The sequence below is a fragment of the Curtobacterium sp. MCSS17_016 genome, from assembly GCF_003234255.2.
Lineage (GTDB): Bacteria > Actinomycetota > Actinomycetes > Actinomycetales > Microbacteriaceae > Curtobacterium > Curtobacterium flaccumfaciens.
In genome coordinates, this window is the sequence record NZ_CP126254.1 from 2,906,164 (window position 1) to 2,962,719 (window position 56,556).

The window sequence follows — 56,556 nt, forward strand, 5'->3', positions numbered from 1 at the left end:
GAAGACATGCAGGACGACGTCCTCCTTGCTGCCGAAGTAGCGCAAGAAGGTGCTTCGAGAAACCCCTGCTCGTCCGGCCAGGTCCTCGAACGTGACGGCCTCGAAGCCTGACTCCAGGAAGCAACGGAGTCCGATGCTCCCCAGCTCGTCCCGCACCGCCGCTCGTCCGATCGCTCGCGTGCTCATCGGGTTCATGCATCGACCCGCCGGATCGGCGGGTTGCAGCCCGCAGTCGTGTCCGCCGTCAAGAAGGCGGTGAACGCTGCCCCGAGCCCGATCACCCGTGCAGGCTTGGTTGCAGAGAACGCACTCCTCGGCCCGTTGTTCACTCCGGCCGCGGCCGACCGCGCGCACGTCCTGCTCGCCGCGGGCATGCAGACCCGCGACGGCGAACTCCGACTCGAATCAGTGATCAGCGGGCTCTGATCCGACAACCCCGACGGGAACCCGCCGGAATGTCCCAGAGCGGCCGACGCAGCACACGCCGGCCGCTCACTGCATCTCGGGTGAGACCCGCGGTGCGACGACAGACGCCCGGTGGTCCACACGAGACGGACGGGAGGCCCGGTGTCAGCTGGCACCGGGCCTCCCGTCCGCCTGCTGGTCGCGTCGACGACGCGACCAGCAGGCGCTGGTGCGTCAGCGCGATCCGACGATCGCGGCCTTGGTCTGGTCACGCAGGTACGCGATGCCGGCAGCGTTCGGGTGGAGTGCGCCGAAGAGGATGCTGTACTTCGTTCCGGCCAGCGGCGTGCTGTTCGCGGCGGTGCCGCGGTCGGTCAGGGTGAGTCCCGCCATCCATGCGGAACCCGACGCGGCACAGGGGGTGTGCGCGGCAGAGCCCTGGAGCGTCGAGACGTAGGTGAACCCACGAGCCTTCGCCGCAGCCTTGACCGCTGCGTCGAGCGCGTTCTGGGTGCGGTGGAAGTAGGCGGTGTCGGTGGCGGTGAAGGGGAACGCGTTCTGCGGGAACGGCGGTTCGAGACCGGAGTCACCGAGGAGACTCGAGAAGCATCCCTTCGGGGCCTGCGCCGCACCCGGCGCGAGCATCGGGTAGCCGACGACGAACACCTTCGCCTGCGGAGCACGCTGCGCGATCACGCGGAACGTCGCAGCGAGCCGAGGTGCCACGACCGTGCGGATGCGCGATGCGAGACGATCCCGCGTGACGCCGTGCACGACCGGTGCGTAGTAGTCCTTGCAGTGGTCGTAGGTCTTCCCGTGGATCTCCGAGAACACCGGGCCGGCCTTGTCCAGTGCGACGCAGTTCGCGATGACGCCGGAGAACCCCAGGTCGTTCCCGCCGATCGACACCGTGACGACGTCCGTGTCCTTGGAGAGCGCGTCGGCCTGGACGGGCGCGGTGGCACTTCCGGCTCCGGTCTTCTGCGCGACCCGGGAGATGTTGCCGGTGGTGGCACCGGCGCAGGCACGGTCGTCGAGCTGGAGTCCCAGTGATGCTGCGACCTGGTGCGGGTAGTCGGTGGTGGACTGGAAGCAGCCGGCAGCCGGACCCGAGCCGTAGGGGGCGACGCCGAAGCCGCCCGCGTACGAGTCACCGAGGGCCACGTAGCTGTCACCGCGGGACAGCGAGGACACTGCGGCCACGGACTGGGCGGGCGCCGCGCCGTCGGCGTTGGCCGCGGAGACGGGCCCGGCTGCCCCGACAGCGAGCGCTGCCGCCGTCAGGACGCCACTGGTGATCAGCAGCGCGTTGGTCCGGCGGAGGCGAGGAGCGTGACGCATGGAGCAGGTTCCTTCCAGAGGTCCATTCGACAGACGATCGTCTGACAAGTAGACGGTAGGTCGGTAGGACGCCCCGCGCCATGAGAGGGCCACAAGGTGCATCGGATGCATTCCGCGCACCCGCCCTGTCCCTCGACGTGGATCAGGCCGGCGCGCACCAGGTGGACAGGTGGTCCAGCGCCGCTCCGGCCGTGGCCACCAAGCGCTTGCGGGTCGATTCCCGGTCGGCGTCCGCGAGGACCGCGTCGCCGATGGCCTCGGTGGTCTGCTGCACGACGGCCACGAGCGCGGCAGCCTGAGCACGCCGGGTCATCGAGTCGAAACCCGTGTCCGCCAGTTCTGCTGCCACCGCGGACGTGACTTCGTCGTAGAACTCCAGCGCCCGTCGCCGGAGCACCGCGCTGAGCCGGCACTGCGCTGGGAACTCCCCTCGCGCCAAGGCCGGGTCCTCTGCGACGTACCGATCGACGTCCTCGAGCACGATGGTGCGCATCGCTTCCGCGGGTGACTGCTGCGCACCTCGGTCCGCAACCGCAGCTCGGATCTTCTCGAGCACCTCATCGGCTCGGTCGAACACCAGATCGGGTTTGGTCGGGAAGTAGTTGTAGACGGTCTGATCCGAGACGCCTGCAGCTCGGGCCACGTCTGACATCGGCACCTCGTCGTACCCGTGCTCAGCGAACAGGCGTGCAGCAACGTCACCCAGGCGCTCGCGGGTCTCCCGTTTCTTGCGCTCTCGCAGCCCCGACGGAACACCCTCGCTCGACTCCACCATCCCCCGAGTCTGACACGAAACGTTGAGTGACCCAAAGTTCTGGTACGTTGGCCGAACTTAGGGTCACTACAAGTTCGGTGGATACCGAAGAACGAGGACGATCGATGACAACGCAGAAGCAGGAACAGGTACTCATCGCAGGAGCGAGTTTCGCTGGGCTCACGACCGCACTGTGGATGCGTCGGCTCGGGTACGACGTCTCGATCGTCGAGGTCGCTTCCGGGTTGAAGCGAGGCGGCACCCCGGTCGACATCCGCGACGACACCATCGCGATCGTGGATCGGATGGGCCTGCTCGAGCAGATCTCGGCGAAGGCGCTCGCGCCGCGGGTGACGGAGTTCACGACGCCGGAGGGAGACCGCATCGCGCGGATGGATCCCGTGCCTCCCTCGGCCGGATCGACGGGCGACGGCTACGAGGTCCACCGCGACGACCTGCTCGACATCCTCGCCGCCGCGACCGAGGGCGAAGTGGAGATGCTGTGGAACAACTCGGTCACATCCCTGCACGAGACCGACGAAGAGCGCGTGCACGTCACCTTCCGCGACGGAACCGAACGGGACTTCTCCATGGTGTTCGGCTGCGACGGCAACCACTCCACAGTGCGTCGACTGCACTTCGGGCAGGAAGCTCTGTACAGCAACTTCCTGCGGACGTACTTCTCCGTCGCCACCCTCGACGACCTCGTCATCGAACCGCAGACAACCCAGATCACCAACGCACCGGGCGTCACGATGCTGGTCAACTCGTACGACACCACCACCGACCTCGTCCTCGGCTTCCGCTCCGAGCAGGAGATCCCCTTCGACCACCACGACGAAGCGGCACAGAAGCGCATCCTCCGCGAGCACATGCTCCGGGCCGGTTCGCCGTTCTCGGACCACGTCGACGAAGCCATCGGCGCCGAGACCTTCTACTTCGACAAGCTCAGCCAGATCAAGATGCCGGCGTGGACGTCCGGCCGCGTCGCACTCGTCGGCGACGCCGGTTACTGCCCTTCCCCGGCCGCCGGGATGGGCGGCTCGCTCGCCATCATCGGCGCCACTGCACTCCACGACGCTCTCCGGGACGCAGACGGCGACGTCGAGCAGGCATTCGCTGACTACGAGCGCGCGCTCCGGCCGGTCGTCGACGCGGTACAGCACGACGCCGAGCACATCGGTGTCAGCAGCTACTTCCCCGCGACCGCGGACCAGATCGATGCGCGCAACAGGATGCTGCTCGACCGCTGACCACCGCCCGAGCCGCCACCTAGGCTGCGGAGGTGACCAGGCACCGGACGAACACCCGACGAGCGATCGTCGTGACCGTTCTGATCGTGGGTGCTGCGGCGGTCCTGTTCATCGGCCTGCGCACCGCACTGTTGTTCCTGGGCGCGACGGAAGGCGACGTGCCGGCGACGGCGTCGATCCCCCTGCCGGCCGGGAGCAGGGTGGTCGACGAGGAGGAGCAGTGCGCGTCCGGCGGGTGCTGGTCGCTCGTGTCCGTGCAGCCGCCGTCGGGGGTGAGCCCGTCCGAACTGTCGACGACGTTGGGCACTGAACCGTTCGCGAGGCTGCCCGGGACGCTGTGGGATCCCCGCGTCGTCAATCTGACGTCGGAGGTCCAGGGCGAACTTCTCGTGGTCCGAGCGGACTACTGGTCGCGCGAAGCCCCGCCCTGACCCGCGGGTGGGGCTGTCACCGGACGCCCGCGCCGTCGCCGTCGCCGTCGCCGACCATGGTCAGTGGCTGTCGGTCATCCCGCTGCTGACGTACGAGGAGTTGACCGTGTCGTCGGTGAGCGTGCAGTTGTAGACGGCGTACGGGTCGGTGTGCCCGTCGTCGAAGGTGAAGGGGTAGATGAGCTGGTAGGTCCCGTCGCTGCCCGGGTACCCCGACGGGTCGTTCGTGAACGTCAGGGTGACCCCGGCATCCGCGGCCCCCTTGCTGCACTCGTCGTAGATGTGCTGCGCGAGCGCCGACGTCCCGGGGTCTTGTGACGGGGACGACGACGGAGTCGACGGAGGTTGGTTCACCGGGGTCGCGGCGTCGGTCGCGGTCGGAGACTGGGACGGCACCGGGGTCTTGTCCCCGGTCATCGCCGTAGTGGCGGACGGCGGCGGAGTCGCGGTGCTCGCAGCACAACCGCTGAGGGCGGCGACCATGACGCAGGCGGCCAAAGCTGTGACGCTGACGCGGGTTCGGGTGTTCATCGGTGGTCTCTCCTTCTGTCGGAGCAGAGGTCGCTCACTGAGAGATGTCGTGGAACGACGGATCCTGACACCGACAGCGGCCTCCACCACGAACAGGTTCAGCCGCCGCTGCGCTCCCGACGACGCACCCGCAGCGTGCCGATCCCCTGCACGATGCAGACGACACCGCTCGCGACGACGATGACCCCGGTCACGATCCGACCGACGGAGAACCCGCCGAACAGCAGCGGCGCGACCGCGACACCGATGAAGATCGCCCCCATCACGATGACGACGACCGGGTTCTGGGCGACGAAGAACCGGCGCCCACCGTTCGCCTCGGCGATCGCCCGGTCCCGAGCACGCGGGACGGCGTCCGGCGACCGACCAGCGCGGCGATCTGCACGCCGTCGCCGGCTGCGCAGGACCAACCACACCGCCCCGCCGATGACCACGGCCGCTCCGATCGCGATCCACTCGACGAGCTGGAAGAACCCGAAGACGATCACCAGGACGAACCCGACCGCGACGCCCACGAACATGTCCGTGGTCATCCGGTCGGTCCGGCCGTCGGCACTCGTGACGTACCCGGGGCGGCGTTCGTACGGATCGTGCTCGTCCACGGCCGGTCCGTCGGCCCGTTCGGTTCCCATGCTCCGAACGTACCGACGGCGCTGGGGAACCGTCCGGGTCAGCCCACTCGTTCCGCCGGCGACTCGGCCCGGACCCCGTGCGCCGGACGCCGCTCCCGCACGATCGCCACCGCCTGCCGCAGCGACAACCCTGGCAAGTAGGTACGGACGATCGCGACGCCGATCGTGGGCAGCGCCACCGGGTCGGGGTACGCCATCACGAGCGGGTGCAGGTCTGGCCCGAACTTCGCCTTGAAGCGCAGCAGCGAGCGGAACCCGTACACGGGCTCGAGCGCACCACCGACGACGTCGAGGACCGATTCGACGCCGCTCCGCCCGGCGCCCTGCGGTTCGGCCGATGATGCGAGCGGTGCGGCGGACAGGCTGAGCCGCTCGGCACCGTCAGCGCGCATCCGGTCGACCGCACTCGCGACCAGGAACTCCATCACACCGTTCGGGGCGTCCGGCGCGCGGCGCATCACGTCGAGCGTCCAACCGACCACCTGCCCGGCGCGGTAGGCGGGCAGCCAGCTGGTGACGGCGAGCACGGTGCCATCCGACCCCAGGGCGACGAGCGTCCGGACGGCGGGGTCGCGCATCTCGTCGATCCCGCCCAGGGTGAACCCCATCTCGGGCAGTTCGCGCTCGGCGACCCACTCCTCCGAGATCGCCTCGATCTGGCGCGTGACCGAGCCGGGCAGCGAGGCCCAGTCCGACCAGAGTGCGGTGGTGCCGGATCGTGCGGCCTTGTTGACGGCCGTGCGGACGTCCTGCTTGCGCTTGCCCGTCGTCGTCCAGGTGCGCGGGTCGAGGTCGGCGTCCTCGGCCACGGGAAGGGTCGTCCAACCGAGTCGGGCGAGTGCAGCGCCGAGGGTGGCGTCGATGCCGTAGAAGACGGGCGTCCAGCCGTGGTCGTCCGCGGCCCGTGCGAAGCCCTCGAGTGCCGCCAGCCGCGCGTCCTCGTGTCCGAAGGGGCCACCGGTCGTCACGGCGACGCTGCCGGTGCGGTGGTAGGCGACACCGGCACGGCCGTCCTCGGTGAACCAGTACTCGTTGCCGGGCCAGGTGGTCATCCACCCGAAGGTGTCGCCACCGCCCGCGATCAGCAGCGCCCGAGCCGCCACCCGAGCGGCGTCCTGCCCGTCGAGGTCGCTGTCCGAGCGCCCGGCCCCGGTCGGCCGGACCGCGGCGATCGCCACGGCGAGCCACAGGAGCGGGCCGGAGACACCCACGACGAACCGCAGCGCCGGGTCGGCCTGCGCCAGGTGCGTCGGCAGGGTCACGGGGGCGATCGGGCCGAGCACGGCGAGCGCCAGGTGGAGGGGCTCGCGCACGCTGTCGCCCGAAGCCACGGCGACACCGACGACGACGACCGCGAGCACCACGGCCGAACCGGCGACCGTCTGGACGAAGGTCCGCAGTCGTCGCCGGTCGGTCCGGACCGGGAAGTCCGCGCGGCGCAGGACGAGCACCACGGCGGTCGCGATCGGCACCAGCACCGACGCGGCGATCGAGAGCGAGACCGCGAGGTGGTCCGACGCCAGGCGCTGCACGACGGCGTGGTGGCGTTCGGGCAGCACCCCGTACGAGACGGCGGTCGCGACGCCGGACACCAGGTCGACGGTCGCGACGAGCCACAGTGCGAACCGGCTCCCACGCCGGAGACCCACGGCGCCGACCGCCAGGACCACGAGCGGCATCACGGCCAGCAGCGAGTGGAACAGGCCGTGCGGGTGCACCTCGGCGAGCGCCCGGACGCAGCTGGCGGTCACCCCGGTCACCGAGCAGTGCGGCATCCGGCCGGTCGGCCCGGTGTCGAGCACCACGGCGAGCGGGGCGAGCAGCCCGAACTGGGCACCGGTGACGAGCGCGAGGACCGGCCCGACGGCCGACACGGTCACCGCGGCCACGAGCAGCACCCGGGTCTCGCGTGATGAACTCCGGGTCCAGCCGCTCCGCACCGGCGACCGTCGCAGCACGCGGCCGAGCACCAGGCCGACGACCAGGGCGAGTGCCGCGTGCAGGTCGGACGCGTGTCCGGCGTAGAGCAGCAGTGCCGCGACGACGGCGATCGACACCACCCGGATCCGGCGTCGCCACAGCGCGCCGGCGAACGCGCTCGCGGTGACGATGGTCCCGACGATCCAGGTCCAGGGGCCGACGTGTCCCAGGTGCACGAGGAAGCCGCGGTTCGCCGGGGCGCCGTCGAACAGCTGCAGCAGGGCGCCGAGCCCGGTCCCCACCACGGTCGTGACGACCATCGCGAGCAGGGTGCGCCGCCAGCCGAGCAGCCGTTCGGACGCCGCGGTGCAGACAACGACGGCGACGAAGGTGACGAGGAACCCGACGACGCTGCTCGTCACCGCGACCACGCCGAGCGGACCCATCGTCCCGCCGAGTGTGTCGAGCGTCCGACCGTCCTTCGTGCCGAGGCACCTGAGCACCACGGCGGCGATGCCGGCGACGATCGTCAGGGCCGAGACGACGCTCGTCAGCGGGTACCGACGGGCTGCCGGAACGAGCCGTCTCGGATGCGCCCACGCGAGGGCGGCGACCACCGCGCTCACCGCAGGCCCAGGTGCGCGATGACGCCGGGCATCCCGACGCGCAGGGCGTAGCGGACGGTGTTCCAGTCGTGGGCGGAGCCCTCGGATACGAACAGCCGGGTCTGCATGCCGGCGGCTTCGGCAGCAGTGCGGAGCAACCCGGTCGAGACGGTGTACGGCCGGTCGTCGCTGCCGTAGGCGAAGACGGTCAGGTGCCCGGGGTACCGGCCGTGCGCCCGCATGATCGCCCGTGGTGCCGCCGCGGCGTACCGGGAGGCCGAGCCCCCGAACCCGTACTGGATGCTGTGCTGGACGGAGCCGTTCAGGGGTGCCAGCTCGCTCGAGATCGCGAAGGTCGTGCCGAACACGTCCGGGTGTGCGGTGGAGAACTGCATGGCACACGTGGCTCCCTGCGAAAACCCGACGATGCCCCAGGCCGAGGGCGCTGCCCCGACGCGCAGGTGCTGCCGGATCCAGTTCGTGGTGTCGGTCATGATGTACGTCGCGGAACGGCCGAGCGAGGAGTCGACGCACATCGGGTTCCGGTCCGGCGCCCCGAGTTGGTCCGGCGCGACGACGATCGGGGCGAGTCCGTGGTGGGCCTCGGCGAACGCGTCCATCACCGCGCCGAGCCGACCGGCCTGGAACATGTCGCTCGGCTGCCCGGGTTGCCCGGCCAGGCTGATGAGGACCGGCAGGGTCGGTGGTCGCTCGGTCAGGGCGGCCGGCGGCAGGTACACCACCGCCGGCCGTGCCTGGAAGTGGGAGGCGGTCGACGGGATGGTGACCGAGAGCACCTTCCCGCGTCGCGGCATGTCGGCGGGCGCCCGCCAGGTGGCCGGGTCGACCACCGGACTGGAGGCGCGCCCCACGCCCGTCTCGTGTCCCAGCGGACCCGACGGGTACGGATCGGTCGTCACGGCCTGCTCGATCGTGCGGTACGCCCCGAAGTCGACGTTGACGCCGAGGACGGTGGCCAGGGCCACCGCCACCGCCGCGAGCACGCCGAGCACGCGGCGGAGCCAGCCGCCCTGGACGACCGTCACGACGAGGAGCCCGACACCGCCGAAGGCAAGGGCCACCCACATCCGGGTGATCGGGGTGAACGACACCCCGTACAGGTCCTGCACGTCCCCGAACCACCACACCGCGACCAGCCCGATCGCGGCGCCGACGGCCACGGCGCCGAGCCGCCAGAGCAGGCCCCGGACCGGATGCCCGGAGTGACGACCGAACGCCGGCAGCAGCGCGGCGACGGTGAGGAGCCCGGCGGCGACGTCGACCGGGACGAGCACGGACGGTGTGACGACGGCGACGTGGAACAGGGGTCGGAGCAGATCGTGGAACATGGGGCCTCCCGGCGGACGGTGCAATCGTGGCGGCGGCCCGCTGCGAACGGGGCACCGAGGCGCTTCCGGTTCCCACAGTTCCCACCTGTGCGGCTCCCAGACCGCACTCGACCGACACCCAGTGAAGCGTCCGGTGCGGTGCCGCCGCCAGACCGCTCGGTGGTGCGCACCTAGGGTGAACGGGTGACGCACGACGGATCGGTACGGGCTGCCCTCGCGGCGGTCGCAGCGGACGGCTGGGGCGACGGTGGGCCGCTCGTCGAACCCGGCGGCACGGCCTCACCACGTCGGGCCGCGGTCCTGATGCTCTTCGGCGCGCTCGACCACACGCCGAGCGACCGACCGGCGGCAGCGCCCGGTGTCCCGCGGGACCTCGACGTCCTGCTCCTCGCCCGGGCCACCACCCTGCGCGCGCACGCCGGCGAGGTCGCGTTCCCCGGTGGACGCATCGACCCCGGTGACGCGGACGCCGTCGCCGCCGCCCTCCGCGAGGCACAGGAGGAGACGGGGCTCGACCCCGCCGGCGTCGAGGTGCTCGGCGCCCTGCCGGCCGTGCCCCTGGCGTTCTCGAACCACCTGGTCCGTCCCGTCATCGGCTGGTGGCGCGACCCCTCACCGATCCGCGTCGTCGACGAGCACGAGTCGGCGGCGGTGTTCCGGGTCCCCGTGGCCGACCTGCTCGACCCGGCGAACCGCGGCGTGACCGTGATCCGCCGCAGTGGTCAGGAGTGGCGCGGACCGGCGTTCACCGTCGAGGCCGACGGGGACGAGCACCTGGTGTGGGGCTTCACCGCGATGCTGCTGGATGCGCTGTTCGACCGACTCGGCTGGACGGAACCGTGGGACCGGAGCCTCGAGGTGCCGCTGCCCGACTGAGCAGCGGGAACGACAGCGGGTCGGCCCGCACCGCGTCGACCGCGTGGGCCACGGCCCCGATGACGACGACGTCGGCCCCGAGCGACGACGCGACGAGTTCGGGCACCGGGTCGAAGTGCCCCTTGGCGAGCAGGTCGCGCGCGCGGTCGATGACGGCGACCGCGGGCTGGGCGATCGCGCCGGCGACCACGACGCGGTCGATGTCGAGCAGGCTCGCGAGCAGGATGCAGACGTGGGCCAGGCGGTCCCCCAGACGGTCGACGATCGTGCGCGCGACCGGATCACCGCTCCGTGCGGCCGCGAACACCAGTGCGGCGTCCGCGGCGAGCGCGGCGTCCGCGGGGATGTGCCCGGCGGCGACGGCGTCGGCCACGAAGGTGCGGGCGACGGCGCCGATGCCGTCGGACGAGCCGACACCCTCGACGAGTTCGAGCACCCGCATCTCCCCGGCGCCACCGTGGGCACCGCGCAGCAGGACCCCGTCGACGACGAGGCCCGCGCCGAAGCGTTCGCCGGACAGCAGCGCCGCGAACGAGGCGTCGCCCGAGGACGGCCGCTCGGCGAGCGCGGCGAGGTTCGCGTCGTTCTCGACGAGCACCCGCCCGTCCGGCACGGCGTCGGCGAACCCCGGGTTCATCCGGACCCAGAAGCCGCCGTCGTCGGGCGAGGCACCGGCGGCGTCGACCGGCGCCGGGATGCCCACGACCGTGACCAGGACCCGGGTGCGGTCGACGTCGGCCGAGGCGAGGGCGGCGGCCACGGTGTCGGCGAGGACCCCGAGCCGCACGGGCACGTCGAGGCCTGATTCTCCGAGCGACCCCTCGGCACGACCGAGCACCGTGCCGCGCAGGTCGGCGACGAAGGCGGTGACCCGGTGCTGGCCGGCGTCCACACCGACGACGACCCCGGCGACCGTGTCGAGCTCGTAGCGGCGGGCGGGGCGTCCCATCCGGTACTCCCCCGCGGCCCGGGCGTCGTCGAGCTCGCGGAGCCAGCCGAGCCGCACGAGCTCCTCGGCGGCGCCCAGCACGGTCGACCGGGTCAGCCCGGTGGCGTCGATCGCCTCGGTCGCGGTGAACGCCGACGAGTCGAAGGCGTACGCGAGCAGCGTCTCTGCGCTCGTTCCACGGGGTGGCGGCATGTCGTGACCCTATCGCGCGACGAGTTCCTTGCGGAATTAGATTTTCTCGCTACATTTAGTTCCGCGAGCAGCATCGGAGCCGCTCGCGGGACGGAACGGCAGGGACGCCGGGTCCGGACGGACGGAGACGACGTGCAAGCACACGCCACCGCCAGGAGCGCAGCATCGGTCAGCCGACGCGGGTTCCTGCTGGGAGCGGGCGGCATCGGGGCGGGCCTCGCGCTCGCCGGATGCGCCCCGATCGGGTCCTCGAGCGCCAAGCCGGAGACCATCACGTTCTACGTGTCGAAGCCCGAGGTCATCGGCTACTTCGACGACGTCATCGCGCAGTTCCACCAGAGCCAGTCGAAGGTCCGGGTCGTGCGCGACTCGACCTCGAGCATGTCCGCGAACTTCGTGCGGAACCGGCCGCCGGACCTCGGCTGCTGGAACTACAACTTCTCGGTCGTGCCGTTCGTCGAGCACGGCGCGCTGACCGACCTGTCCGACCTGCCGCAGGCCGACACCATCAACCCCGACCTGTGGCCACTCATGGAGCAGACCGCCGACTACCCCGGCCGGAAGAGCGCCCTGCCGTACTCGGTGACGGCGGCGTCGGTGATCTACAACAAGGCGCTCTTCGCGCAGCAGGGGCTCGAGGTCCCGACGACGTGGAGCGAGTTCGCCGACGTGTGCGAGCGCCTGACCAAGGCCGGGATCGCGCCGATCTACGGCACGTTCAAGGACAACTGGACGATCGCCCAGGGCATGTTCGACTACTCGATCGGCGGCATGATCGACACCCCGGCGACCTTCGAGGCACTCCGGCGCGAGGGCACGAACGTCGGCAAGGGATCCGCCGTCTCGTTCGAGCGCGACCTGCGGAAGCCGATGGAGCGCATGGTGCAGCTCCGCGCCTGGCACCAGGACGGCGCCGCGAGCCGCGGGTACGGCGACGGCAACCTCGCCTTCGCCCAGGGCAAGGCGGGCATGTACCTGCAGGGGCCGTGGGCCCTCGGCGAGATCGCCAAGACCACGAAGGACATGGACCTCGGCACCTTCCCGCTCCCCGTCACCGACGACCCGGCCGACCGCAAGGTCCGCGTGAACGTCGACCTGGCGCTCTGGATCCCGGAGGCGTCGCGCAAGCAGGAGGCCGCCCGCGAGTTCCTGTCGTTCCTGATGACCAAGCAGGTCAACGACAAGTACAACGCGGACAACAACGGCTTCGGGGTCCGCAAGGACGCTCCCCCGGCGTCGAACCCCGCCCTCCGCGGCATGCAGTCGTACTACGACGACGCAGCCTTCTACCTCGGCGCCTCGCAGCTCATCCCCGCCGAGATCCCGGTCGCGAACTACGCGCAGTCGATCGCCTTCGGCGGCGACCCGCAGCGCCAGCTCCGCACCCTCGACGCCGACTGGGCGCGTCTCGCGCTCCGCACGGCCGCGTAAGGAGACGTCCGAATGGCAACCACGACCACCGAATCCATCACGACGGCGGACCGCCGCCGCCGTGGCGGAGCCGCACCGGGCCTCCAGGCCGGACGACGGGACGGACGACGCAAGCCCCGCGTCGACCCGCTCTTCCTGGCGTTCCTGCTGCCCACCCTGGTGCTCTTCACGCTCGCCATCACGCTGCCGGCCGTGATGGGCATCGTGCTGAGCTTCACGAACTCCGTCGGCTTCGGCGAGTTCCGGTTCACCGGGCTCACCAACTACATCGCGGTGTTCTCCGACCCCGCGATCCTGCAGGCGTACCTGTTCACGCTCGGCTTCTCACTCGTCACCGTGATCGTCGTGAACGCGATCGCGTTCCTGCTCGCCATCGCGCTGACGTCGAAGATCCGCGGCAAGATCGCGCTGCGTGCGGTGTTCGTGCTGCCGATGGTGATCTCGGGCATCGTCATCGCCTACGTGTTCTCGTTCCTGTTCGCGAACAGCCTGCCGGCCTTCGCCACCGCGATCGGCTTCGGGCCGCTCGAGCAGAGCATCCTGGCGAACCCCGACCTGGCCTGGCTGGCGATCGTCGTCGTCACCGCCTGGCAGGCGATCCCGTCGACGCTCCTCATCTACATCGCCGGCGTCCTCTCGATCCCCGGCGAGGTGTACGAGGCAGCAGCCCTCGACGGTGCCAGCGCGTGGCGGCAGCTCATCTCGATCACCGCACCGCTGACGGCGGGCTACATCCTGATCAACCTGGTCATCGGGTTCAAGAACTTCCTGAACTCGTACGACATCATCGTCGGCCTGACCGACGGCGGCCCCGGCACCTCGACCACCAGTGTCGCGATGTCGATCTTCAAGGGCTTCAACGGCGGCGACTACGCGTACCAGATGGCGAACGCCACGATCTTCTTCGTCATCGCGGTCGTCATCGCCGTGATCCAGCTGCGGGCGACCCGCGGGAAGGCAGCGCTCTGATGTCCCTGCAAGCACCCCTGCGACCGGGGACCACCGCGACCGGCAGCATCCGTTCCGTCGACGCCGACCGGTCCTCCGGCTCGGGCAAGGCCGGCCGCGCTCGTTCGAACTGGCCCGTCACCGTCGTCCTCGTGCTGTGCGCGCTGTCGGTGCTCGTGCCGCTGTACGTCACCCTGACGATGGCGTTCAAGACCACCGGCCAGGCCGTCGACGGCAACGCGTTCTCGCTGCCGGCACCGTTCAGCGTCGACGGCTTCGTGCAGGCGTGGCAGCTGACCGACTTCCCGCGGGCGTTCGGGGTCTCGGTGTTCGTCGCCGCGATCACCGTCGTCGGCACGATCCTGCTCGCCTCGTTCACGGCCTACGCGATCGCCCGGAACTGGGACCGCCGGCTGTTCCGCTGGTCGTTCTTCTACCTGCTCGCGGCGATGTTCCTGCCGTTCCCGGTGCTCGCACTGTCGCAGGTGAAGCTCACCGGACTCGCGCACCTGGACAACCCGCTCGGTGTCGCGATCCTGCACGTCATGTTCCAGCTGTCCTTCAGCGTGCTGCTCTTCACGGCCTTCCTGCGGTCGATCCCGGCGGAGCTGGAGGAGAGTGCACGCATCGACGGTGCGAGCACGGGGCAGGTGTTCTGGCGACTCGTGTTCCCGCTGCTGGCACCGATGAGCGCCACCGTCGGCATCTTCGCGTTCCTCGCGTCCTGGAACGACTTCGTGATGCCGTCGCTGATCACCTCCGACCCGGCGCTGCAGACCCTGCCGGTGCTGCAGCAGATGTTCCAGACGCAGTTCAGCAACAACTACAACGTGTCGTTCGCCTCGTACCTGATGGCGATGGCCCCGGCGATCATCGTCTACCTCGTCACCCAGCGGTGGGTGATGGCCGGCGTGACGCAGGGCGCCATCAAGTGACCGACACACACCCCTCGAACGAAAGGCCCGACGTGACCGACACCCTCACCCAGCCCGCCGCCACCTCGCACGACGAGACCTGGTGGCGCCAGGCCAGCGTCTACCAGATCTACCCCCGCTCGTTCGCCGACGCGAACGGCGACGGCATCGGCGACCTGCCCGGCATCACCGAGCGGGTGCCGTACCTGGCCTCGCTCGGCATCGAGGCCGTCTGGCTCAGCCCCTTCTACCCGTCCGCCCTGGCCGACGGCGGCTACGACGTCGACGACTACCGCGACGTCGACCCGCGCCTCGGCACCCTCGACGACTTCGACCGGATGGTCGAGGCACTGCACGCCGCCGGTATCCGGGTGATCGTCGACGTCGTCCCGAACCACACGAGCGACCGGCACGAGTGGTTCCGCGAGGCCCTCGCAGCACCCAAGGGCTCCCCCGCCCGCGACCGCTACGTGTTCCGCGACGGCACGGGGCCGTCCGGCGAGGAATCCCCCGCCGACTGGATCTCGATCTTCGGCGGCCCGGCCTGGACCGCCGTCGGCGACGGCCAGTGGTACCTGCACAGCTTCGCGAAGGAGCAGCCCGACCTGAACTGGGCGAACCGCGAGGTCCGCGACGACTTCCTGCACACCCTGCGCTTCTGGTCCGACCGCGGCGTCGACGGGTTCCGCATCGACGTGGCCCACGGCCTGGCGAAGGACCTGGGCGAGACCCTGCCCACCTGGGCCGAGCTGGCCGAGATGCCGAAGGACGGTACGCACCCGCTCTGGGACCGTGACGACGTGCACGAGATCTACGCCGAGTGGCGGACGGTCTTCAACGAGTACACGCCGGCCCGCACCGCGGTCGCCGAGGCCTGGGTCCCCGCCCACCGCCGCGCCCGCTACGCCAGCGCCGAGGGGCTCGGTCAGGCGTTCAACTTCGACCTGCTCGAGGCCGACTTCGACGCCGGCCAGTTCCGCACGATCATCGAGTTCAACCTCGGCCTCGCCGAGCAGTCCGGCTCGTCGACCACGTGGGTGTTCTCGAACCACGACGTCGTCCGGCACGCCACCCGCTACGCCCTGCCGCCCCGCGCCGGCGGCACCGACAAGCAGGGCAGCGCCTGGCTGCTCGCCGGTGGCTCGCAGGACGCGCTCGACCGGTCGCTCGGCCTCCGTCGCGCACAGGCCGCGACGCTGCTCGAGCTCGCCCTGCCCGGCTCCGCCTACCTGTACCAGGGCGAGGAGCTCGGCCTGCACGAGGTCGGTGACATCCCGGACGCCGACCGCCAGGACCCGGCCTTCTTCCGCAACCCGGGCGTTGACGTCGGTCGTGACGGCTGCCGCGTGCCGATCCCGTGGACGCGCACCGGTTCGTCGTTCGGCTTCGGCCCGGACGGCTCGCACCTGCCGCAGCCGGCGTGGTTCGCCGACTCCAGCGTCGAGGCCGAGGACGCCGACCCCGACTCCACCCTGAACCTGTACCGGAAGGCACTCGGCCTGCGTGGCCAGCTGCAGTCCGAGGAGCAGCTCGAGTGGATCGAGACCGGCCGCGACGACGTGCTCGCGTTCCGTCGGCCGAACGGCTGGACGAGCGTGACGGTCTTCGGCGACGAGCCCTTCGCGCTGCCGGCCGGCGAGCTGCTGCTCGCCTCGGCCCCGGTGGTCGACGGCGCCCTGTCGGGCGTCGGGACGGCCTGGTTGCGTTCCTGACGCGACCCGCGCCCTGGGCGCGACCGGATGACGGACGGGAGGCGCGGTGCCAGCTGGCACCGCGCCTCCCGTCCGTCTGTCGGGGCGTACCTGGGCGAGACGGGCGTACCCGGCGGAAACGGGCGTACCTGCCGGAAGCGGGCGTACCGGGTCGAAAGTTCCGACCAGGTACGCCCGTTCTCGCATCCCATCGCGGCCGTTCTGGGAAGGAAGTCCCGGTAGGGTCGCCGCATGAGCGGGGCGAGCATCAGCGTGCAGGACTTCGTGATGCGGTTCGGGGACCGCAACGTGGTCGACGGGCTGTCGTTCGACGTCGCCCCCGGGGAGACGTTCGGGCTGCTCGGCAGCAACGGCTCCGGCAAGACCACGACGATCCGGGCCCTGCTCGGCATCACCACCCCGACGGCGGGCACGCTGACGATCGACGGCCGTCCCTACCGACCGGCCACCGGCGGCATCGGCTACCTGCCCGAAGAGCGCGGGCTGTACCGCAAGGAGTCCGTCATCGACGTGATGACCTACTTCGGGCGCCTGCGCGGGCTCCGCGGTGCCGAGGCGACCGCGTGGAGCATGGACTACCTGGCACGGGTTGGTCTCGCAGACCGTGCGAAGCTGCGCGTCGACAAGCTGTCCGGCGGGCAGCAGCAGAAGGTGCAGCTCGGCATCACGATCATGGACCAGCCGCGGCTGCTCATCCTCGACGAACCGACCAAGGGCCTCGACCCCGTGAACCGGCGGCTCCTGCTCGACCTGGTCGACGAACGGAAGGCCGACGGGGCGACCGTGGTCCTCGTGACGCACCACATGGACGAGGTCGAACGACTCTGCGACCGCATCCTGCTGCTCAAGGACGGCCGGGCCGCCGCGTACGGATCCGTGCCCGACGTGCAGGACGCCTTCGGCGGCGCCGTCGCCCGCGTGGGGCTCGACGGCCCCGTGCCGAAGTCACCGCTGTACCGGCTCGCCCGTCACGAGGGGCACGTCGCCTACCTCGTCCCGACCCAGGCCGCCGCTCCGGACGGTGCGGACGTCCTGGCAGAACTGGTCGCGGCCGGGGTGCACGTCACCGCGTTCGAGATGCGCCGGATCCCGCTCGACGAGATCTTCGTGCAGGTCTACGGGCACGACGCCCTGGCTGCGGCGTCGACCGACGGGGCAGCGGCATGAGCAACCTCGGCACGGTCGTCCGGTTCGAGTTCGTCCGCGCGGTCAAGAAGCCCGCGTTCTGGATCGGGACCCTCGCGCTGCCGGTCGTCATCGTGGTCGTCTCGTTGCTCGTGGGCATCGGGCAGGCCGCCGGCACCAACTCCGTGGTGTCCGGGTCGTCGGCCACCAAGACCCCGTTCCACTACGTCGACGAGTCCGGCCTGGTGTCGGAGTCCGTGGCCGCGAAGTGGGGCGGGACCCCCTCCACCGACGCCGCCGCCGACCGCGCAGCCGTTCGATCCGGTGACCTCGACGCCTTCATCGCGTTCCCGTCGTCGCCGTCCACGACGGCCATCCGGGTCGACGCCGCCGACCGCGGACTCTTCGCGAACGGGGTCTACTCGTCGCTGGCCGAGCGGGTGCTCGAGCAGAGCGTCGCCGCCTCGGTCGACGACCCCGAGACCGTGCAGCTGCTCCGCAGTCCGCCCGCCACCGACGTCACCACCTACGCGGACGGCCGGGTTGCCCCGGGCTGGCTGTCCGTCGTGCCGCCGTTCCTGTTCGTCGCCGCGTTCTTCGGGCTCGTCATCCTGCTCGCCGCCCGGATGGTCACCGTCGTGGTCGAGGAGAAGGAGAACCGGATCTCCGAGATGATCCTGACCACGGTGACCGCGGGCGACCTGATCCGCGGCAAGGTCATCGCGATGCTGCTCGTCGGCTTCGTGCAGGTCAGCGTGTTCGTCGTGCCCGGCCTGGTCGGGCTGCTCGTCGCGTTGCCGCTGGTGTCGTCGCAGCTCGGTGGGCTGACCGTCGACCCGTGGCGGATGGTGACCGGGGCGCTGCTGCTCGTCGGCGGGGTGCTGCTGGCGTCCGGGCTGTTCGTCGCCGTCGGGGCCGCCGTCCCGTCGATCAAGGACGCCTCGGCCCTGCAGTCGGCGGCGATCTTCGCGCTGATCATCCCCCTGTACGCGGCGTTCTTCGTCATGACGACGCCGACGTCGCCCGTCGCGCAGTTCTTCACGTACTTCCCGACCTTCACGCCGATCACCGCGATGGTGCGGAACGCCGTCGGTGCCCTGACCGTGACGGAGTCGGTGGTCTGCATCGTCGAGGTGTTCGTCGTCGCCGGGCTGCTGCTGTGGTTCGCGGAGTACCTGTTCCGGCACTCGGTCGCGCAGTACGGGTCGAAGGTGACCGTGCGGCAGATGCTGTCGTGGCGGCGGGGGCGGCGGGGCTGATCCCCGCCGATCAGCCGGCGGCGATGCGGCGGAGCGCGTCCAGGTGGGCGGCCCAGACGGCCCGACCCGACGCGGTCAGGGTGATCGACGTGCGGGGCGTCTTGCCCACGAACCCCTTCCCCACCGACACGTAGCCGGCCGCCTCGAGCGCGGAGACCTGCTTGCTCAGCACCGAGTCGCTGACCTCGACCGCGTCCCGCACCTCGCGGAACCCGAGGGTGCCCGCGCGGGTCAGGGCGGCGATCACCGAGAAGCGCACGGGGTGCTGCAGCAGGTCGTCGAGCTCGTGCCGCGGGTGCACCCGGTCGGTGGTGCTCACGAGCGGGCCTCGCGCGCCGCACACACCAGGGCGACCAGCAGCACCAGCCCCGAGGTGATGCCCGACCAGAGCACCGAGCCGTGCACCCACCCGACCACGGCGATCGCCGCCAGGTAGGTGACCGCCCAGCTGGCGATGTAGACGGTCCAACGGCGGCTCCGGGCGAAGGCCGAGCGGCCGCGGATGCTCACCATGAAGAACACCACCAGGGCGAACAGGGCCACGAGGGTGCCGACGTAGACGGCGGCGAACGCGTCCCCGGTCGTGAGCCCCATGCCGAGCGTGCCGAGCGACGTCGCGACGCCGAGCGCGGTGATGAACGTGACGTACGGCCAGCGGACGGCGTCGTGCGCGCGTCGACCGATCCGGTCCGCCTGGTCGAGCAGTCGGGCCGCCTCGGCGGGTCCGGGTCGTGCGGTGGTGTTGTCCATGGTGTCCCCTCTCGTAGACACCAGTGTTGCAAGTACTTTCCAGTTTGGCAAGTGCTTTCCAAAACGGGGAACTCACCGCTGCACTCAGACGCGGGCGGGTGCCTCGTCGAGGTCCCACGACGGGACGGCGTGCCGCTTCCAGCCCTGGCGCAGGGTGTTCGCCGCGCGGTCGAACTCGACCAGGACGTCGATGTGCGGGCGGACCAGCATCTGGATCTGCAGCCCCTCGTAGACCGAGAGCAGCTGGGTCGCAGCCTGGTACGCGGGGATGCCGGCCTCTTCCGAGCCCTTGTCGAAGTCGCGCTGCAGCCCGACGGTCAACTGCTCGGCGTACTCCTCGAACCGCTTGCGGAACAGTTCGGCGAACCCTGACTCCGAGCTGGCCACGGTGATCAGCCCCGCGAGTACCCGGACGAGGCCGGGGTCGGCGACGTCCTCGGCCAGGGTCAGGCGGACGTGCTCGATCGTGCACGTCGGCGGGTTCTTCCGCCGGGTCCCCCGCAGCTGCGCCCACCGGTCGTAGGTGACCAGGAGCAGGGCGTGCCAGGTCGGGAACAGCCGCTCGACGGTCTCGAGCGGAATACCGGCCACCTCGGCGACGACCGCCGCGTCGACGGTGTCGAACGGGTGCAGCCGGTAGGCACGGATGGCCGCGCGCACCGTGCGCTCTGCGAGGGACTCGTCGTCCTCGACGCGTTCGCCGTGCAGGGGTTCCATCCGACCATTGCAGCGCATTCCGGGCCGTTTGTCTCGTCCCAGAGCGGGGGCCGTGCTCCGGGCCGCGTCAGCGCGTCGTGATCACGGCGGTCAGCCGACGGTGACGGGCGCCGCCGGCGGGCGGACCCGCTGGCGCATCCACACGAAGAACCCGGTCAGCGTGAAGACGCCGTAGAAGACGTACATCAACCCGGAGGCGTAGTACCCGGCCGAGAACAGCAGCGGCACGCCGACCAGGTCGACCGCCACCCAGATGAGCCAGAACTCGACCCACCCCTTCGCCATGCCGTACGTGGCGAGCAGCGATCCGACGAAGATCCACGCGTCGCTCCACACCGGCTCGTAGGACCCGAGCGCGCGGAAGACGGGGGTCAGCAGGGCGGTGCCGCCGACCATGCCGACGACGAGCAGCAGACGGGTCCGCCAGGAGGCCCAGCGCGGGTCGATCACGGTCGTCGCGTCCTCGGGGCGGTGCGTCCACCGGTACCAGCCGTAGATGCTCACGATGATGAACATGACCTGACGGCCGGCCTGCCCGAGCAGGTTGACGGGGTTCGGGGTGTCGAAGAGCGCGCCCATGAAGACGGTGAAGAGCAGGGCGTTGCCGACCAGTCCGACCGGCCAGGCCCAGACCTTCCGGCGCATGCCGCCGAGGGCACTGAGCAGCCCGAAGACGTTGCCGATCACCTCGCGCCAGAGCACCGTCTGGTCGCCGATGACGATCTGCGCGTCGAACAACCAGCGCACGACGTCCATGGGCCCTCCTCGTTTCCGGACGGTGCAACGACGCCGTGCGTACCGGCATTCCTTCTGTGATCGCTCTGCACACGCGGAGCGCGCACCCAGAAACCGGGGTACAAACCGTGTCCTCTCTAGCGGGGACAAAAATGACCCCTGTTCTGGGGTCCGGGTGAACGCTCGTTCTCGCTTGTCGGCACTTTGGGGGACAGGTAACGTCGACACCAGAGCGAGTCCAGCCCGCCCGAGCAGCAGCACATGCGCTCCGAGGCCCGGCGACCGCTCTCGGCACCGGTCAGCCGCGACCCCCTCCAACCACTGGGTCGATGACAACCTCCCCACCGGACACGACGCCCGAATGTCCCCGGTGGGCTTCAGCGTGCCCGGAGCACGCAGGAACGGATCCACCCCATGCACAAGATCGTCACCGGTGCCATCGCCGGCGCAGCAGGCGTCGCACTCCTCCTCGGCGGTGCGGGCACGTTCGCCCTCTGGAACGCCAGCGCCTCGAGCGCCGCGTCCGCCGTGAGCGCCGGCACCCTGACGCTGAGCGCCAACAACGACGGTGCATGGACCGACATCACGAACGGTCGTTCCACCGCGATCGACCCGACGAAGGCCCTGATGGTCCCGGGCAACACGTTCCAGTTCACCCAGACGCTGAACATCGGTGCGACCGGCCAGGACCTCAAGGCGAACCTGACCTACGCCAACCAGAGCATCACCGGCGACGCCGCGCTGCTCGCCGCCACGACGAAGACGCTGGCCGTCACGTCGACGAGCGCCTCGGTCGTGCAGTCCTCGTCGAACACGAACACCTTCGTGGTCTCGCCGTCCTCGTCGACGTCGACCGTCAAGGTCGTCTTCACGGTGACGCTCCCCGCATCGGCGACCACCGGTCAGGGCGGCTCGATCAACCTCAGCGCGCTGGCCTTCACGCTGACCCAGACCGCGATCGGTTCCTGATCCCCCGATCGCACCCCACCGACCACGACGACCAGGAGCACGCACATGACCGCCACATCGCGGACGACGGGACGCCACCGCGCAGCCCGACGGTACCGCTGGGTGTGGCCGGTCGCGATCGCCCTGGTCGTCGCGGTCGGAACGGCGCTCCTCGGCGCCGGCGGCACGTACGCCCTCTGGAACGGGACCGCCAGCACTGCAGCCACCACGGTGCGCTCCGCCACGGCGACCGTCACCGTCGGCAGCACCACGGCGATGAACACCGCGGTCCTCGGGCCGGGCACGAGTACCACCGGCACCTTCACGGTGCGGAACACCGGGTCGGTCCCCCTGTCCATGCGCGTCACGACGACGGCCTCGAAGTCGTCCGTCGCGGCGGCGACCGGTGAACTGACGCTCCGCCTCGCGATGGTGTCCTCGACCGCGAAGTGCGTGCCCGGGCTCACCGGCACGAGCGCGCGGCTCGCCACCTTCGACACCGGCACCGGGTCCTTCACCCTGCCGGCCGGGGTCAGCGGCATCGCCTGCCTCGAGATGGCCCTCGACGCCGACGCCCCGCAGACCGTCGCCGGCGCCACCACCGACTTCACCCTCACCGTCACCGGAACGCAGGTCTCCGCATGAACCGCCGCCTCCGGCTCCTCGTCGCCGTGCTCCTCACCGCCGTGTTCGTCGGTGGCACCTCGAGCGCCGCGTGGGCACTGTGGAGCGCGTCGGGCACCACCGCGGCGAGCACCACGGTCGGCACGGTCGCGGCGTCCATCAGCGGCACGAGCGCCCTCACCACGGCGTTCTCGTCGAGCGTCACCTCGACGACGAAGCCGATCACCCTGACCGACTCGGGCACCCTCGCCGGCACCGCCACCACCACGGTCTCCGTCGTGTCCGGCAGCTCGACCGCGCTCGCCAAGGCCGTCACCGTCGTCGCCTGGCCGGTCGCCTCGACCGCGGGCTGCACCACGAGCACGGCCGTCGGCACCGGGTCCGTCACCGGCACCTGGGCGTCGCTGCCGAGCATGAGCGCGAAGCTGGCCGCCGGCGCCTCCGCCGTCTGGTGCACCCGCAGCACCCTGCAGTCGTCGGCTCCGGCCGGCTCGACCGCCAAGGTGAACGTCAACCTCACCGTCACGAGCGGCACCTGGACCTCGGGCATCGTCGCCGGCGGCTTCACCCTGTCCACCCCGGCAGCGACCGTCGACACCACGCCCTCGCTGGTCTGCACGGACCACGGCGGTTGGTACGTCGAGATCCGGTGGGACGCCGCGAACCGGCCGATGGACACCTGGTACGGCGCGTTCGTCGGCTCGACCCCGGTCGGGCAGAAGGCGCAGGACTACTCCGCGTTCATCACGATCGCCCCGCCGGACGTCCCCGCGAGCGCCGGCACCGCTGGCACGCTGACCGTCACCGTCAAGGTGCTCGACAGCGCCGGCAACCCCACGAGCACCGTCGCGGGCACCGGCAAGGTCACGCTCTTCACGCAGGACAACGGGGCGGCGATCCGATGCGGCGCATGAGCACCCCCACCCCGCGCTCCGGCTGGCGCGCCGTCGTCCACGCCGTCGTGCTCGGTCTCAGTACCGGACTCCTGCTGCTCGTCGCGGCCCTGGCGGTCGTGCTGATCGTCGTGCCGAAGGCCACCGGCTCGATGCCACTCACCGTCCTGACGCAGTCGATGGAGCCGACACTGCCGCCGGGGACCCTGCTCGTGGTCCGTCCGACCCCGATCGACGACATCCGGGTCGGCGACGTCGTGACCTACCAGATCGTGTCCGGCCAGCCCGCGGTCGTCAGCCACCGCGTGGTCTCGGTGTCGTCGTCGTCGGACGGCGAGCGGACCTTCGTGCTCAAGGGCGACAACAACGCCGAGGCCGACCCGGCACCGGTCACCGCCGTGCAGATCCGTGGCGTGGTCTGGTACTCCGTGCCGGAGATCGGCATCGTCAACCAGGTCGTCAACGGGTCGCGGAGCTGGCTCATCCCCGCGGTCGCCGGCGTGCTCCTGACGTACGGGGCAGTGATGATGACGGCGGGCTTCGTGAGCGCCGCACGTCGTCGACGCGCTGGCACGAGCCGCGCCGGCACGAGCCGCACCGGCACCAGCCACGGACGCCGCAGCGCAGCGCACCACGTCGAGCGGACCACCACCGAGAACACGACCACCACCCGGTCTAGGCTCGGTGGACGTGACGGACGGAGTGCAGCGGGCGCGGGAGCTCCTCGACGCAGCGGCCCGACGGCTCCGCGCCGCGGACGTCCCGGACGAAGCACTCGGCGAGTACGTGCAGCCGAAGGCCGTCCTCGGGATCCGTCGTGACCCGACGATGCGACCCCTCGGCCGGGTGTGGCGGGTCGGAGCACTCCTGATCGGGTCGTCCCCCGAGACCGCCGGCCGTGTCTGGGCCACCGGGTCGATCACCCGTGTCACCGAACCCGGTCGGTCGCAGTACCAGTCGGTCTCCGCCGAGGTCCGTCGCGCCTACCGCGCCGCCGCCGCGAAGGGGCACTTCAGCGCCGGTGACACGGTGAACCACGGCGCCGTCCCGATCCCCGTCGACGACTCCCTGGTCGGCGCCGAGGGCGTGCTCGTCGTCATCGACGACGTGCCGTCGGTCCGGTGGTCCCCGACCGCCGGCGCCGCGGTCCCCCTCGCCGACTACCTGGACGACCGCGTCGGGCTGCTCGTCGATCCCCCGCGGGGCGCGACCGACTGAGGCGGCCACGGCCACGGAATCGCACGGTGCGGGGTTCGTCGTGCGGTGCCGGGTCACCCCACCCGTGCGAACTTGCCCGCCCCGTGCCCCGCCACGACCGCGCACCCAGCCACCTCCGCCGCCCGGACCCACGAACCACGCACCGTGCGGCTCCGGGTGAGCCCCGAGTACGCGACCACGGAGCCGCACCGTGCCGGGTTCGTCGTGCGGTGCCGGTTCCTCGCGCATGCGCACGGTGCAGCGGCGGCAACTCCGTGCGCGTTCCCGCTCCCGGTGCGAGCTCGTGCCCAGAGCCACACAACCGCACCGTGCCGGATCTCCTGACCCGTGCGAACTTGCCCGCCCCGTGCCCCGCCACGACCCCGCACCGAACCACCTCCGCCGCCCCCACTGACGAACCCAGCACCGTGCGGCCCGCCACCCGGAACCCAGCACCGTGCGGCCCGCCACCCGGAATCCCGCACCGTGCGGCCCGCCACCCGACGTCCCGCACCGTGCGTCCGCGGCACCCGAACCCGGCACCCGAACCGGCCACCCGCACCCCGCAGCCCGTCCGCCGAACGCGATCCGGGCCTCCAGTTCGACCGGACCGAACACGCGCCTGTCGCGACGTCACCCGGTCCCGATAGTGTCGGAACGTGAGCAACGAGGCATTCGACGACCGCTACGAGCTGCGCGAGTTCGCGCCCGGGACGGACGACAAGGGGGCACCGAACGCCGAGACGGCCGCGTGGATGCAGGCCGTCGGGATGGGCTTCCACGAAGCCGACCCCGACGCCGAGGGCGCAGCCCGCATGGCGTCGCACTTCATCGCCGACGAAGAGACGTTCCTCGGGGTCTACGTGCGCGAGCCGTTCCCGGGGTCCGTCGACGAGACGTGGCCGGCCGGCACCTTCACGTGGTTCCGCAAGGCGCTGAGCTGGGGTGACGGCTCCTCCGTCGACACCCAGGCGATCTCCGCGGTCACCGTTCGCCCGACCGAGCGTCGCCGCGGCATCCTGCGCCGGATGATGACGCACGCGCTCGAGCGCGGGGTCGCCGAGGGCTACGCCGTCGCGTCGCTGACCGCGTCCGAGGGCACCATCTACCGCCGCTTCGGCTTCGGCTGCGCCATCCGCGAGCGTGCTGTGCACGTCCGCCGTGAGCGCGCGCTCCCCCTGCTCGCCCCGACCTCCGGCACGGTGTCGGTCGTCACGCCGCAGTGGCTGGCCGACGGCCCGGGCAAGGCGGTCTTCGACCGGTTCCACGTCCGCACCCCCGGCTCGATGGTCCGCAACACCGGCACCTGGCCGATCGCGTTCGGCCTGCTCGGGCACGACGGGCAGAAGGCGAAGGACGTCCGTGCGGCGGTGCACCGTCCCGACGGCTCCGACGAGATCGACGGCTACGTGACCTGGCGCGTCAAGGAGGATCGCGGTTCCGACACCGCGCTCGAGATCGTCGACCTGGTGTACGCGGACGACCAGGCCTACACCGCCCTGTGGGAGTTCCTGCTCTCGGTCGACCTCAACGACGTCGTGAAGTACAACCGCTCCCGCCTCGACGACCCCATCGTCGCGGCGCTCGGCGACAACCGTGCGTACGACGTCGACCACGAAGAGGACCACGTCTGGCTGCGCGTGCTCGACGTTCCCGCGGTGCTGGCCTCGCGGCCGTTCGCCGTCGACGGGTCGCTGACACTCGGGGTCACCGACGCGCTCGGCTTCACCACCGGTACGTACCGCCTCGACGTCCAGGAGGCCCGTGGCACCGTCACGCGCATCGCCGACGACGTCGACGTGGCCGGGTCTGACGTCCAGCTCGACGTCGCAGAGCTCGGTGCGCTGCTGATCGGGTCAGTCTCCCCCGTCACCCTGGCCGCCGCGGGGCTCGTCCGCGCTGCGGACCCGGCGTCGGTGGAGCTGCTCCGCGCGATGCTGCTGCCGCCGCGGACGCCGCACGGCATCACGTACTTCTGATGGACGTCGCCCGGGTGGTGGGGCGCGCGCGTCAGGTCGTCTCCGTCCTGGCGTCCCCCACCCTGCGAGCAGCGGTGCTCGGCGGGAGCCCCGTCGATGACCGCACCCGGGCAGCGATCGACTCGTTCGACTGGCTCACCGACGACGGTCCCGACGCGTCGGTGCTCGGTCGGACGTCACGCGAACTCCAACGGCTGCAGTCGCCGGCAGCAGTGCTCGAGTTCGACCGGATCGAGCGGATGCCGGTGAAGGACGTCGAACGACATGCGCTGTCCGTCCGGATCGTGGAGCTGGTGTTCGAGCGACTCGGACAGGAGCGAGCCGTGCCGGAGGCCGTCCTGAACGCGGCCATCGGCATGTTCGCGACCGATGTCTCCGTCGTGCGCCGGGATGCCGTGGACCTCGGCGTCCTGACGCGCACCGACGACGGTTCGGTCTACCGGTTGAGGGTCGACCGCCCGGCCTGAAGCTGCTGGCCCGTTCCGTCTCGTGCGAGGTAGGTCCCTCGGTGTGAGGTTGTTCCGCCGCACGGGGCGAACAACCTCGCACCGTGCGAGCGGCCCTACGCCCGGCGCCGCACTCGCGGGTCGACGAACGCGTAGACGATGTCGACGATCACGTTCGCCGTGACGATCAGCAGCGCCGAGAACAGCGTGAAGCCGACGACCACCTGCAGGTCGAGGGTGTGCACCGCGTCGATGAGCAGCGCGCCGAGGCCCTGCATCGAGAACACCTTCTCGGTGATGACCGCACCACCGAGCAGCGACCCGAGGTCGAGCCCGAACAGCGTCACGACGGGCAGGATCGCCGTCCGGAGCCCGTGCCGCACGACGACCTGTCGCTCCCGCAGCCCCTTGGCCCGGGCGGTCCGCACGAAGTCCTGCGACATCGACTCGAGCATCTCGCCACGGGTCAACCGGGCGTAGATCGCAGCGCTGATGAAGGCCAGCACGCACCACGGCAGGATCAGGTGCGTGAACCAGCCGACCGGGTCGTCGCCGAAGGCCACGTAGCCGCTCGTTGGCAGGATCCCCAGCACGAACCCGAACAGCAGGATGCCGAGCAGCCCGACCAGGTACGCCGGGGACGAGACACCGGCGACCGCGACCGTCATGACGGCCCGGTCGACGAAGGTGCCGCGGCGCAGCGCTGAGACGGTGCCGCCGAACACCCCGGCGACGAGCCACAGCACGGCAGCGCCCACGGCGATCGAAGCGGTGACGGGCAGGCGCGCCAGGATCAGCTCGGTGACGCTCTCGTGCAGCTGGAACGAGTACCCGAAGCACGGCGCCGCGCACTCGATGACGCTGTTGCCGCTGCCGAAGGTCCGGCCGGTGAAGATGCCGGCCAGGTAGGCGCCGAACTGCGCGAGCCAGGGCTTGTCGGTGCCGAGGAACGCCTGGACCTCTCGCAGCCGGTCCGGCGTGCAGGGCTTGTCGCAGATCGCTCGGGCCGGGTTGGTCGGCAGGAGCATGAAGAGCGCGTACGTGATGGCCGCGACGACGAGCAGCACGACGGCGGCCCCGAGCACGCGGATCGCCAGGAAGCGCAGGGTGGCGGCGTTCACGCGGTGCCCCCTCGCGGGTCGAGGGCGTCGCGCAGGGCGTCACCGAGCACGTTGAAGGCGAGGGTGATGAGGAACAGTGCGGCTCCGGGGAACACGAGGTACATGGGGTCGGTCTGCACCCAGCCGATGGCGTCGCCGATGCTGCGACCCCACGACGGCGTCGGCGGGTTGACGCCGACGGCCAGGAACGAGAGCGCGGCCTCGGCACCGATCATCGACGGGATCGAGATGGTGGCGTAGACGGTGATCGTCGCGGCGAGGTTCGGCAACAGCTGCGAGCGGATGACGTGCCACCGGCCGGCACCCATCGCGGTGGAGGCCACGACGTAGTTCCGGCTGACGAGCGACAGCGTCTGCCCCCGCACGACACGGGCCACGGCCGGCCAGCCGAAGAACCCGATGACGAGCACGACGAGCACGGGCTTCGGGAACGTCGAGGGCACGATCGCGGTGAGGGCGATCATGAACACGAGCGACGGGAACCCGAAGATCACGTCGACCACCCGCGAGAGCACCCGGTCGTACCAGCCACCGAAGAACCCGGTCGTGACGCCGACGAGCACGCCGATGACGATCGACACCAGGGTCGCTGCGAGCCCGATGCCGAGCGACGTCCGCGCACCGTACGTGACGATCGAGAACAGGTCGCGCCCGGTCAGGGGCTCGACACCGAACCAGTGCTCGCCGCTGATGCCGCCGCCCGCACCCCGGGGCGCACCGAACGAGTTGAGCGCGTCGATGTCGTACGAGTACGGGTCCTGCCCGGACGCCTTCGCGATGAGCGGGGCCGCCACGGCGACCACCAGGAACACCGCGATGACGACGGCCGAGGCCACCGCCCAGCGGTCCTGCCGGACGCGTCGCACCACGGCCCGGAAGCCGGTCGTGCGGCCGGACGGTGCGACCGGTCGGTCGACGACGTTGGCCGTCACGAGGCCACTCCTTCCCACGCGCGCCACGACTCGCGGCGAGCGGCCTGTCGCACGGGATCGGCGACGGGCGCTGCGGCGAGGAGCATGCGCGTGTAGTCCTGTTGCGGGTCGTCGAGCACCGCGTCGGTGCTCCCCCGCTCGACGACCCGGCCGTCGCGCAGCACGATCACCTGGTCGGCGAGCTGGCGGACGACGGCGAGGTCGTGGCTGATGAGCAGCATGCCGAAGCCGAACTCCCGCTGCAGCCCGGCGAGCAGGTCGAGCACGGCGGCCTGCACCGTCACGTCGAGTGCCGAGGTCGGTTCATCGGCGATGACGAGTGCCGGCCGCAGTGCGAGCGCACGCGCGACGGCGACGCGCTGCCGCTGGCCGCCGGACAGCTGGTGCGGGAACCGCTCGGCCCACGTCGGGTCGAGCTGCACGGCGGTCAGCAGTTCACGGACCCGTTCGGCCCGGTCGGCGGCGGAGTCGGTGCCGTGCACGAGGAGCGGTTCCGCGATGCTCCAGCCGATGGTCTGCCGCGGGTTGAGCGACGACGCCGGGTCCTGGAACACGATGCCGACCCGACTGCGCAACTCGCGCAGTCGTCGTCCGCGAGCGGTGCGCAGGTCGCTGCCGTCCACCTCGACCGAGCCGGCGACGACGGGCACCAGGCCCGCGAGCGCGCGCCCGATCGTGGACTTGCCGGAACCGGATTCGCCCACCAGGCCGACGGTCTCGCCGGCATGCAGGTCGAGGTCGATGCCGGACACGGTCGGTCCGCCTCGGCGCGAGTACCGCACGGCGACGTCGCGCAGGCGCGCCACGGACTGCCTGGAGGCGCGACTCGCGTCGTCGACGTCGGCCAACGCCGAGACGGTGCTCGCGTCTGCGGACAGATCGCGGCTTGCCGGAGCCGAGTCCGGTCCGGCAGGCCGAGTCTCGGTCGACGCGAGCTGCTCGTCGGACGCGGGACGCGCCTCCAGGCTGGGGACGGCCGCGAGGAGCTCGCGCGTGTAGTCGGCAGTCGGGTGGGCGAAGACCTCGGCGACGGTCCCGTGCTCGACCGGGTCCCCGCGGCGCAGCACCAGCAGGTCGTCCGCGACGTCCGCGACCACGCCCATGTCGTGGGTGATGAGCAGCACCGCGAGGGAGCGCTCGCGGCCGAGCCGCCGCAGCAGGTCGAGGATGCCGGCCTGCACGGTGACGTCGAGGGCGGTCGTGGGCTCGTCGGCGAAGAGTGCGACCGGGTCACCGGCCAGGGCCATCGCGATCATCGCGCGCTGGAGCTGGCCGCCGGACAGTTCGTGCGGGTAGGCCTTCCGGATGCGCTCCGGGTCGGTGAGCCCGGCGTCACGGAGCAGTTCGTCGACGCGTGCCCGGACGCCTGCGCGGTCGAGCCCGGTCGGGTGCGCTCGGACGGCCTCGGCGATCTGGGTGCCGATGGACAGGACCGGCGTGAACGAGTTCATCGGCTCCTGGAACACCACGCCGATGCCCGCACCCCGGACGGCGCGGACCGTCTCGACGGGGGCACCGATGAGTTCCTCGCCACGGAACCGGGCGCTGCCCGACACCGAGGCCTGCGGCGGCAGGAGCCCGAGCACGCTCATGGCGCTGACGGACTTGCCCGAGCCGGACTCCCCCACCAGGGCGAGGACCCGGCCGGGCGTCAGGTCGAAGGAGACGTCACGGACGACGGGCTCCGCGTCGCCGAACGCGACGCGGAGCCCCTCGACCTGCAGGATCGGTTCGGTCACTGCTTGAGCGAGACCTTGAGGTAGTTCGGGTACGCGGGGAAGTCCGCGATCTGGAAGTTCTGCACGTTCGAACCGGCCAGGAAGGACTGCTTCGCGTAGATCAGCGGCACGACCGGGGCGTCGGCCATGATCTTCTGGTCCGCCTGGGCCCAGAGCTTCTGCGCGTCGTCCTGGTCGACCGTGGAGCTGGCCTTCTCGATGAGGGCGTCGACCTCGGGGTTGCTGTACTTCGAGACGTTGTAGCCGCCGCCACCGATCTGCGACGAGTCGTACAGGGGCTGCAGGTTGGCGTTCGCGCTCGGGAAGTCCGGCTGCCAGCTCGACAGCGACAGGTCGAAGTCGGTGCCGTTGGTGGTCGCCTGCGTGAAGGAGTCGTAGTCGAGCGGCTTGAGCGTCACGGCGATGCCGGCACGCTTCAGGCCGGACTGCAGCGCCTGGGCCTGGGCGAGGTACGTCGGGTCGTTCTGGGTGACCAGGGTCAGCTTCAGGTTGCTGACGCCGGCCTCCTTGAGCAACTCCTTCGCCTTGTCGACGTCACCGGTGGCCTTCGTCTTGTACAGGTCGTAGTCCTGGCGTCCGGCGATGCCCGGGGTGATGAGCGTCGAGGCGTACGAGCCGGCGATCGCGCCGCCGGCGGCGATTCGGAAGGACTTGCGGTCGACCGCGTACTGCAGCGCCTGGCGGACCTTGAGGTCCTTGAGCTCACCGCGCTGCGTGTTGATCGCCATGTAGCTGATCGGGCCGGCCTTCGAGGTGGCGAGGCGGTCCTGGGCGGCCGGGTTGCTGCGGACCTGGTTGAGCTCGGCGGCACCCAGGTAGATGGCGCCGAACGAGTTCTTGGCGTCCCCGTTGTCCGCGATGAGCGTCTGCGTCGCCGTGGACTGGTCCTGGCTCTCCTTGAAGACGATCTTCGACGGGCCGGCGGTGCGGACCTCGTCGGTCTTCGCGCTCCAGTTCTCGTTGCGGACGAGCGTGACCTGCGAGCCCTGCGTGTTCGACTGCACCTGGTACGGGCCGGACGCGACCGGCTTCAGGTCGTAGGCGCCGGTGTCCTTGCCGTCGCCCTCGGGCACCGGGGTGAACGCGGGCATCGACGCGAGCCACGGCCAGTCGCCGTACGCGTCGTTCAGCTTGAACACGATGGTCTTGTCGTTCGGGGTCTCGATGCTGTCGAGGGACTTGCCGTCGAACGGGCCCTTGTAGGAGTCACCACCGACCAGGAGCGACTTGTGGTAGCTCAGGCCACCGCTCAGGGTCGGCGCGAACGAACGCTCGATGCCCCACTTGATGTCCTTCGTGGTGATCGGCGTGCCGTCCTGGAACTCGACGCCGTCCTTCAGCGTGTAGGTCCAGGTCTTGCCGTCGTCGCTCGAGACCCCGGTGTTGGTCGCCAGGTCGGGGACGACCTTCGCCGTCTTGCCCGGCTCGACGTCCCACGTGGTGAGCCGTCGGGCGACGAGGCCCATCGACGTGATGCCGAGGCTCTGGCTGGTCGCGGGGTCGAGGTGGAACGAGGTCTGCGGCGTCAGGATGTTGAGCGTGCCGCCCTTCGCCGTGCCCTCGGCGCCGTCGTCGGACGAACCCCCACCCGAGCAGCCGGTCAGGACCAGGGCTGCTGCTGCGGCGACGGCCGCGGTGATCGTCAGGCGGTTGGGGCGTCTCATGACGGTGCTGCTCCTCGGGGAAGGGGGTCGCGATCGCGGTGGCGGTCGCTGCGACGGCGGAACGGTTCACCCGCCGGGCGGCGTCCATCCTGACACCGCGACGGTGGCCCGTCCGAATCTCGCGTGCGTCGGACGACGCACGACGAAACATTGCAAGCGCCGGACGCCGTCCCGCTATTCCCGATGCGTTCGCACCGCAGTGCGTCAGCGGTCGAAGAGCCCACCGAGGAAGTCGTTGCCGAGGTTCGACGCCTGCTCGCCGAGCCCGGACGCCTGCTCTCCGAACCCCGCGGCCTGCTCGCCGAACCCGCCGAGGAGCTGCTCGCCCTCGCCGAGGACGCCCTCGACGCCACCGCTGAGGTCACCGAGCCCGAGGTCGCCCATGCCCGAGGCGATGCCCTCGAAGTCCACGCCGAGGTCGGCCGCCCCTGCCAGGACCGGACCGGCGGCAGCGCTCAGCACCGCTCCCCCGGCCACCGCGGCGGCGAGGCCACCGAACGCCATCGCGCCGGCACCGACCGCTGCACCACCGGCGAACGCCCCGGCGCGTCCGCGGCCGTTGCCGTTGCCCGAGCGGCCGGAACCGCCGAGGACCCGTCGGACCAGACCCGGACGCGACATCTCTCCGCGGGTCATCGCACGGGCCATGCCGCCCGCCGAGTCGTCGCGCAGGTGCTCGTGGGGCGGGAGCTCGGAGTTCAGGCGGTCGCGGACCTGCTGACGCTGCGCGGGGGTGAGCCGCGCGAAGGCGTCGTGGTGGACCTGCTCGAGCTGCTCCGGCGACGAGGTGCGGAGCAGGTAGTCGTACTTCGCCAGGGCGACCTTGTCGGCGTCGGCCCCGTGCTGCGGCGTGCCGGCGTGCTGCGGCTGGCCGTACTGCTGCGGCTGGCCGTACTGCTGCGGCTGGCCGTACTGCTGCGGCTGGCCGTACTGCTGCGGCTGGCCGTGCTGCTGCGGCGGCTGCTGCTGGTTCCGGTCGTCACCGGTCAGCTTGTCCGCGGCGCTGCGCACGATGCCGCGCCAGTCGGTCCCGCCCTGCTGCGATCCGGCGCCGGGCACGGTTCCCCCCTGCCCACGCTTCTGGAGCTGCTTGTCGATGACCTTGGAGGCCATGCCGATGATGCGGTTGAGGTTCGCCATGCCCCAACCTTTGCGTCCTCACATGTGGACGACCGGTACCGAGGCGGGGGTTCGCCAGGGCATCCGATGGGGATCCGCTGTGAGAGTCGATCTGCATATCAGCGGACACATGCACGTAGGCTGGCTCCGGTCGCGTCACCGCCGGAACGCGACCTGGGCGAAAGCGTGAGGCCCGGGACTGCGACAACAGTTCCGGGCCTCGATTCGCCTTCCGAGTGGAAAGCCAAGGGATGCATCAACCATCCCGAGTCCAACGCTCGGAACCGATGGTAGCCGAGCCCGCTCGGCGACGCATCCCTCGGCCGAAGCTCCTCGTGTCAGCCGGCGACGACACCAGGAGGTCAGCGATGTCGAACGACACCGATGATCGGTCCAGGCGTCGGGTGCCCTGGCTGGGGATCGCGAGCTTGCTCGTGACCGTGGTCAGGCTCCTGATCGACCTGTCCCGCAAGGACTGAGGACCCGGGTGTCCCGCACCACAGCCGGTGGTGCGGGACACCTGTCCATCGCGTCAGGACAGGATGCGGGCCAGGAACGCGTTGCGGAACCGGCCGGTGGGGTCGAGGTCACGCGCGAGTGCGGCGAAGTCGGACAGCCGCGGGTACGCCTCGTGCAGCCGCTCGGCACTGGCCGCGGAGGCCTTGCCCCAGTGCGGCCGCGGGTCGAACGGTGCCAGGACGTCCTCGATCCGGGCCACCGCCGCGGCCACGGCGGCGGCGTCCCGGCGAAACGTGAAGTGCAGGCCGACCGACTGTCGTCCGGACGACGGTGCGAGCCACGCGGTGTCGGCCGCGATGGTGCGAACCTCGGCGGCGATGAGGATCGGGGCGAACAGCGACGCCAGCGGTCGGAGCGCCTCGAGCGCCGCCACCGCCGAGGCAGCTGGGATCAGGTACTCCGCCTGGATCTCGGCCCCGGTCGACGGGGTGAACGAGGACCGGAAGTGCGGCAGCCGCTCCGACCACGGCCCCTGCACGCCGCCCTGCTCGGTGACCCCGGCAGGGTCGTTCTCACCCGGGTGCACCGGACCCGAGGCCGCACGGGCTCCGAGGGCCACGAGGTCGACGGTCGGTGCGGCCTCGTCGACGCGGTGCTTGACCCAGACCTGCCGGGCACCGCGGTCGTCGAACGACGTGAACATCGACACCGAGTACGCGTCGGACATCACCTGGTCGAACCGCGCGGCGACGGCGTCCCACGGCAGGTCGAGGTGCACCGTCGTGGCGACCTGGAACGTCGGCTCGATCGCGAGCTCCACCGCCGTGACGACACCGAGCGCGCCGATCCCGACCCGGTGGGCGTCGAGCAGCCCGTCCGGCGACGAGGCGTCGACGTGCGCGAGCTCACCGGAGGCGCGGACGACGTCGAGGCCGACCACCGCCTGCGCGAGCGACGGGTTCCGCACACCGGAGCCGTGCGTGCCCGTGGCGACGGCCCCGGCCGTGGAGATGTGCGGCAGGGACGCGAGGTTCCCGAGTGCCCAGCCACGGGCCTCCAGACCGGCCGCGACCTGGCTGTGCGTCATGCCGGCCGCGACCCGCACGACGCGACGCGACGTGTCGATGTCGAGCACGGGCGGCAGGTCCGACAGTGACACCTGGACGGCATCGGTGTCGGCGATGGTGTTGAACGAGTGTCGCGAGCCGAGCGCCGTCAGGCGCGGCGTCGAGGCGACGAGCTGCCGGAGCTCGTCCACCGACGTCGGCCGGGCCAGCGCCGAGGCGCGGTAGGTGACGTTGCCCGCCCAGTTGGTGCGGGTGCGCTCGGCCGCGATCACGTCGTCCATCGTGGGTCCTGACTCCTCTAGAAGCCGCGGTCGAGACGGTGCCACGTCTGCTGGAGACGCAGCTCGTCGCGGAACCCGCGTGCGGTGGTGTGCTCGTCGATCACCAGGAACTCGGTGCCGACCATGGTCGCGAAGTCCTCGACGACCTGCAGGCCGACCGCCGTCGTCATGACGGTGTGGTGGGCGGCGCCGGCGGTGAGCCAGGCCTCGGCGGCGACGGGGAACGACGGCCGGGGCTCCCAGACCGCGCGGCCCACGGGCAGCTTCGGCAGGGCCTCGGTCGGGGGCACGACGTCGACGACGTTCGCCGTGAGGCGGAAGCCGTCGCGGGTGTCGGACAGCGCGACGACGACGGCCTCGCCGGAGTCGGCGGTGAAGACCAGGCGGACCGGGTCGTCCTTGCCACCGATGCCGAGCGGGTGGATCTCGAGCGTCGGCTTCGTGGTGGTGAGCGTCGGCGAGACCTCGAGCATGTGCGCCCCGAGGATCTTCTCGGCGCCCGGGGTGAGGTCGTAGGTGTAGTCCTCCATCAGGGAGGCACCACCGGGCAGGCCGGCACCGGCGACGTTCATCGCGCGGACCAGGACCGCCGTCTTCCAGTCACCCTCGGCACCGAAGCCGTAGCCGTCGGCCATCAGTCGCTGCACGGCCAGGCCCGGCAGCTGCTTGAGCGAGCCGAGGTCCTCGAAGTTCGTGGTGAACGCGGCGCTGCAGTTCTGCGCGAGCAGGGTGCGGAGGCCGATCTCGATGGCGGCACCGTCGCGGAGCGCAGCGTGCCGTTCGCCGCCGGCGCTGCGGAGTGACGGGTCCACGTCGTAGTCGCGCTCGTACGTCGCCACGAGCGCGTCGACCGCTGCCGTGTCCGCTGCTGCGGCGTCCACCGCTGCCGCGAGCTCGTTGACGGCCCACGTGTTGACCTGCACGCCGAGCTCGATCTCGGCCTCGGTCTTGTCACCCTCGGTGACGGCGACGTAGCGCATGTTGTCGCCGAAGCGGGTCAGCTTCAGCTCGCGGACGGCCGCGGCACCGGCGGCGGCACGGGTCCAGTTCGCGACACGCTGCTGGACGCGGGGGTCCGAGACGTGGCCGACGGCCGTGGCGTGCCGGACGCCGAGGCGGGCCAGGGCGTAGCCGAACTCACGGTCGCCGTGCGCGGCCTGGTTGAGGTTCATGAAGTCGAAGTCGATGTCCGCCCAGGGCAGCGTGACGTTCGCCTGCGTGTGCAGGTGCAGCAGCGGCTTGGTCAGCGCCTGCAGGCCGCCGATCCACATCTTGGCCGGGCTGAACGTGTGCATCCACGTGGTGACGCCGATGACCTTGTCGTCGGCGCTCGCCTCGATGAGCGCGCGGCGGATGCCGTCGGCGTCCTTGAGCACGGGCTTCCAGACGAGCTTCACCGGCAGGTGCCCGGCGAGCTCCGCGTGGACGGCCTTGCTCTGCTCCTCGACCTGGCGCAGGGTCTCCTCGCCGTAGAGCCCCTGGGAGCCGGTGAGGAACCAGACCTCGTAGCTGTCGAGCGTTTCCTGGGGGTCGACGTGCGTCGGGGTGTCCTGCGTCATCGCATGGCTCCTTCGGGGTTCTGTCCGTAGACGTTCTGGTAGCGATCGAAGAGTCGATCGATGTCTGCTTCGGGGATCGGGACGACCTCGCCGCCCTGCTTCGCGATGTGGACGGTCCGTGCCACGTCCTCGCACATCACGGCCGCCTTGACGGCGTCCTTCGCGTCCTTGCCGATCGTGAAGACGCCGTGGTTCTGCATCAGGACCGCACGGCTGCGGTGGCCGCTCAGGGTGTCGACGATGCCGTGGCCGATCGAGTCGTCGCCGATGATCGCGAACGGGCCGACCGGGATGGGGCCGCCGAACTCGTCCGCCATCGCCGTGATGACGCACGGGATCGCCTCGGCGCGGGCGGCCCAGGCGGTCGCGTACGTCGAGTGGGTGTGCACGACACCGCCGACCTCGGGCATGTTCCGGTACACGTAGGCGTGCGCGGCGGTGTCGCTGGACGGGCCGTGCTCGTTGCCCCAGCCCTCGGCCGGCACGCCGTCAAGGGTGCAGACGACCTGGTTCTCGGGCGTCAGGTCGTCGCTCGACACCCCGCTCGGCTTGATGACGAACAGGTCCGTGCCGGGCACGCGCTCGGAGACGTTGCCGCCGGTCCAGATCACGAGGCCGTAGCGGACGAGTTCGCCGTGCAGGCGCGCGACGCGCTCCCGCGTCGTCGCCACCGCCTGGCGTGTGGTCTCGTCGATCGCGTCCGTCATCGGGTCACTTCCTCTGTCTGGAGGCGCGGGTCGGCGCCGTCGGTCTCTTCGGTCGGTCCTGTGGTCGCGCTGGGGCGGGTCGCCGCCGCGGCGACGTCCTGCACGGGCAGTGCGGCCCGGTAGCGCTCCAGGTACGTCTGGAACCCGGCGAGGTCCGCCGACTCGGGTTCGGCCACGTGCACGGCGTCCCCGCCGAACACGGTGTCGGACAGGTAGTCGGCGAGCAGCTGGTCGGTGTGCTCGAGGTAGGCGGCCAGCACCGCGATCCCCCATGCGCCGCCCTCGCCCGCCGTCTCCTCGAGCGCGATCGGCACGCGCAACGCCGCCGCGAGGAGCCGCTGCGGGCTGCCCGGCGTGCGGAAGAGCCCGCCGTGCGCCGTCATCCGGTCCACCTGCACCTGTTCGCCGTGCAGGACGTCCATGCCGATGGCAAGGGTCGCGAAGGCGCCGTGCACCTCGGAGCGCACCAGGTTGCCGAGCGTGAAGCGTGCGCCGGGGGTGCGGAGCAGCAGGGGTCGGCCGTCCTCGACGTGGGTGACGGGTTCGCCGGCCAGGTAGTTGAACGAGAGCAGACCGCCGGCGTCCGGGTCGGTGTCGTCGGCGACGGCCTCGGCGAACAGGGTGGCGTAGACGTCGTCGATGCCGATCGGCGTCGCGCCGGTCCGCTCGCTCGAGGCCTCGGCGAAGCGTCCGAACACCCGGGCCCAGCTCGCGATCTCGCTCGCGCCGTTGTTGCAGTGCACCATCGCCACGGCGTCGCCTGCCGGGGTGGTGACGACGTCGAGTTCCTCGTGCGCGGTGGTCAGCGGCTGCTCGAGCACGACCATCGTGAAGATGCTCGTGCCGACGCTGACGTTGCCGGTGCGCGGGGCGACGGCGTTCGTCGCGACCATGCCGGTGCCGGCGTCGCCCTCGGGCGGGCAGAGCGGTGCGCCGGGTTCGAGTGTGCCGGTCGGGTCGAGCCAGGCCGCACCCTCGGGGGTCAGCTCGCCGGCTTCGGCACCGGCGACGAGGACCTCGGGCAGCAGGGACCGCAGGTCCGGCACGCCGATCAGGTCCTGCGCGGTGGCGAGCATGGCGTGGTCGAAGTCCTTCGCGCCCGGGTCGCCGGGGCCGCTGTCGACGGGGCCGCCCTCGATCGGGAACATGCCGCTCGCGTCGCCGACGCCGAGCACGTTCCGGCCGGTCAGACGACGGTGGACGTAGCCGGCCAGGGTCGTCACACCGGCGATCTCGGCCACGTGCGGCTCGTCGTCGAGGACCGCCTGGTACAGGTGCGCGATCGACCACCGCAGCGGGATGTTGAACCCGAGGGCCTCGCTGAGCCGTTCGGCCGCAGGCCCCGTCGAGGTGTTGCGCCAGGTACGGAACGGCACGAGCAGCTCACCCGCGGCGTCGAACGCCAGGTAGCCGTGCATCATCGCGCTCACGCCCGCCGCGCGGTAGGTGCTCGGGGCGACGCCGTACTGCGCCTCGACATCGGCCACCAGGGCGGCGTACGCGGCACGGAGTCCGGTCTCGACTGCCTCGAGCGAGTAGGTCCAGCGGCCGTCGACGTACTCGTTCTCCCACTCGTGGGAACCGGCAGCGATGGGCACGAGGTCCTCGTCCACCAGGCAGGCCTTGATGCGGGTGGAACCGAGCTCGATCCCGAGTGTGGTGCGGCCGTCCACGATCCGCTGTCGGCGGTCGTCACCCATGTGTTCCTCCAGAACCTCGTCGTCCTCAGTGAGCGCTCACATCCTGGCACGTGAGCGCTCACTCGTGCAACGCCGCGGCGCGCCGCCGGTGCGCCCGTCCCGCCAGCGGTCGAAACACCCCGCTCAGTTCCCCCGACCGGTCACGAATCGTCGTCCGGCGCTTCCGCAGCCGACCATTCCTGACCACTCGACGTCCCACGCGCGACGGGTCGTGACCGCGCGACGAACGAGGCCGGCGACGACGTGCGACCACCGCAACACTGCACCCGCGCAAGTCCCGACCACCCGCTGCCCCGCATCCGTGCAAGTCCCGACCACCGGCCACCCTGAACCCGCGCACGTCCCGACCACCGACCCCGCACCCGCGCAAGTCCCGACCAACGACTCTCCGAACCCGCGACACCCCGAACTGCGGCGCTCGGGACGGTCACGACACCCCGCTGCCTCCCCACCGCGCGGTCACGAACTGTCGGCTGGAGGGGCGCCGAGCGACGAGTCGTGACCGCTCGACCACGGCGGACGGGGTGTTGTGACCGCTCGACCACGAGCACGACCACGACCACGAGCACCAGCACCAGCGAGGTCGCACGACACGCCGCGACCGGTCCGCCGAGTTCGCGCGACCTCGCAAGCCCCGAACCCCGAGCGCCGAGGCCCGAGCCCCGAGCCCCGAGCCCCGAACCCCGACCGCGCCCTACGCGCCGACGGTGCTCTCGCGGATGACGAGCGACGGGGTCACGGCCGCCGACGACGCCGTCCCGCCGTCGATCAGGGCGAGGAGCGCCTGCCCCGCGACCCGTCCGAGCTCCTCGAGCCGCAGGTCCACGGTGGTCAGCGGCGGCCTCGAGGCGAGCGCCATCACGTCCCAGTCGTCGAACCCCGTGACCGCGACGTCTCCGGGCACCGAACGCCCGAGTTCCCGCAGCCGGTCGCACACGCCCCGGGCGATCTGGTCGCTGCCGCAGACGATCGCGTCGACGTCGGGCGACTCCCGTGCGAGCACGTCCACGGCCTGCCGTCCCCAGCGCTCCGACCACTCGCCGTACAGCGGGTCGGTGACCAGGTGCGGCCCGAGGACCGACGAGGCACCGGCGACCCGTCGTGCCGCGGACCGGTGCCGCGCCGGCCCCGTCACGATCGCGACCCGCTGCCGCCCGAGCGAGCGCACGTGCGAGGCGACCAGTGCCGAACCGGCGGCGTCGTCGAGGGTGACCGACACGTCGGCGTCGTCGGTCGAGGGCGTGAAGGCGTAGACGACGGGGATCGATACGTCGATCGGGGGACGGGCGTCGGCGGAACGGCCGGTCACGATGATGCCGTCGACGCCGCGGGCCGCCAGGGAGCGCAGGTAGTGGGCCTCGCGGACGTGGTCGTCGCGGGTGTCGCACAGCAGGACGGCCATCCGTCCGGCGGACAGAGCATCCTCGGCACCGAGCAGCACCGGGATCGAGAACCGTCCGAACGAGTCGGTGGTGATCATGCCGACGGTGTAGGTCCGCCCGGATGACAGCGCACGGGCCCGGGCATCGCCGACGAACCCGAGCTTCTCGGCGGCTTCCTTCACCCGCAGCCGGGTGGTGTCCCGCAGCTGCCCGGTGCCGTTCAGCGCCTTCGACGCGGTGCCGATCGACACCCCGGCGAGCGCCGCCACGTCGGTGATCCGGATCGGCTGTCCGGTGCGTTCGAGCGTCACGGCAACCACCTTTCCGACGATCAGGGCGTGCCGATGACCTTACACAAAACCGCCGGAATGCTCTTGCGCGACGTGCGCCCCGTGTCGTAGCGTCCACCGCAGAAACCGTTTTCCGGATGGCCAGCTCCATCCGGACGGTGCCAGTCACATCGCAAGGAGGCGACATGACCACCACGCTCGCGACCGATCGCGGCGCGCACACCGCGACCCCGGTCCTCCCGACCGCCGACGCGCACCTCACGCTCCGGCCGCTGCCGACCGGCGACGCCCGGATCACCGGCGGCTTCTGGGCGCTCCGCCAGGAGCGCAACGGCCGCGACGCCGTCCGCAGCGGCTACCAGCAGCTCGAGACGGCCGGCAACTTCCGCAACCTCCGCATCGCCGCGGGACTCGAGGAGGGCGAGGCCGTCGGCCCGATCTTCATGGACTCCGACGTGACGAAGTGGCTCGAGGCCGTGGCCTGGGAGTACGGCCGCGCCCCCGCCGAGGACCTGCTCGACCTGCAGCGCGAGGTCACCGCCCTGTACGCCCGGGCACAGGCCGACGACGGGTACCTCGACTCCGTCCAGCAGGTCCGTGGGAAGGGCGAGCGGTACACCGACCTCAAGTGGAGCCACGAGATGTACTGCGCCGGGCACCTGTACCAGGCGGCCGTGGCCCAGCACCGTGCGACGGGCGACACCGGGCTGCTCGACGTCGCGATCAAGAACGCCGACCACCTGGTCCGCACGTTCGGCGACGGCACCGCACCGGACGGCACGCCGAAGACGCGCGACGTCGACGGCCACCCCGTCGTCGAGATGGGCCTGGTCGAGCTGTACCGCGAGACCGGCAACCGTGACTACCTCGACCTGGCGCACTGGTTCGTCGACGCCCGCGGGCACGGGATCATCGAGCGCGCCGGCGGCGAGCCGACGTACTTCTCCGACCGGGTGCCGAGCCGGCAGGCCACGACCGTCGAGGGCCACGCTGTGCGCGCCGTGTACCTGGCGGCGGGTGCCGTGGACGTCGCGATCGAGACCGGGGACGCCGAGCTCCTCACCGCGAGCGAGCGCCAGTTCGCGGACATGATGGCGACGAAGGCCTTCATCACCGGCGGCCTCGGGGCGCGCTGGGACTGGGAGGCGTTCGGCGACCCGTACGAGCTGCCGACCGACCGCGGCTACGCCGAGACCTGCGCGGCCATCGGCGGGGTGCAGTGGGCCTGGCGCCTGCTGCTCGCCACCGGCAAGCCGGTCTACGCCGACGCGATCGAGCGCCTGCTCTACAACGCGTTCCTCGCCGGGGTGAGCCTGGCCGGTACCGAGTACTTCTACGTGAACCCGCTCCAGCAGCGCGACCACGCCCACCAGGACGAGAACCGCTCGCCCGCCCACGGGCGCCGCGGCTGGTTCGACTGCGCCTGCTGCCCGCCGAACATCATGCGCACCTTCGCGAGCCTCGACGGCTACCTGGCCACGGCAACCGACGGCGGGCTGCAGATCCACCAGTACGCCACCGCCGACCTCGGTCCGGTGCGGGTCGAGACCGACTACCCGCACGACGGCCGCGTCCGTGTCACGGTCACCGAGGACGGCCCGCTCGCCCTGGGGCTGCGCATCCCGGCCTGGTCGGACACCACGACCGTCACGGGTCCGGACGGGTCCGCGAGTCCGACAGCGGGCACGCTGCACGTCGTCGACCGCGAGTGGTCGGCGGGCGACACGGTCGAGCTCGTCTTCGACACGACGCCGCACCGCTACGTCGCCGACGCCCGCATCGACGCCGCCCGCGGGCAGGTCGCGATCGAGCGCGGCCCGCTCGTGTACGCGGTCGAGCAGGCGGACCAGCAGGGCTTCACGGTCGACGACCTGACGGTCGACGCGGATGCGCCGATCACCGAGGAGCGCCGCGACGACCTGCTCGACGGCGTCGTCACGCTGCGGTTCCCGGGGCACGCCCCGGCCGAGCACGTGCAGCCCGCCTGGCCGTACCAGCGTCTGGACGCGACCCGGTCTGGAGGCGCGGATCACGCCGGAGACGCGACCAGCGTCGACGACGTGGCCGGTCCGCAGGGCGCCACCACGGGCCTCCAGGCCGGTCGCGACGTCACCGCGATCGCCGTCCCGTACTACGCGTGGGCCAACCGGGGAGCCGCGCCGATGCGCGTCTGGCTCCCGCTGGCGCGGTGACCGGCGTGGACCGCCGTGCGTTCCTCGTCGGCGGCGTCGCCGGCGGGGCCGCCCTCGCCCTGGCCGGGTGCTCCGGCACCCTGCCGAAGGTCGTCGCGAAGCCCGCGAGCTTCGGGAAGAACGCGACCGGCACCGTGCAGGTGTGGTGCCGGTCGGCGACCCAGGCCGGCCTGACGTCGGCCGTCGCCGGGTTCAACAAGGCGAACCCGGCGCTGCAGGTCCAGCTGACGCCCGTGCCGGACGCGCAGTACGTGACCAAGCTCGCGACCGCGATCCGCGGGGGTGAGCCGCCGGACGTCGTCGACATCGACGACATCAACTCGCAGCTGTTCATCTTCCGCGAGGCGTTCGCCGACCTGACCGACGTGGTCAAGAGCCTGGACTACTTCGACGCGATCTCGCCGGGGCACCTGCGCCTGCTCGAGTACCGCGACCGGTACTACGGCCTGCCCTACCTGGCCGACAACTCGCAGCTGTTCGTGAACACCGAGCTGTTCGAGCGAGCGGGCCTCGACGTCGAGGAGTCGACGAAGGACCTGTCCACGCTGCTCGACGCGGCGAAGGCCATCCGGAAGCTCGACGACGACGTGTACGGCTGGTCGATCTCCGGCAACGCCGCCGGCATCATCGGCTTCGTCACGCAGCCGCACGTCTGGGCGACCGGGGTCGACATGATGACCGGCGAGGTGGGGTCCCAGCGGGCGAACATCACCGGCAACGAGGCCCTCGAACGCATGCTCGAGTTCTACCGGCAGCTCTGGAAGGACGGCGTGCTGTCGCAGGCGACGTACTCCGACGCCGGCACCACGTGGGGTGCCGACTTCCGGGCCGGCAAGGTGGGGATCTTCCCGACCTCGTACGGGGCGACCGTGCCCGCGGCCACCAAGGCGATGCGGGCGAAGATGCAGACGGTGCTCATCCCGTCGTGGGACGGCCAGCGGTCGTTCTTCGACGGCGGCGACAACATGTGCATCCCGAACGGGGCGGCGAACCCGTCCGGTGGGTGGGCGTTCATGCAGTACGCGAACGGGCTCCAGCAGCAGCAGGCACTGCCCGACGGCGGGTACTTCCCGACGCGGTCCGACGCCGCCACCCCGGAGTACCGCAAGCGGTTCCCGCTGGCGTACGGGCCGCTCGACGCCATCGACAAGGGCTACGCGCCGCAGACGCTGGCGTACAACCTGCTCAACAACCAGCCGTCGTCGCCGTACTTCGCGATGTTCCGGGAGGCCGTGTTCGGGTCGGGGAGCGCTGCCGCCATGCGGACGGCGCAGTCCGACTACCAGCGGATCCTCGACCAGGTGCAGGCCTGAGCCTGCCTGCCTGTCTTCTCCGCTCGTCCCGCTCGTCTCGCTCTTGTTGATGCACAGAGAGGTGCACGCATGTCGACCATCTCCACCCGGCGCCCCGCCGCCCGGACCGGCCCGGGCCGTCCCACCGTGGGCCGCGGCCCGGGGCGTGGCGGCTCCGTCCGGACCCGCAACTCGCTCACCCACCCGCCGCGCACCGGCGCCGTCCTCGTCGCCCCGGCGATCCTGTTCGTCGCCGTCTTCGTGCTCGTGCCGCTCGTGTTCGCGCTCTACATCTCGTTCACGAACTGGCCCCTGATCGGCCCGTACCGGTTCATCGGGCTGCAGAACTACCTGACGCTGTTCCAGGACCCGACGTTCGTGCACGCGATCGGCTACACGCTGCTGTACACGGCGATCGTGACCCTGCCGATCCTGGCGCTCGGGTACTTCCTCGCCGTGCTCGTCCGGGCCCGTCGCCGTGGCAGCACGATCCTGCGGACGGTGTTCTTCCTGCCGTACGTGGTCGGGCTGACGACACTCTCGTTCATGCTCGTGCTCGAGGCGCAGCCGAACTCCGGCGCCGTGAACATGGTGCTCCGCTGGCTCGGGATCACCGACGGCAGCACCGCGTGGCTCGTGAACGGCCCGCTGGCGACACTGCTCATCTGCGTACTCGTGGTCTGGGCGGTGTCCGGACTGACCATGGTGCTGCTCATGTCGGCGATGCAGGGCGTCCCCGACGAGGTCTACGAGTCGGCGCAGCTCGAGGGGGCCTCCTGGTGGCAGACCGAACGCCTCATCACGTTCCCGATGATCCGCTCCACCGTCGCGCTGAGCGTCATCATCTCGGTGATCGGATCGCTGCTCGCCTTCAACCAGTTCTACATCCTGACCCAGGGCGGACCGGGCACCGAGACCACCACGATCGTGAACGCGATCTACAACCGCGGGTTCGTGAACCTACAGCTCGGAGCGGCGACCGCCCAGTCGATCGCCCTCGTCGTGGTGATCGCCGCCGTGACGGTGTTCCAGTTCTGGGCACTGCGAGAGAAGGACTGACGCCATGAGCACCACGACCTCCCGTGCGGCCCTCGCGGCGCCGGACCTGTCCACCAGGACCCTGACCACCACGGGTGACGGCCGACGTCGGCGCCACCAGCAGGGCAGCGTCCAGCACCCCCGCGACACCACCGTCAAGCGCACCCTGTACGCCATCGCCGGCATCGGTTCCGCGCTCGTGTTCGGCGTCCCGCTCATCTGGTCGATCCTGCGGGCGTTCCAGTCCGAGGCCGTCATCACGCAGGCCCCCGACCCGGCGACGTTCTTCCAGCTCGGGTGGCAGAACTTCGCCGCCGTGTTCGCCTCGTCGTCGCACCTGCTCACCGGCGTCGTGAACTCGCTCATCGTGTCGATCGCCACGGCGGTGCTGACCGCGGTGATCGCGACCATGGCGGGCTACGGGTTCGCGCGCTTCCGGTTCCGGGGCGCCGGCCTCGTGTTCGGCCTGGTGCTGCTGACGATGATGGTGCCGTTCCAGGCCATCCTCACGCCGCTGTACCTCGAGATGAACGCCATGGGGCTGACGAACTCGCTGCTCGGGCTCGTGCTGTTCTACACGACGGTGAACCTGCCGTTCGGGGTGTTCGTGATGCGGAACGCGTTCGAGTCGATCCCCACCGAGCTCGAGGACTCGGCCTTCGTCGACGGGGCCTCGCGCTTCCGGGTCGTCGTGTCGGTGCTCCGCCCGCTGCTCCTGCCCGGGGCGGCGACCGCGGCGCTCTACGCGTTCCTGGCGTCGTGGACGGAGTTCCTCGGAGCCCTGACGTTCCTGACGAAGGACTCGCTGTACACGCTGCCCGTCGCGCTGCTCAACCTGCAGACCGGGGCGTACGGGCAGGTGTCGTACGGCAACCTCGTCGCCGGGTCGGTGGTGGCGATGATCCCGTGCATCGCGCTGTACGTCGGGTTGCAACGGTTCTACGTCGCCGGGCTGTCGTCCGGGGCGTTGAAGGGCTGACGGTCGGGTCAGCTCGGGGTCGTGCACGGCTTCGCACCGTGCGCGGCCCCTCGGTCGGTGCGGGGTTGTGCGCGGCTTCGCACCGTCCGCGGCCGCTCGGTCGGTGCGGGGTTGACCGCTCGGTGCGCGACTGTAGCGCCGCACCGAGCGATCAACCTCGCACCGGCCGCACAACGCCGCACCGTGCGCCGCGGGCCCGCGCAGGGAAGAACCTCGCACCACCCGCACACCGCCGCACGGTGCGACGGGGCGCTACGTGCTGCGCCGCACCACCAGCTCGGGCGCGAGCAGCGTCTCGTCGCGGGGCTCTCCCTCGACCAGGGCACGCACGGTGTCGAGCACCCGCTCCCCCATCGCCCGGAAGTCCTGCCGCACGGTGGTCAGCGGCGGCGTGAAGTGCGCCGCCTCGGGGACGTCGTCGAACCCCACGACCGCGATGTCGTCGGGCACCCGCAGCCCCTCGTCGGCGAAGGCGTGCAGCACTCCGAGCGCCATCTGGTCGTTGCCCGCGAAGACGGCGTCGACCGTCCCCACGTCGATGTGCCGGGCGGCCGCGAAGCCGCTCGCCGGGGTCCAGTCGCCCTCGAGCACGACCGGTTCGAGCCCGGCGTCCTGCATGATCCGCACGTAGGTGGCCCGGCGCACCTCGGACTCCTGCGACACGTGCGGCCCGGCGATGTGCACGATCCGACGGTGTCCGCGGTCGAACAGGTGCTGCATGACGAGCGAGGTGCCGGCCGCCTGGTCGATGGCGACGGCGGCGACGCTCGGCGCGACCGGGGTCCGGACGGCGTCTCGTTGCACCGCGTTCGACACCACGACGGGCACCGTGACCGGCACGGTGAGCGATGCGAGGGCGTCGAGCACCCGGTTGTCGGCGGCGACCAGCACGATCGCGGCGACGTCCTGTGCGAGCAGCGTGGTGAGCGCCCCGGACAGGTCGGACGGCCGCGGTTCCTCGGGCAGGGTCGACAGCAGCACGTGGTAACCGGCGGAGCGGGCCGCCCGTTCGAAGCCGATCGAGGTGCTCGACGGACCGTACAGCGCGTCGCCGGCGGTGATGATGCCGAGCACCTTGCTCCGCCCGCCGGCGAGCGCCCGGGCGGCGGCGCGGGGCCGGTACCCGAGCTCGGTGACGGCGTCGGTGACCTGCGTCCGGAACTGCTCGCGGACGGTCGGATCGCCGTTGATCACGCGGGAGACGGTCTGGTGGGACACGCCGGCGCGTTCGGCGACGTCGAAGATCGTCGGGGCCTTCCGGCGCTTGCCGCCCCTGCCCTCGGGGGCGGTCGTGGTGCTCACGTGGCCAACCGTACCGCTCGGTCCGGTCGCCGCGGCAAGATCACGAAACGGCGGTGTTGAGTTGACACCCCGTCACGGAACCCACAAGATGTGAGCGCTCACACGAGCGCATCCCACGGGGCACAGCAGCCCCGGCACCCGACCGCGTCGAGGACGACGCGAAGGAACAGAGGTACTTCGATGATGAAGCGCAGGATCATCGCGGGCGTCGCAGCCGTCGGCATCGCGATCTCGCTGGCCGCTTGCTCGGCCGGCGGCCGTGCGTCCACCGATGGTGGCGGCAGCGGCGACAACAAGGGCGCCCTCGTCGGCGTCGCCATGCCCACCAAGGTCTCCGAGCGGTGGATCAAGGACGGCAACGCCGTCAAGAGCGACCTCGAGAAGGCCGGCTACAAGGTCGACCTCGAGTACGGCGACAACAAGGTCCAGCAGCAGGCCCAGCAGGTCAGCAACATGATCACCAAGGGCGCGAAGGTCCTGATCATCGCGTCGATCGACGGTGGCGCACTCTCCGACCAGCTCGACGCCGCCGCCAAGGCCGGCATCAAGGTGATCTCGTACGACCGCCTGCTCACGGGCAACAAGAACGTCGACTACTACGTGTCCTTCGACAACGAGAAGGTCGGCGTCGACCAGGCGAACAGCCTGCTCACCGGCCTGGGCGTGCTCGACGCGGACGGCAAGAAGACCGGCGAGAAGGGCCCCTTCAACATCGAGGTCTTCGCCGGCTCGCTCGACGACAACAACGCCGGGTTCTTCTTCAACGGCGCCATGAAGACGCTCAAGCCGTACCTCGAGGACGGCACGCTGAAGATCCAGTCCGGCCAGGACGAGCTGTCCCAGGCCGCGACGCAGCAGTGGGACCCGGCCACGGCCAAGGCCCGCATGCAGAACCTGATCGCGAAGTCCTACTCGGGCGGCACCACGCTCGACGGCGTGCTCTCGCCGTACGACGGCATCTCGATCGGCATCATCTCGGCGCTCCAGGGCGCCGGGTACGGCACGAGCGACCGTCCGCTCCCGACGGTCACGGGCCAGGACGCCGAGGCCGCCTCGGTCAAGTCGATCATCGCCGGCCAGCAGTACTCGACGATCTACAAGGACACGCGCAAGCTCGCCAAGCAGTCCGTCACCATGGCCGAGGACCTGCTCACCGGCAAGGACCCCGAGGTCAACGACACGAAGAGCTACGACAACAAGGTCAAGGTCGTCCCGACCTTCCTGTTCCAGCCGACGGTCGTCACGAAGGACAACTACAAGGAAGTCCTCGTGGACTCCGGGTACTACACCGAAGCCGACCTGAAGTAGTCAGGCCCATCTCACGGACCGGAGGCGCGGTGCCAGCCCGCACCGCGCCTCCAGTCCGTCTCCACCAGCGCGCACGCGCGCACGACGGAAAGGCGTCCACATGGCGGACACCATCCTCGAGATGCGGGACATCACCAAGACGTTCCCCGGCGTCAAGGCCCTGCAGGGTGTCTCGATCGAGGTCGAGCGCGGCCAGGTCCACGCGATCTGCGGCGAGAACGGCGCGGGCAAGTCGACGCTCATGAAGGTGCTGTCGGGTGTCTACCCGGCCGGCTCCTTCGACGGCGAGATCCTGCTCGACGGCGAACCCGTGCGGTTCGCGAACATCAACGACTCCGAGGCTGCGGGCGTCGTCATCATCCACCAGGAGCTGGCGCTCAGCCCCTTCCTGTCGATCGCCGAGAACATCTTCCTCGGCAACGAGCAGTCCAAGGGCGGCTTCATCGACTGGAACAAGACGAACCTGACGGCCGCCGAGCTGCTCAAGCGCGTCGGGCTGAAGGACAACCCCGTCACCAAGGTCGTCGACCTCGGTGTCGGCAAGCAGCAGCTCGTCGAGATCGCGAAGGCGCTCTCGAAGGAGGTGAAGCTCCTCATCCTCGACGAGCCCACCGCCGCGCTGAACGACGACGACTCCGCGCACCTGCTCGAGCTCATCCGCTCGCTGCAGGCCGAGGGGATGACGGCGATCATCATCAGCCACAAGCTCAACGAGATCAAGGCGATCGCGGACAAGGTCACGATCATCCGCGACGGCAAGACCATCGAGACGCTCGACATGCGGGCCGACGACGTGTCCGAGGACCGGATCATCCGCGGGATGGTCGGCCGTGACCTGTCGAACCGGTACCCCGAGCGCGAGAACCCCGTCATCGGCGAGGAACTGCTGCGGATCGAGGACTGGACCGTCCACCACCAGCTCGACTCGTCGCGCGAGATCATCCACCAGGCCAACCTCAACGTCCGCGCCGGCGAGGTCGTCGGCATCGCCGGGCTCATGGGCGCCGGCCGCACGGAACTCGCGATGAGCGTCTTCGGGCAGTCCTACGGCACCGGCATCAGCGGCACCGTCTACAAGCGCGGCACCCCGATCAAGACGCACACCGTCTCGCAGGCGATCGACAACGGCATCGCCTACGTCACCGAGGACCGCAAGCGGTACGGCCTGAACCTGATCGACGACATCAAGCGGAACATCTCCGGGTCGGCACTCGGCAAGCTCGCCAACTGGGGCTTCGTGAACTCCTCGGAGGAGACCACCGTCGCGACCCAGTTCCTCAAGAGCCTCAACATCAAGGCGCCGAACGTCGACGTCGTGACCGGAAAGCTCTCCGGCGGGAACCAGCAGAAGGTCGTCCTGTCGAAGTGGATGTACGCCGACCCCGACGTGCTCATCCTCGACGAGCCGACCCGCGGCATCGACGTCGGCGCGAAGTACGAGATCTACACGATCATCAACCAGCTCGCCGACCAGGGGAAGGCGGTCATCGTGATCTCCTCCGAGCTCCCCGAACTGCTCGGCATCTGCGACCGCATCTACACCCTCTCCGAGGGCACCATCACGGCCGACGTCCCGCGCGCCGAGGCGACGCCCGAGGTCCTCATGCAGTACATGACCCAGGAACGGGAGACCCCTGTCAATGAACGCGCTTAAGTCCGCCGTCGGCTACCTCACCGGGCAGCTCCGACAGATCGGCCTGTTCATCGCGCTGATCGTCATCGTCATCTTCTTCCAGGTGACCACGAACGGCATCACGCTGGCCCCGATCAACGTCTCGAACCTGATCGTCCAGAACAGCTACATCCTCATCCTGGCCATCGGCATGGTCATGGTCATCATCGCCGGACACATCGACCTGTCGGTCGGGTCGGTGGTCGCCTTCACCGGTGCCATGGCCGGCGTGATGATCACGCAGTGGAACATCCCGTGGCCGATCGCGGTCGTGCTGTGCCTGGTGGTCGGTGCACTCGTCGGCGCCTGGCAGGGCTTCTGGATCGCCTACTTCGGGATCCCGGCGTTCATCGTGACGCTGGCGGGCATGCTCGCGTTCCGCGGCGCGGCGCAGATCGTCCTGCAGAACCAGCAGATCTCGCCGTTCCCCGCCGGCTTCCGCTCGCTCGGCTCCGGCTTCCTGCCGTCCTTCGGCACCACCGGGTACGAGCCGCTCACGATGATCCTCGGCTTCGCCGCCGCGGCCGTCATGGTGATCGCCGCGTTCCGCGGTCGCATCACGCGTCGCAAGTACCAGCTCGAGAGCGAGCCGTTCGCCTGGTTCATCGTGAAGACGGCGTTCGGCGCCGTGCTCGTGATCTACGTGGCGCTCCTGCTCGCCAGCTACAACGGCACCCCGATCGTGCTCGTCGTGCTCGGCGCCCTCGTGGTGATCTACTCGGTCGTCATGCGGAGCGCGGTGTTCGGCCGCCACATCTACGCGATCGGTGGCAACGCCCTGGCCGCGCAGCTGTCGGGTGTGAAGACGAAGCGCGTGACGTTCCTGCTCTTCGTCAACATGGGTGTCATCTCGGCCCTGGCGGGCGTGGTCTTCACCGGCCAGCTCAACCTGGCGGCACCGGGCGCGGGCAACGGCTTCGAGCTCGACGCCATCGCTGCCGTCTTCATCGGTGGCGCGGCCGTCACCGGTGGCATCGGCACCGTGCCGGGAGCCATCGTCGGTGGTCTGATCATCGGTCTGCTGAACAACGGCATGTCGATCCTCGGTGTCGGCACCGAGTTCCAGTCCCTGATCAAGGGCCTGGTGCTGCTCGCCGCCGTCGCGTTCGACGTGTTCAACAAGCGCCGGGCGGCGTCCGCGCGCAAGTAGCGCGTTCGGGCGTGCGCGCGCGTGCGCGCGTGTGCGTGCGCGTGTTCGCTTGGTGAGCAGAAACGGTCGGGTCCTCGATGGGGACCCGACCGTTTCTGCTCACGAACGCGACAGGACGGCCCAACCCCCGGCCGGGAGGCGCAGGGTCCCGTCCCCGAGATCGGCCCCGCCCGCCTCGACCTGCGTCGCGTCGGCCACGGGCACCTCGACGGGATCGTCCGACAGGTTCAGGGCGGTCACCACGGCGGCGTCCGCCGTCGCGGTCCGCAGCACCACGGCGGTGTTGGTCAGGTGCACGACGTCGGTGTGTGCGCGGTGCAGCCACGGGTTCCGGCGACGCAGGGCGATGAGCGCCTCGTACGCGTGGGTCAGGTCCGTCGGCTCCGGCACCTCGGCCGGGAACTCCGGGCGGACCGCGTCGTCGCCGCCCTCACGTTCCTCCTTCACCCCGGTCCAGCCGTACTCGTCGCCCGCGTAGACCACCGGGGTCCCCGCCACCGTGAACAGCACCGCGGCGGCATGCCCGGCGAACCGCTCCCCCACCGCACTCGCGATCCGGGTGACGTCGTGGTTGCCGACGAACGTCGTCGGGGCGAAGGTGGCCAGCAGCGCGTCGTGCCGCTCGATCGCGTGCGCGAGCTCGTGGCCGTTGCGGTCCGCGATGCCGTGCCAGATCCCCTGCCACAACTCGTACTGGGTCAGCGAGTCCATCGTCGAGTCGCGCGCGATCGCCGCCGCGTCGCCGTGGATCACCTCGCCGCTGAACCAGGCGTCCGGGAACCGCTCCCGCACCCGCGGCAGCACCCGCGCCCAGAACGCTGGCGGCACCGCGTACGCCGCGTCGAGCCGCCAACCGTCGACGCCGCGGGCCAGCCAGTGCGTCATCACTTCCACCACGAGGTCCTCGGTGGCGCGACTGTCGTGGTCGAGCGCGACGAGGATGTCGTGGCCCTCGAACAGCCCGACGGGCACGGGCTGCCCCGGGTGCCACCCGGACCAGTCGATGGCGAACAGGCCGGCGGTCGGTGCCTCCGGGCCGTGGTCCGACAACGCACGGAACGCCGGGTGCTCCCGGCCGACGTGGTTGAACACCCCGTCCAGCAGCACCCGCACGCCCCGCTCGTGGGCCGCGGCGACCAGGGCGTCGAAGCCGGCGTCGTCGCCCAGGCGCGGGTCGATGTGGAAGTGGTCGACCGTGTCGTACCCGTGGGTCGAGCTCGCGAACACCGGGCCGAGCAACAGGCCGTTCAGACCGAGGTCGACGACGTGGTCGAGCCACCCGGTCAGGCGGTCGAGGCGGTGTTCGAGCGGACGCTCGCCCACTGGTGCCGTCGGACGGACCTCGGCGCCGACGAAGCCGAGCGGGTAGACGTGCCACCACATCACGTGCTGGACCCAGGCCGGCTCGGACGGACGGGCGGGGGCGGTGTCGGGGTTCACCGCTCCGATGCTGCCAGGCGCACCTGGACCGTGTGCGTGGTCGCTGTGTGCCGCCCCGCCGAGCAGGACGAGGATGGGGCCATGGGACGGGCGATCAGGACGGAAGCCGATGCGTCGGCATCGGAGTCGACACACGCCGAACGGACCTGCGCCTCGTGCGGGCGACGGATGCCGTCCTCCGCGGCGCCGGAGGCGAAGTGGTGTTCCGGAGCCTGCCGTCGACACGGCCTCGACGACACCGACCGGGCCCTCGAGCAGCGCATCGACGAACTGCTCGCGGCACGGGCGCGGACCTCGAGCATCTGCCCGTCCGAGGTCGCACGCTCACTCGACCCGGACGACTGGCGACCGCTGATGGAGCCCGCACGTCGAGCCGCCCGGCGCATGGTGGCGCGCGGCGAGGTCGAGATCACCCAGGGCGGGTCGGTCGTCGACCCGTCGACCGCCAAGGGCCCGATCCGCATCCGCCGTCCGCGGTGAGGGAACACGTGTCGTTCAACGTCGGTTGCATCGAAGGATGACTGCAACCGGATCGACCGAACAGACCTCTGCCCGCCGCGAAGCCCTGGTCGTCGGAGCCAGTGGCATCACCGGTTCCGCCCTGGTGCGCCACCTGCTCGACCTGGGCTGGGACGTGACGGCGCTCTCCCGCCGACCGCTCGCTGAACAGGGCGTCCGGACCGTCGCGGCCGACCTGCGCGACCCCGAGAGCCTGGCGGCCGCACTCGCCGACGAGCACCCGACCCACGTCTTCTTCACCGCCTGGCAGCGGCAGGACACCGAGGCGGAGAACATCCGCGTCAACGGCGGCATGGTCCGCGACCTGCTCGCGGCGCTGTCGCACGCTCCGCTCGAGCACGTCGCCCTGGTCACCGGCCTGAAGCACTACCTCGGCCCGTTCGAGGCGTACGCCGCCGGCGAGATGCCCGACACCCCCTTCCACGAGGAGGAACCGCGCCTCGACACCCCGAACTTCTACTACGCGCAAGAGGACGAGCTCTTCGCAGCTGCCGAACGCCAGGGGTTCACCTGGTCCGTGCACCGCTCGCACACCGTGATCGGGCACGCGGTCGGCAACGCCATGAACATGGGCCTCACACTCGCCGTGCAGGCCACGCTGGCGAAGGAACTCGACCTGGACTTCGTGTTCCCGGGCAGCGAGGCACAGTGGAACGGCCTGACGGACATGACCGACGCCGGCATCCTCGCCGAGCACATGGTGTGGGCCTCGACGTCACCCGAGGGTGCGGACGAGCCGTTCAACATCGTCAACGGTGACGTCTTCCGGTGGCGCTGGATGTGGCCGCGCCTGGCCGCGCACCTCGGTGTCGACCCCGCGCGCGTCGTGGGCTACGAGGACGCTCCGCGACCGCTCGAGGAGCAGATGGCGCCGTACGAGTCCGAGTGGGCCGGCATCGCCGAGCGCCACGGACTCGCCGAGGCCGACATCACCCGGCTCGCCTCGTGGTGGCACACCGACGCCGACCTCGGTCGTGCGATGGAGGTCGTCACCGACATGGGGAAGAGCCGCGACGCCGGGTTCACGGCGTTCCGCCGGACCGAGCAGGCCTTCGCGGACCTGTTCGCCCGGTACCGGGCCGACCGCCTCATCCCCTGATCCGTCGGGGGCCGGTCAGAAGGCGTACCGGATCCGGCAGGACGGCAGGTGCTCGGCCACGAGTTCGCGGAAGCGCTCGACGAGCTGCCCCTTCATGCCGGACCGGTAGCGCACGTTCACGGCACCGTTCTGGGACACCTTCTGCTCCTGCAGGTCCGGACGCCACAGCAGGTCCTCGGCCTTGGGGTGCCACCCGAGGTTGATCTCGTGCAGGGGCTGGTTGTGGGTCAGGAAGATCACCTCGGCCGCGAGCTGCGCCTTGGCGGCCGGGGACAGCACGTCGTCGACCTGCCGGAGCATCTCGGCCCAGTCCGACTCCCACGTCGGCGTGAGGATGACCGGCGAGAAGTTCAGGTGGACCTCGTACCCGGCGTCGACGAAGTCGTTCACCGCGGCGATGCGCTCGGCGATCGGGCTCGTACGGATGTCGGTGACCTTCGCGGTCTCGTGCGGCATCAGCGAGAAACGGATCCGGGTCCGACCCATCGGGTCCCAGTCGAGCAGGTCGCGGTTGACGTACTTCGTGGCGAACGAGGCCTTGGCCGTCGGGGTCATCCGGAACAGGTCGCAAAGGTCGCGGACGTTGTCGCTGATCATCGCGTCGACCGAGCAGTCGCTGTTCTCGCCGATGTCGTAGACCCAGGCTTCCGGGTCGCACTGGTTCGGTTCGGTCTTCGGCCCCTGCTTGGCGATGTTCCGCGCCACGTGCTTGGTGATCTGGTCGATGTTCGCGAACACCGTCACCGGGTTGCTGTAGCCCTTGCGCCGCGGTACGTAGCAGTAGGCGCACGCCATCGCGCAGCCGTTCGCGGTGGACGGTGCGATGAAGTCGGCGGAGCGGCCGTTCGGCCGGGTCACCAGCGACTTCTTCACACCGAGCACGAGCGCCTCGGTCTTGATCCGCACCCAGCGCTGGACGTTCCGTTCGTCGCCGTGCACCTCGGGGATGTTCCAGTGCGACTCGACCGGGACGATCTCGGCGTCAGGCCAGCGCCCGACGATCTCCTGCCCACGCTGCAGTTCGAGGGCGGCCGGCTCGGCGTAGATGCGCCGGACGTCGAGCATCGGGCGGACGCGTTCGTGGCTCATCAGCTCCTGTCTACCCGGCACCACCGACGGTGCAGACTCGGACCATGACCGCTGAACCCGACGACCACTTCTTCGTCGTGGACGGCCGACGCTGGCGCCGCACCGACCCCGCCCTGCCCGAGGAACTCGCCGCCGCGCTCCGCTCCCACCTGGGGCGCGGGCGCAACGCTGTGAAGACCGCGAAGCGCGCGGGCGATGACGAGGCCCTGGCGGCGGCGCGGCACCGGAACGGCCTGGCCAAGCACGGGCTGGGCGAACGCGGCCCCGAGTGGTGGACCCGCCCCGAGGCCGACCGGATCGCCGATGCCGAGCAGGCCCTCGCCGACCTGGACGCTCTGCCGTGACGACGATCCGTCCACCGCGCCCGGATCGCATCCTGAACCTCATCGTGTTCGGCCCGGTGATGATCGGGACGGGAGTCGCACTCGCGGGCGTGGCCTTCGTGCCCGGAGCATCGGCGCGGGTGTTCGTCTTCGTCCTCGGTGTCGCCTTCATCGCCGGCGGGACCTGGGCCACGGCCAGGCTCCGACGCGTCGCCGT

53 protein-coding genes (2 of these 53 cut by a window edge) are annotated in these 56,556 nt (G+C 70.8%); 28 read left to right on the forward strand and 25 right to left on the reverse strand.

Translation table 11 applies throughout. The features are described 5' to 3' along the window. Positions 1 to 195: the 5' portion of a TetR/AcrR family transcriptional regulator gene (locus DEJ19_RS13705; RefSeq protein WP_111234217.1), read on the reverse strand. 399 nt of this gene lie to the left of the window's left edge; the window shows 195 of its 594 coding nt (coding positions 1-195); the start codon lies at positions 193 to 195; its stop codon lies beyond the left edge, outside the window. 24 nt (positions 196 to 219) lie between these two features. Between DEJ19_RS13705 and DEJ19_RS13710 the strand changes: the two genes are divergently transcribed. After that, positions 220 to 426: a hypothetical protein gene (locus tag DEJ19_RS13710; RefSeq protein WP_181441639.1), complete on the forward strand. Its 207-nt coding sequence runs from the start codon at positions 220 to 222 to the stop codon at positions 424 to 426. Between the two features lie 213 nt (positions 427 to 639). Here the strand turns inward: DEJ19_RS13710 and DEJ19_RS13715 are convergent, their stop codons facing one another. After that, positions 640 to 1,746 (reverse strand): SGNH/GDSL hydrolase family protein, encoded by a 1,107-nt coding sequence (locus tag DEJ19_RS13715; protein ID WP_181441638.1) that lies wholly within the window; start codon positions 1,744 to 1,746, stop codon positions 640 to 642. A gap of 142 nt (positions 1,747 to 1,888) precedes the next feature. Further along, a complete protein-coding gene (locus DEJ19_RS13720) occupies positions 1,889 to 2,521 on the reverse strand; it encodes a TetR/AcrR family transcriptional regulator (protein ID WP_111234214.1) in 633 nt (210 codons plus the stop codon). Positions 2,522 to 2,625: 104 nt separating this feature from the next. On the opposite strand from DEJ19_RS13720, the gene DEJ19_RS13725 reads away from it, so the two are divergent. Beyond that, on the forward strand, positions 2,626 to 3,753 hold the full coding sequence (locus DEJ19_RS13725; protein ID WP_111234213.1) for an FAD-dependent monooxygenase: 1,128 nt from the start codon (positions 2,626 to 2,628) through the stop codon (positions 3,751 to 3,753). Positions 3,754 to 3,824: 71 nt separating this feature from the next. Further along, positions 3,825 to 4,184 carry a hypothetical protein gene (locus DEJ19_RS13730; RefSeq protein ID WP_146250729.1) on the forward strand — a complete coding sequence of 120 codons (360 nt, stop codon included), beginning with the start codon at positions 3,825 to 3,827 and terminating at the stop codon, positions 4,182 to 4,184. A gap of 60 nt (positions 4,185 to 4,244) precedes the next feature. On the opposite strand, the gene DEJ19_RS13735 is transcribed toward DEJ19_RS13730, so the two are convergent. The 4 genes from DEJ19_RS13735 to DEJ19_RS13750 all read right to left on the reverse strand — a co-directional run bounded on the left by DEJ19_RS13735 (position 4,245) and on the right by DEJ19_RS13750 (position 9,221). Then, positions 4,245 to 4,715, reverse strand: a complete 471-nt coding sequence (locus DEJ19_RS13735) for a hypothetical protein (RefSeq protein ID WP_146245778.1) — start codon at positions 4,713 to 4,715, stop codon at positions 4,245 to 4,247. A gap of 98 nt (positions 4,716 to 4,813) precedes the next feature. After that, positions 4,814 to 5,347 carry a hypothetical protein gene (locus tag DEJ19_RS13740; RefSeq protein ID WP_111234211.1) on the reverse strand — a complete coding sequence of 178 codons (534 nt, stop codon included), beginning with the start codon at positions 5,345 to 5,347 and terminating at the stop codon, positions 4,814 to 4,816. A gap of 38 nt (positions 5,348 to 5,385) precedes the next feature. Further along, on the reverse strand, positions 5,386 to 7,884 hold the full coding sequence (locus tag DEJ19_RS13745; protein ID WP_111234210.1) for a bifunctional lysylphosphatidylglycerol flippase/synthetase MprF: 2,499 nt from the start codon (positions 7,882 to 7,884) through the stop codon (positions 5,386 to 5,388). A 5-nt stretch (positions 7,885 to 7,889) separates the two neighbouring features. Further along, entirely contained in the window at positions 7,890 to 9,221 is a 1,332-nt protein-coding gene (locus tag DEJ19_RS13750) for an alpha/beta hydrolase (RefSeq protein ID WP_111234209.1), read from the reverse strand. A gap of 183 nt (positions 9,222 to 9,404) precedes the next feature. On the opposite strand from DEJ19_RS13750, the gene DEJ19_RS13755 reads away from it, so the two are divergent. Continuing rightward, positions 9,405 to 10,097 carry an NUDIX hydrolase gene (locus tag DEJ19_RS13755; protein WP_258377492.1) on the forward strand — a complete coding sequence of 231 codons (693 nt, stop codon included), beginning with the start codon at positions 9,405 to 9,407 and terminating at the stop codon, positions 10,095 to 10,097. On the opposite strand, the gene DEJ19_RS13760 is transcribed toward DEJ19_RS13755, so the two are convergent. Then, complete coding sequence (locus DEJ19_RS13760; protein WP_111234208.1) at positions 10,009 to 11,238, reverse strand: ROK family protein; 1,230 nt, start codon at positions 11,236 to 11,238, stop codon at positions 10,009 to 10,011. The two genes, DEJ19_RS13755 and DEJ19_RS13760, sit on opposite strands and share 89 nt — an antisense overlap. A gap of 132 nt (positions 11,239 to 11,370) precedes the next feature. Between DEJ19_RS13760 and DEJ19_RS13765 the strand changes: the two genes are divergently transcribed. The 6 genes from DEJ19_RS13765 (at position 11,371) to DEJ19_RS13790 (ending at position 18,627) form a co-directional block, all read left to right on the forward strand. Further along, entirely contained in the window at positions 11,371 to 12,669 is a 1,299-nt protein-coding gene (locus tag DEJ19_RS13765; RefSeq protein WP_110865282.1) for an ABC transporter substrate-binding protein, read from the forward strand. A gap of 12 nt (positions 12,670 to 12,681) precedes the next feature. Then, on the forward strand, positions 12,682 to 13,638 hold the full coding sequence (locus DEJ19_RS13770) for a carbohydrate ABC transporter permease (protein WP_111087341.1): 957 nt from the start codon (positions 12,682 to 12,684) through the stop codon (positions 13,636 to 13,638). After that, a complete protein-coding gene (locus tag DEJ19_RS13775; protein WP_111087340.1) occupies positions 13,638 to 14,552 on the forward strand; it encodes a carbohydrate ABC transporter permease in 915 nt (304 codons plus the stop codon). The genes DEJ19_RS13770 and DEJ19_RS13775 overlap by 1 nt, the downstream gene beginning before the upstream one ends. Positions 14,553 to 14,584: 32 nt before the next feature. Continuing rightward, complete coding sequence (locus tag DEJ19_RS13780) at positions 14,585 to 16,243, forward strand: glycoside hydrolase family 13 protein (RefSeq protein WP_111234207.1); 1,659 nt, start codon at positions 14,585 to 14,587, stop codon at positions 16,241 to 16,243. 231 nt (positions 16,244 to 16,474) lie between these two features. Further along, positions 16,475 to 17,410, forward strand: a complete 936-nt coding sequence (locus tag DEJ19_RS13785; protein WP_071404266.1) for an ABC transporter ATP-binding protein — start codon at positions 16,475 to 16,477, stop codon at positions 17,408 to 17,410. Continuing rightward, entirely contained in the window at positions 17,407 to 18,627 is a 1,221-nt protein-coding gene (locus tag DEJ19_RS13790) for an ABC transporter permease (RefSeq protein ID WP_111029939.1), read from the forward strand. Before DEJ19_RS13785 ends, DEJ19_RS13790 begins: the two co-directional genes overlap by 4 nt. A gap of 10 nt (positions 18,628 to 18,637) precedes the next feature. On the opposite strand, the gene DEJ19_RS13795 is transcribed toward DEJ19_RS13790, so the two are convergent. The 4 genes from DEJ19_RS13795 to pnuC form a co-directional block, all read right to left on the reverse strand. Then, positions 18,638 to 18,946 carry a winged helix-turn-helix domain-containing protein gene (locus tag DEJ19_RS13795; RefSeq protein WP_111022077.1) on the reverse strand — a complete coding sequence of 103 codons (309 nt, stop codon included), beginning with the start codon at positions 18,944 to 18,946 and terminating at the stop codon, positions 18,638 to 18,640. After that, positions 18,943 to 19,377 (reverse strand): chemotaxis protein CheY, encoded by a 435-nt coding sequence (locus tag DEJ19_RS13800; protein ID WP_111022076.1) that lies wholly within the window; start codon positions 19,375 to 19,377, stop codon positions 18,943 to 18,945. Before DEJ19_RS13800 ends, DEJ19_RS13795 begins: the two co-directional genes overlap by 4 nt. 84 nt (positions 19,378 to 19,461) lie before the next feature. Then, a complete protein-coding gene (locus DEJ19_RS13805; protein WP_111234206.1) occupies positions 19,462 to 20,094 on the reverse strand; it encodes a hypothetical protein in 633 nt (210 codons plus the stop codon). 90 nt (positions 20,095 to 20,184) lie between these two features. Continuing rightward, positions 20,185 to 20,850, reverse strand: coding sequence for a nicotinamide riboside transporter PnuC (gene pnuC / locus DEJ19_RS13810; RefSeq protein WP_111234205.1), 666 nt, complete (start codon positions 20,848 to 20,850; stop codon positions 20,185 to 20,187). A 393-nt stretch (positions 20,851 to 21,243) separates the two neighbouring features. On the opposite strand from pnuC, the gene DEJ19_RS13815 reads away from it, so the two are divergent. The 7 genes from DEJ19_RS13815 to DEJ19_RS13845 all read left to right on the forward strand — a co-directional run bounded on the left by DEJ19_RS13815 (position 21,244) and on the right by DEJ19_RS13845 (position 26,937). Further along, positions 21,244 to 21,798 carry an alternate-type signal peptide domain-containing protein gene (locus DEJ19_RS13815; protein ID WP_071404262.1) on the forward strand — a complete coding sequence of 185 codons (555 nt, stop codon included), beginning with the start codon at positions 21,244 to 21,246 and terminating at the stop codon, positions 21,796 to 21,798. Positions 21,799 to 21,843: 45 nt separating this feature from the next. Further along, entirely contained in the window at positions 21,844 to 22,422 is a 579-nt protein-coding gene (locus tag DEJ19_RS13820) for a TasA family protein (RefSeq protein ID WP_111095952.1), read from the forward strand. Further along, a complete protein-coding gene (locus DEJ19_RS13825; RefSeq protein WP_111095951.1) occupies positions 22,419 to 23,315 on the forward strand; it encodes a hypothetical protein in 897 nt (298 codons plus the stop codon). Before DEJ19_RS13820 ends, DEJ19_RS13825 begins: the two co-directional genes overlap by 4 nt. Continuing rightward, positions 23,312 to 24,115 (forward strand): signal peptidase I, encoded by an 804-nt coding sequence (locus tag DEJ19_RS13830; protein WP_258370928.1) that lies wholly within the window; start codon positions 23,312 to 23,314, stop codon positions 24,113 to 24,115. The genes DEJ19_RS13825 and DEJ19_RS13830 overlap by 4 nt, the downstream gene beginning before the upstream one ends. Next, positions 24,081 to 24,512, forward strand: a complete 432-nt coding sequence (locus DEJ19_RS13835; RefSeq protein WP_110865289.1) for a hypothetical protein — start codon at positions 24,081 to 24,083, stop codon at positions 24,510 to 24,512. The genes DEJ19_RS13830 and DEJ19_RS13835 overlap by 35 nt, the downstream gene beginning before the upstream one ends. A 638-nt stretch (positions 24,513 to 25,150) precedes the next feature. After that, positions 25,151 to 26,470 carry a GNAT family N-acetyltransferase gene (locus DEJ19_RS13840; protein WP_051596857.1) on the forward strand — a complete coding sequence of 440 codons (1,320 nt, stop codon included), beginning with the start codon at positions 25,151 to 25,153 and terminating at the stop codon, positions 26,468 to 26,470. Beyond that, positions 26,470 to 26,937, forward strand: a complete 468-nt coding sequence (locus tag DEJ19_RS13845) for a DUF2087 domain-containing protein (protein ID WP_110865221.1) — start codon at positions 26,470 to 26,472, stop codon at positions 26,935 to 26,937. Before DEJ19_RS13840 ends, DEJ19_RS13845 begins: the two co-directional genes overlap by 1 nt. 95 nt (positions 26,938 to 27,032) lie before the next feature. On the opposite strand, the gene DEJ19_RS13850 is transcribed toward DEJ19_RS13845, so the two are convergent. The 10 genes from DEJ19_RS13850 to DEJ19_RS13895 form a co-directional block, all read right to left on the reverse strand. Continuing rightward, positions 27,033 to 28,037, reverse strand: a complete 1,005-nt coding sequence (locus tag DEJ19_RS13850; RefSeq protein WP_110865220.1) for an ABC transporter permease — start codon at positions 28,035 to 28,037, stop codon at positions 27,033 to 27,035. Further along, on the reverse strand, positions 28,034 to 28,969 hold the full coding sequence (locus DEJ19_RS13855) for an ABC transporter permease (RefSeq protein ID WP_111234314.1): 936 nt from the start codon (positions 28,967 to 28,969) through the stop codon (positions 28,034 to 28,036). Before DEJ19_RS13855 ends, DEJ19_RS13850 begins: the two co-directional genes overlap by 4 nt. Next, positions 28,966 to 30,708, reverse strand: coding sequence for a dipeptide ABC transporter ATP-binding protein (locus DEJ19_RS13860; protein ID WP_111234313.1), 1,743 nt, complete (start codon positions 30,706 to 30,708; stop codon positions 28,966 to 28,968). The genes DEJ19_RS13855 and DEJ19_RS13860 overlap by 4 nt, the downstream gene beginning before the upstream one ends. Beyond that, complete coding sequence (locus DEJ19_RS13865; protein ID WP_111234312.1) at positions 30,705 to 32,372, reverse strand: ABC transporter substrate-binding protein; 1,668 nt, start codon at positions 32,370 to 32,372, stop codon at positions 30,705 to 30,707. The genes DEJ19_RS13860 and DEJ19_RS13865 overlap by 4 nt, the downstream gene beginning before the upstream one ends. Positions 32,373 to 32,576: 204 nt before the next feature. Further along, on the reverse strand, positions 32,577 to 33,512 hold the full coding sequence (locus DEJ19_RS13870; protein WP_146250738.1) for a cation-transporting ATPase: 936 nt from the start codon (positions 33,510 to 33,512) through the stop codon (positions 32,577 to 32,579). Between the two features lie 511 nt (positions 33,513 to 34,023). Then, positions 34,024 to 35,298: an FAD-binding protein gene (locus DEJ19_RS13875; protein ID WP_111234311.1), complete on the reverse strand. Its 1,275-nt coding sequence runs from the start codon at positions 35,296 to 35,298 to the stop codon at positions 34,024 to 34,026. Between the two features lie 17 nt (positions 35,299 to 35,315). Then, the gene (gene araA / locus DEJ19_RS13880) at positions 35,316 to 36,857 is read right to left on the reverse strand and encodes an L-arabinose isomerase (RefSeq protein WP_111234310.1); all 1,542 of its coding nucleotides are present in this window, start codon (positions 36,855 to 36,857) and stop codon (positions 35,316 to 35,318) included. Further along, entirely contained in the window at positions 36,854 to 37,564 is a 711-nt protein-coding gene (locus tag DEJ19_RS13885) for an L-ribulose-5-phosphate 4-epimerase (protein ID WP_071247850.1), read from the reverse strand. Before DEJ19_RS13885 ends, araA begins: the two co-directional genes overlap by 4 nt. Beyond that, the gene (locus DEJ19_RS13890) at positions 37,561 to 39,264 is read right to left on the reverse strand and encodes a xylulokinase (RefSeq protein WP_111234309.1); all 1,704 of its coding nucleotides are present in this window, start codon (positions 39,262 to 39,264) and stop codon (positions 37,561 to 37,563) included. The genes DEJ19_RS13885 and DEJ19_RS13890 overlap by 4 nt, the downstream gene beginning before the upstream one ends. Positions 39,265 to 39,958: 694 nt before the next feature. After that, on the reverse strand, positions 39,959 to 40,957 hold the full coding sequence (locus DEJ19_RS13895; protein ID WP_110865212.1) for a LacI family DNA-binding transcriptional regulator: 999 nt from the start codon (positions 40,955 to 40,957) through the stop codon (positions 39,959 to 39,961). A gap of 164 nt (positions 40,958 to 41,121) precedes the next feature. On the opposite strand from DEJ19_RS13895, the gene DEJ19_RS13900 reads away from it, so the two are divergent. The 4 genes from DEJ19_RS13900 to DEJ19_RS13915 all read left to right on the forward strand — a co-directional run bounded on the left by DEJ19_RS13900 (position 41,122) and on the right by DEJ19_RS13915 (position 46,437). After that, positions 41,122 to 43,128: a glycoside hydrolase family 127 protein gene (locus DEJ19_RS13900; protein WP_111233997.1), complete on the forward strand. Its 2,007-nt coding sequence runs from the start codon at positions 41,122 to 41,124 to the stop codon at positions 43,126 to 43,128. Further along, on the forward strand, positions 43,125 to 44,441 hold the full coding sequence (locus tag DEJ19_RS13905; RefSeq protein WP_258377466.1) for an ABC transporter substrate-binding protein: 1,317 nt from the start codon (positions 43,125 to 43,127) through the stop codon (positions 44,439 to 44,441). The genes DEJ19_RS13900 and DEJ19_RS13905 overlap by 4 nt, the downstream gene beginning before the upstream one ends. A gap of 69 nt (positions 44,442 to 44,510) precedes the next feature. Next, on the forward strand, positions 44,511 to 45,479 hold the full coding sequence (locus DEJ19_RS13910; protein WP_111095888.1) for a carbohydrate ABC transporter permease: 969 nt from the start codon (positions 44,511 to 44,513) through the stop codon (positions 45,477 to 45,479). Positions 45,480 to 45,483: 4 nt separating this feature from the next. Next, on the forward strand, positions 45,484 to 46,437 hold the full coding sequence (locus tag DEJ19_RS13915) for a carbohydrate ABC transporter permease (RefSeq protein WP_027466164.1): 954 nt from the start codon (positions 45,484 to 45,486) through the stop codon (positions 46,435 to 46,437). Between the two features lie 252 nt (positions 46,438 to 46,689). Here DEJ19_RS13915 and DEJ19_RS13920 read toward each other — a convergent pair whose 3' ends face one another. Then, positions 46,690 to 47,739, reverse strand: a complete 1,050-nt coding sequence (locus tag DEJ19_RS13920; protein ID WP_111233995.1) for a LacI family DNA-binding transcriptional regulator — start codon at positions 47,737 to 47,739, stop codon at positions 46,690 to 46,692. 180 nt (positions 47,740 to 47,919) lie between these two features. On the opposite strand from DEJ19_RS13920, the gene chvE reads away from it, so the two are divergent. The 3 genes from chvE to mmsB all read left to right on the forward strand — a co-directional run bounded on the left by chvE (position 47,920) and on the right by mmsB (position 51,869). Further along, positions 47,920 to 49,047, forward strand: coding sequence for a multiple monosaccharide ABC transporter substrate-binding protein (chvE, locus tag DEJ19_RS13925; protein WP_111029920.1), 1,128 nt, complete (start codon positions 47,920 to 47,922; stop codon positions 49,045 to 49,047). 100 nt (positions 49,048 to 49,147) lie between these two features. Continuing rightward, complete coding sequence (gene mmsA, locus DEJ19_RS13930; RefSeq protein ID WP_027466161.1) at positions 49,148 to 50,701, forward strand: multiple monosaccharide ABC transporter ATP-binding protein; 1,554 nt, start codon at positions 49,148 to 49,150, stop codon at positions 50,699 to 50,701. After that, positions 50,688 to 51,869 carry a multiple monosaccharide ABC transporter permease gene (gene mmsB / locus DEJ19_RS13935; RefSeq protein ID WP_027466160.1) on the forward strand — a complete coding sequence of 394 codons (1,182 nt, stop codon included), beginning with the start codon at positions 50,688 to 50,690 and terminating at the stop codon, positions 51,867 to 51,869. The genes mmsA and mmsB overlap by 14 nt, the downstream gene beginning before the upstream one ends. 99 nt (positions 51,870 to 51,968) lie before the next feature. Here the strand turns inward: mmsB and DEJ19_RS13940 are convergent, their stop codons facing one another. Next, the gene (locus DEJ19_RS13940; RefSeq protein ID WP_258377465.1) at positions 51,969 to 53,309 is read right to left on the reverse strand and encodes an alpha-amylase family glycosyl hydrolase; all 1,341 of its coding nucleotides are present in this window, start codon (positions 53,307 to 53,309) and stop codon (positions 51,969 to 51,971) included. Positions 53,310 to 53,390: 81 nt separating this feature from the next. Between DEJ19_RS13940 and DEJ19_RS13945 the strand changes: the two genes are divergently transcribed. Further along, positions 53,391 to 53,789, forward strand: coding sequence for a DUF3253 domain-containing protein (locus DEJ19_RS13945; protein WP_110865206.1), 399 nt, complete (start codon positions 53,391 to 53,393; stop codon positions 53,787 to 53,789). Between the two features lie 37 nt (positions 53,790 to 53,826). Next, positions 53,827 to 54,927 carry an SDR family oxidoreductase gene (locus tag DEJ19_RS13950; RefSeq protein WP_111233994.1) on the forward strand — a complete coding sequence of 367 codons (1,101 nt, stop codon included), beginning with the start codon at positions 53,827 to 53,829 and terminating at the stop codon, positions 54,925 to 54,927. Between the two features lie 15 nt (positions 54,928 to 54,942). Here the strand turns inward: DEJ19_RS13950 and DEJ19_RS13955 are convergent, their stop codons facing one another. After that, positions 54,943 to 56,016 (reverse strand): spore photoproduct lyase family protein, encoded by a 1,074-nt coding sequence (locus DEJ19_RS13955; RefSeq protein ID WP_110865204.1) that lies wholly within the window; start codon positions 56,014 to 56,016, stop codon positions 54,943 to 54,945. 44 nt (positions 56,017 to 56,060) lie between these two features. On the opposite strand from DEJ19_RS13955, the gene DEJ19_RS13960 reads away from it, so the two are divergent. Beyond that, entirely contained in the window at positions 56,061 to 56,360 is a 300-nt protein-coding gene (locus DEJ19_RS13960; RefSeq protein ID WP_110865203.1) for a biopolymer transporter Tol, read from the forward strand. Next, on the forward strand, positions 56,357 to 56,556 hold the 5' end (the start) of the coding sequence (locus DEJ19_RS13965; RefSeq protein WP_111095884.1) for a hypothetical protein. It continues 265 nt past the right edge of the window; 200 of the gene's 465 nt are visible here — the first part of the coding sequence; its start codon is at positions 56,357 to 56,359; the stop codon falls past the right edge of the window. The genes DEJ19_RS13960 and DEJ19_RS13965 overlap by 4 nt, the downstream gene beginning before the upstream one ends.

Coding starts and splice junctions, on each gene's coding strand:
- DEJ19_RS13715 (WP_181441638.1), bottom strand. CDS start 1,746: ATGCGTCACGCTCCTCGCCTCCGCCGGACCAACGCGCTGCTGATCACC.
- DEJ19_RS13720 (WP_111234214.1), bottom strand. CDS start 2,521: ATGGTGGAGTCGAGCGAGGGTGTTCCGTCGGGGCTGCGAGAGCGCAAG.
- DEJ19_RS13725 (WP_111234213.1), top strand. CDS start 2,626: ATGACAACGCAGAAGCAGGAACAGGTACTCATCGCAGGAGCGAGTTTC.
- DEJ19_RS13735 (WP_146245778.1), bottom strand. CDS start 4,715: ATGAACACCCGAACCCGCGTCAGCGTCACAGCTTTGGCCGCCTGCGTC.
- DEJ19_RS13740 (WP_111234211.1), bottom strand. CDS start 5,347: ATGGGAACCGAACGGGCCGACGGACCGGCCGTGGACGAGCACGATCCG.
- DEJ19_RS13750 (WP_111234209.1), bottom strand. CDS start 9,221: ATGTTCCACGATCTGCTCCGACCCCTGTTCCACGTCGCCGTCGTCACA.
- DEJ19_RS13760 (WP_111234208.1), bottom strand. CDS start 11,238: ATGCCGCCACCCCGTGGAACGAGCGCAGAGACGCTGCTCGCGTACGCC.
- DEJ19_RS13770 (WP_111087341.1), top strand. CDS start 12,682: ATGGCAACCACGACCACCGAATCCATCACGACGGCGGACCGCCGCCGC.
- DEJ19_RS13775 (WP_111087340.1), top strand. CDS start 13,638: ATGTCCCTGCAAGCACCCCTGCGACCGGGGACCACCGCGACCGGCAGC.
- DEJ19_RS13785 (WP_071404266.1), top strand. CDS start 16,475: ATGAGCGGGGCGAGCATCAGCGTGCAGGACTTCGTGATGCGGTTCGGG.
- DEJ19_RS13790 (WP_111029939.1), top strand. CDS start 17,407: ATGAGCAACCTCGGCACGGTCGTCCGGTTCGAGTTCGTCCGCGCGGTC.
- DEJ19_RS13800 (WP_111022076.1), bottom strand. CDS start 19,377: ATGGACAACACCACCGCACGACCCGGACCCGCCGAGGCGGCCCGACTG.
- DEJ19_RS13805 (WP_111234206.1), bottom strand. CDS start 20,094: ATGGAACCCCTGCACGGCGAACGCGTCGAGGACGACGAGTCCCTCGCA.
- pnuC (WP_111234205.1), bottom strand. CDS start 20,850: ATGGACGTCGTGCGCTGGTTGTTCGACGCGCAGATCGTCATCGGCGAC.
- DEJ19_RS13815 (WP_071404262.1), top strand. CDS start 21,244: ATGCACAAGATCGTCACCGGTGCCATCGCCGGCGCAGCAGGCGTCGCA.
- DEJ19_RS13820 (WP_111095952.1), top strand. CDS start 21,844: ATGACCGCCACATCGCGGACGACGGGACGCCACCGCGCAGCCCGACGG.
- DEJ19_RS13825 (WP_111095951.1), top strand. CDS start 22,419: ATGAACCGCCGCCTCCGGCTCCTCGTCGCCGTGCTCCTCACCGCCGTG.
- DEJ19_RS13830 (WP_258370928.1), top strand. CDS start 23,312: ATGAGCACCCCCACCCCGCGCTCCGGCTGGCGCGCCGTCGTCCACGCC.
- DEJ19_RS13845 (WP_110865221.1), top strand. CDS start 26,470: ATGGACGTCGCCCGGGTGGTGGGGCGCGCGCGTCAGGTCGTCTCCGTC.
- DEJ19_RS13865 (WP_111234312.1), bottom strand. CDS start 32,372: ATGAGACGCCCCAACCGCCTGACGATCACCGCGGCCGTCGCCGCAGCA.
- DEJ19_RS13870 (WP_146250738.1), bottom strand. CDS start 33,512: ATGGCGAACCTCAACCGCATCATCGGCATGGCCTCCAAGGTCATCGAC.
- DEJ19_RS13875 (WP_111234311.1), bottom strand. CDS start 35,298: ATGGACGACGTGATCGCGGCCGAGCGCACCCGCACCAACTGGGCGGGC.
- araA (WP_111234310.1), bottom strand. CDS start 36,857: ATGACGCAGGACACCCCGACGCACGTCGACCCCCAGGAAACGCTCGAC.
- DEJ19_RS13885 (WP_071247850.1), bottom strand. CDS start 37,564: ATGACGGACGCGATCGACGAGACCACACGCCAGGCGGTGGCGACGACG.
- DEJ19_RS13890 (WP_111234309.1), bottom strand. CDS start 39,264: ATGGGTGACGACCGCCGACAGCGGATCGTGGACGGCCGCACCACACTC.
- DEJ19_RS13900 (WP_111233997.1), top strand. CDS start 41,122: ATGACCACCACGCTCGCGACCGATCGCGGCGCGCACACCGCGACCCCG.
- DEJ19_RS13910 (WP_111095888.1), top strand. CDS start 44,511: ATGTCGACCATCTCCACCCGGCGCCCCGCCGCCCGGACCGGCCCGGGC.
- DEJ19_RS13915 (WP_027466164.1), top strand. CDS start 45,484: ATGAGCACCACGACCTCCCGTGCGGCCCTCGCGGCGCCGGACCTGTCC.
- chvE (WP_111029920.1), top strand. CDS start 47,920: ATGATGAAGCGCAGGATCATCGCGGGCGTCGCAGCCGTCGGCATCGCG.
- mmsA (WP_027466161.1), top strand. CDS start 49,148: ATGGCGGACACCATCCTCGAGATGCGGGACATCACCAAGACGTTCCCC.
- mmsB (WP_027466160.1), top strand. CDS start 50,688: ATGAACGCGCTTAAGTCCGCCGTCGGCTACCTCACCGGGCAGCTCCGA.
- DEJ19_RS13945 (WP_110865206.1), top strand. CDS start 53,391: ATGGGACGGGCGATCAGGACGGAAGCCGATGCGTCGGCATCGGAGTCG.
- DEJ19_RS13950 (WP_111233994.1), top strand. CDS start 53,827: ATGACTGCAACCGGATCGACCGAACAGACCTCTGCCCGCCGCGAAGCC.
- DEJ19_RS13955 (WP_110865204.1), bottom strand. CDS start 56,016: ATGAGCCACGAACGCGTCCGCCCGATGCTCGACGTCCGGCGCATCTAC.
- DEJ19_RS13960 (WP_110865203.1), top strand. CDS start 56,061: ATGACCGCTGAACCCGACGACCACTTCTTCGTCGTGGACGGCCGACGC.